This is a genomic window from Streptosporangium sp. H13245 (assembly GCF_055690525.1).
Genome location: NZ_JBSZKT010000013.1, coordinates 114,988 through 171,831, shown reverse-complemented (window position 1 = coordinate 171,831; position 56,844 = coordinate 114,988). Strand labels below are relative to the sequence as shown.

General features: G+C 70.6%; 50 protein-coding genes (2 of these 50 cut by a window edge). 15 read left to right on the top strand and 35 right to left on the bottom strand.

The features are described 5' to 3' along the window. Window positions 1-588, bottom strand: the 5' portion of a protein-coding gene (locus ACW9TB_RS21265; RefSeq protein ID WP_472749773.1) for an AMIN-like domain-containing (lipo)protein. Its footprint begins 27 nt before the window's first position; the window shows 588 of its 615 coding nt (coding positions 1-588); its start codon is at window positions 586-588; its stop codon lies beyond the left edge, outside the window. A gap of 347 nt (window positions 589-935) precedes the next feature. Next, window positions 936-2,387, bottom strand: coding sequence for an MFS transporter (locus ACW9TB_RS21260; RefSeq protein ID WP_472749772.1), 1,452 nt, complete (start codon window positions 2,385-2,387; stop codon window positions 936-938). 87 nt (window positions 2,388-2,474) lie between these two features. Here ACW9TB_RS21260 and ACW9TB_RS21255 point away from each other — a divergent pair, with 87 nt between their 5' ends. Beyond that, window positions 2,475-3,020 (top strand): MarR family winged helix-turn-helix transcriptional regulator, encoded by a 546-nt coding sequence (locus tag ACW9TB_RS21255; protein WP_472749771.1) that lies wholly within the window; start codon window positions 2,475-2,477, stop codon window positions 3,018-3,020. A gap of 264 nt (window positions 3,021-3,284) precedes the next feature. On the opposite strand, the gene ACW9TB_RS21250 is transcribed toward ACW9TB_RS21255, so the two are convergent. The 7 genes from ACW9TB_RS21250 to ACW9TB_RS21220 all read right to left on the bottom strand — a co-directional run bounded on the left by ACW9TB_RS21250 (window position 3,285) and on the right by ACW9TB_RS21220 (window position 11,875). Then, window positions 3,285-4,565, bottom strand: a complete 1,281-nt coding sequence (locus ACW9TB_RS21250) for a thymidine phosphorylase (protein WP_472749770.1) — start codon at window positions 4,563-4,565, stop codon at window positions 3,285-3,287. Window positions 4,566-4,567: 2 nt separating this feature from the next. Next, entirely contained in the window at window positions 4,568-5,011 is a 444-nt protein-coding gene (locus ACW9TB_RS21245; RefSeq protein ID WP_472749769.1) for a cytidine deaminase, read from the bottom strand. A gap of 46 nt (window positions 5,012-5,057) precedes the next feature. Beyond that, a complete protein-coding gene (locus ACW9TB_RS21240) occupies window positions 5,058-6,338 on the bottom strand; it encodes an ABC transporter permease (RefSeq protein ID WP_472749768.1) in 1,281 nt (426 codons plus the stop codon). Beyond that, on the bottom strand, window positions 6,335-7,483 hold the full coding sequence (locus ACW9TB_RS21235) for an ABC transporter permease (RefSeq protein ID WP_472749767.1): 1,149 nt from the start codon (window positions 7,481-7,483) through the stop codon (window positions 6,335-6,337). Before ACW9TB_RS21235 ends, ACW9TB_RS21240 begins: the two co-directional genes overlap by 4 nt. 145 nt (window positions 7,484-7,628) lie before the next feature. Beyond that, window positions 7,629-9,152 (bottom strand): ABC transporter ATP-binding protein, encoded by a 1,524-nt coding sequence (locus tag ACW9TB_RS21230; protein WP_472749786.1) that lies wholly within the window; start codon window positions 9,150-9,152, stop codon window positions 7,629-7,631. 101 nt (window positions 9,153-9,253) lie between these two features. Continuing rightward, window positions 9,254-10,333 carry a BMP family lipoprotein gene (locus ACW9TB_RS21225; RefSeq protein ID WP_472749766.1) on the bottom strand — a complete coding sequence of 360 codons (1,080 nt, stop codon included), beginning with the start codon at window positions 10,331-10,333 and terminating at the stop codon, window positions 9,254-9,256. A 300-nt stretch (window positions 10,334-10,633) separates the two neighbouring features. Beyond that, the gene (locus ACW9TB_RS21220; RefSeq protein WP_472749765.1) at window positions 10,634-11,875 is read right to left on the bottom strand and encodes a M20 family metallopeptidase; all 1,242 of its coding nucleotides are present in this window, start codon (window positions 11,873-11,875) and stop codon (window positions 10,634-10,636) included. 535 nt (window positions 11,876-12,410) lie between these two features. Between ACW9TB_RS21220 and ACW9TB_RS21215 the strand changes: the two genes are divergently transcribed. Continuing rightward, on the top strand, window positions 12,411-13,835 hold the full coding sequence (locus ACW9TB_RS21215; protein WP_472749764.1) for a peptide ligase PGM1-related protein: 1,425 nt from the start codon (window positions 12,411-12,413) through the stop codon (window positions 13,833-13,835). 48 nt (window positions 13,836-13,883) lie between these two features. On the opposite strand, the gene ACW9TB_RS21210 is transcribed toward ACW9TB_RS21215, so the two are convergent. After that, on the bottom strand, window positions 13,884-14,129 hold the full coding sequence (locus ACW9TB_RS21210) for an SCO4848 family membrane protein (RefSeq protein WP_472749763.1): 246 nt from the start codon (window positions 14,127-14,129) through the stop codon (window positions 13,884-13,886). 61 nt (window positions 14,130-14,190) lie between these two features. Between ACW9TB_RS21210 and ACW9TB_RS21205 the strand changes: the two genes are divergently transcribed. Beyond that, window positions 14,191-15,429: a D-alanyl-D-alanine carboxypeptidase family protein gene (locus ACW9TB_RS21205; RefSeq protein ID WP_472749762.1), complete on the top strand. Its 1,239-nt coding sequence runs from the start codon at window positions 14,191-14,193 to the stop codon at window positions 15,427-15,429. Between the two features lie 167 nt (window positions 15,430-15,596). Here ACW9TB_RS21205 and ACW9TB_RS21200 read toward each other — a convergent pair whose 3' ends face one another. The 3 genes from ACW9TB_RS21200 to ACW9TB_RS21190 form a co-directional block, all read right to left on the bottom strand. Further along, window positions 15,597-16,529 (bottom strand): YihY/virulence factor BrkB family protein, encoded by a 933-nt coding sequence (locus tag ACW9TB_RS21200; protein WP_472749761.1) that lies wholly within the window; start codon window positions 16,527-16,529, stop codon window positions 15,597-15,599. A gap of 202 nt (window positions 16,530-16,731) precedes the next feature. Next, on the bottom strand, window positions 16,732-17,736 hold the full coding sequence (trpS, locus tag ACW9TB_RS21195) for a tryptophan--tRNA ligase (protein WP_472749760.1): 1,005 nt from the start codon (window positions 17,734-17,736) through the stop codon (window positions 16,732-16,734). 216 nt (window positions 17,737-17,952) lie between these two features. Next, window positions 17,953-19,266: a hemolysin family protein gene (locus tag ACW9TB_RS21190; RefSeq protein WP_472749759.1), complete on the bottom strand. Its 1,314-nt coding sequence runs from the start codon at window positions 19,264-19,266 to the stop codon at window positions 17,953-17,955. Between the two features lie 122 nt (window positions 19,267-19,388). Here ACW9TB_RS21190 and galE point away from each other — a divergent pair, with 122 nt between their 5' ends. After that, complete coding sequence (gene galE / locus ACW9TB_RS21185) at window positions 19,389-20,348, top strand: UDP-glucose 4-epimerase GalE (RefSeq protein WP_472749758.1); 960 nt, start codon at window positions 19,389-19,391, stop codon at window positions 20,346-20,348. Between the two features lie 69 nt (window positions 20,349-20,417). On the opposite strand, the gene ACW9TB_RS21180 is transcribed toward galE, so the two are convergent. From ACW9TB_RS21180 to ACW9TB_RS21165, 4 genes are all read right to left on the bottom strand, one after another. Next, window positions 20,418-21,257 carry a hypothetical protein gene (locus tag ACW9TB_RS21180; protein WP_472749757.1) on the bottom strand — a complete coding sequence of 280 codons (840 nt, stop codon included), beginning with the start codon at window positions 21,255-21,257 and terminating at the stop codon, window positions 20,418-20,420. A 289-nt stretch (window positions 21,258-21,546) separates the two neighbouring features. Continuing rightward, window positions 21,547-22,524 carry a malate dehydrogenase gene (locus tag ACW9TB_RS21175; protein ID WP_472749756.1) on the bottom strand — a complete coding sequence of 326 codons (978 nt, stop codon included), beginning with the start codon at window positions 22,522-22,524 and terminating at the stop codon, window positions 21,547-21,549. A 41-nt stretch (window positions 22,525-22,565) separates the two neighbouring features. Further along, window positions 22,566-22,910 carry a hypothetical protein gene (locus tag ACW9TB_RS21170; protein ID WP_472749755.1) on the bottom strand — a complete coding sequence of 115 codons (345 nt, stop codon included), beginning with the start codon at window positions 22,908-22,910 and terminating at the stop codon, window positions 22,566-22,568. A 68-nt stretch (window positions 22,911-22,978) separates the two neighbouring features. Beyond that, window positions 22,979-25,519 carry a bifunctional serine/threonine-protein kinase/glutamate ABC transporter substrate-binding protein gene (locus ACW9TB_RS21165; RefSeq protein WP_472749754.1) on the bottom strand — a complete coding sequence of 847 codons (2,541 nt, stop codon included), beginning with the start codon at window positions 25,517-25,519 and terminating at the stop codon, window positions 22,979-22,981. Window positions 25,520-25,795: 276 nt separating this feature from the next. Here ACW9TB_RS21165 and ACW9TB_RS21160 point away from each other — a divergent pair, with 276 nt between their 5' ends. Further along, window positions 25,796-27,343 (top strand): sigma factor-like helix-turn-helix DNA-binding protein, encoded by a 1,548-nt coding sequence (locus tag ACW9TB_RS21160; protein ID WP_472749753.1) that lies wholly within the window; start codon window positions 25,796-25,798, stop codon window positions 27,341-27,343. 137 nt (window positions 27,344-27,480) lie between these two features. On the opposite strand, the gene ACW9TB_RS21155 is transcribed toward ACW9TB_RS21160, so the two are convergent. The 3 genes from ACW9TB_RS21155 to ACW9TB_RS21145 form a co-directional block, all read right to left on the bottom strand. Then, on the bottom strand, window positions 27,481-28,695 hold the full coding sequence (locus tag ACW9TB_RS21155; protein WP_472749752.1) for an NADP-dependent isocitrate dehydrogenase: 1,215 nt from the start codon (window positions 28,693-28,695) through the stop codon (window positions 27,481-27,483). A 134-nt stretch (window positions 28,696-28,829) separates the two neighbouring features. Then, window positions 28,830-29,120, bottom strand: a complete 291-nt coding sequence (locus ACW9TB_RS21150; RefSeq protein WP_472749751.1) for a DUF3017 domain-containing protein — start codon at window positions 29,118-29,120, stop codon at window positions 28,830-28,832. 148 nt (window positions 29,121-29,268) lie between these two features. Then, entirely contained in the window at window positions 29,269-30,390 is a 1,122-nt protein-coding gene (locus ACW9TB_RS21145) for a citrate/2-methylcitrate synthase (RefSeq protein WP_472749750.1), read from the bottom strand. 181 nt (window positions 30,391-30,571) lie between these two features. Here ACW9TB_RS21145 and ACW9TB_RS21140 point away from each other — a divergent pair, with 181 nt between their 5' ends. Next, a complete protein-coding gene (locus ACW9TB_RS21140) occupies window positions 30,572-31,228 on the top strand; it encodes an FHA domain-containing protein (protein WP_472749749.1) in 657 nt (218 codons plus the stop codon). 159 nt (window positions 31,229-31,387) lie between these two features. Here ACW9TB_RS21140 and ACW9TB_RS21135 read toward each other — a convergent pair whose 3' ends face one another. The 4 genes from ACW9TB_RS21135 to purN all read right to left on the bottom strand — a co-directional run bounded on the left by ACW9TB_RS21135 (window position 31,388) and on the right by purN (window position 34,834). Next, the gene (locus tag ACW9TB_RS21135; protein WP_472749748.1) at window positions 31,388-32,248 is read right to left on the bottom strand and encodes a bifunctional methylenetetrahydrofolate dehydrogenase/methenyltetrahydrofolate cyclohydrolase; all 861 of its coding nucleotides are present in this window, start codon (window positions 32,246-32,248) and stop codon (window positions 31,388-31,390) included. 40 nt (window positions 32,249-32,288) lie between these two features. Then, entirely contained in the window at window positions 32,289-32,471 is a 183-nt protein-coding gene (locus ACW9TB_RS21130; RefSeq protein ID WP_472749747.1) for a hypothetical protein, read from the bottom strand. Window positions 32,472-32,622: 151 nt separating this feature from the next. Then, window positions 32,623-34,167, bottom strand: a complete 1,545-nt coding sequence (purH, locus tag ACW9TB_RS21125; RefSeq protein ID WP_472749746.1) for a bifunctional phosphoribosylaminoimidazolecarboxamide formyltransferase/IMP cyclohydrolase — start codon at window positions 34,165-34,167, stop codon at window positions 32,623-32,625. 46 nt (window positions 34,168-34,213) lie between these two features. Continuing rightward, window positions 34,214-34,834 carry a phosphoribosylglycinamide formyltransferase gene (gene purN / locus ACW9TB_RS21120; RefSeq protein WP_472749745.1) on the bottom strand — a complete coding sequence of 207 codons (621 nt, stop codon included), beginning with the start codon at window positions 34,832-34,834 and terminating at the stop codon, window positions 34,214-34,216. A gap of 79 nt (window positions 34,835-34,913) precedes the next feature. Between purN and ACW9TB_RS21115 the strand changes: the two genes are divergently transcribed. Beyond that, on the top strand, window positions 34,914-35,324 hold the full coding sequence (locus ACW9TB_RS21115) for a hypothetical protein (protein WP_472749744.1): 411 nt from the start codon (window positions 34,914-34,916) through the stop codon (window positions 35,322-35,324). A gap of 191 nt (window positions 35,325-35,515) precedes the next feature. Here the strand turns inward: ACW9TB_RS21115 and ACW9TB_RS21110 are convergent, their stop codons facing one another. The 4 genes from ACW9TB_RS21110 to ACW9TB_RS21095 form a co-directional block, all read right to left on the bottom strand. Then, window positions 35,516-37,177 (bottom strand): cell division protein PerM, encoded by a 1,662-nt coding sequence (locus tag ACW9TB_RS21110; protein ID WP_472749743.1) that lies wholly within the window; start codon window positions 37,175-37,177, stop codon window positions 35,516-35,518. Between the two features lie 528 nt (window positions 37,178-37,705). Beyond that, window positions 37,706-38,581 (bottom strand): succinate--CoA ligase subunit alpha, encoded by an 876-nt coding sequence (gene sucD / locus ACW9TB_RS21105; RefSeq protein WP_472749742.1) that lies wholly within the window; start codon window positions 38,579-38,581, stop codon window positions 37,706-37,708. Beyond that, window positions 38,581-39,762 carry an ADP-forming succinate--CoA ligase subunit beta gene (gene sucC / locus ACW9TB_RS21100; RefSeq protein ID WP_472749741.1) on the bottom strand — a complete coding sequence of 394 codons (1,182 nt, stop codon included), beginning with the start codon at window positions 39,760-39,762 and terminating at the stop codon, window positions 38,581-38,583. The genes sucD and sucC overlap by 1 nt, the downstream gene beginning before the upstream one ends. Before the next feature lie 226 nt (window positions 39,763-39,988). Next, complete coding sequence (locus ACW9TB_RS21095; protein ID WP_472749740.1) at window positions 39,989-40,396, bottom strand: cobalamin B12-binding domain-containing protein; 408 nt, start codon at window positions 40,394-40,396, stop codon at window positions 39,989-39,991. A gap of 432 nt (window positions 40,397-40,828) precedes the next feature. On the opposite strand from ACW9TB_RS21095, the gene ACW9TB_RS21090 reads away from it, so the two are divergent. After that, window positions 40,829-41,710, top strand: a complete 882-nt coding sequence (locus ACW9TB_RS21090; protein WP_472749739.1) for a hypothetical protein — start codon at window positions 40,829-40,831, stop codon at window positions 41,708-41,710. A 263-nt stretch (window positions 41,711-41,973) separates the two neighbouring features. Then, complete coding sequence (locus ACW9TB_RS21085) at window positions 41,974-42,891, top strand: hypothetical protein (protein WP_472749738.1); 918 nt, start codon at window positions 41,974-41,976, stop codon at window positions 42,889-42,891. A 99-nt stretch (window positions 42,892-42,990) separates the two neighbouring features. On the opposite strand, the gene pcrA is transcribed toward ACW9TB_RS21085, so the two are convergent. Further along, window positions 42,991-45,246, bottom strand: coding sequence for a DNA helicase PcrA (gene pcrA / locus ACW9TB_RS21080; RefSeq protein WP_472749737.1), 2,256 nt, complete (start codon window positions 45,244-45,246; stop codon window positions 42,991-42,993). Between the two features lie 119 nt (window positions 45,247-45,365). Between pcrA and ACW9TB_RS21075 the strand changes: the two genes are divergently transcribed. Beyond that, window positions 45,366-46,085 (top strand): PIG-L deacetylase family protein, encoded by a 720-nt coding sequence (locus ACW9TB_RS21075; RefSeq protein WP_472749736.1) that lies wholly within the window; start codon window positions 45,366-45,368, stop codon window positions 46,083-46,085. 302 nt (window positions 46,086-46,387) lie between these two features. Then, window positions 46,388-47,173, top strand: coding sequence for an ABC transporter permease (locus ACW9TB_RS21070; protein WP_472749735.1), 786 nt, complete (start codon window positions 46,388-46,390; stop codon window positions 47,171-47,173). Here ACW9TB_RS21070 and ACW9TB_RS21065 read toward each other — a convergent pair. The 6 genes from ACW9TB_RS21065 to ACW9TB_RS21040 all read right to left on the bottom strand — a co-directional run bounded on the left by ACW9TB_RS21065 (window position 47,122) and on the right by ACW9TB_RS21040 (window position 53,440). Further along, entirely contained in the window at window positions 47,122-48,111 is a 990-nt protein-coding gene (locus ACW9TB_RS21065; protein WP_472749785.1) for a CPBP family intramembrane glutamic endopeptidase, read from the bottom strand. The two genes, ACW9TB_RS21070 and ACW9TB_RS21065, sit on opposite strands and share 52 nt — an antisense overlap. Before the next feature lie 117 nt (window positions 48,112-48,228). Next, window positions 48,229-48,492: a WhiB family transcriptional regulator gene (locus ACW9TB_RS21060; protein ID WP_472749734.1), complete on the bottom strand. Its 264-nt coding sequence runs from the start codon at window positions 48,490-48,492 to the stop codon at window positions 48,229-48,231. Window positions 48,493-48,766: 274 nt separating this feature from the next. After that, window positions 48,767-49,441 carry a neutral zinc metallopeptidase gene (locus tag ACW9TB_RS21055; protein ID WP_472749733.1) on the bottom strand — a complete coding sequence of 225 codons (675 nt, stop codon included), beginning with the start codon at window positions 49,439-49,441 and terminating at the stop codon, window positions 48,767-48,769. Between the two features lie 215 nt (window positions 49,442-49,656). Next, window positions 49,657-51,126 carry a glutamate-cysteine ligase family protein gene (locus tag ACW9TB_RS21050; protein ID WP_472749732.1) on the bottom strand — a complete coding sequence of 490 codons (1,470 nt, stop codon included), beginning with the start codon at window positions 51,124-51,126 and terminating at the stop codon, window positions 49,657-49,659. Window positions 51,127-51,249: 123 nt separating this feature from the next. After that, window positions 51,250-51,888 (bottom strand): response regulator transcription factor, encoded by a 639-nt coding sequence (locus ACW9TB_RS21045; protein WP_350970858.1) that lies wholly within the window; start codon window positions 51,886-51,888, stop codon window positions 51,250-51,252. A gap of 337 nt (window positions 51,889-52,225) precedes the next feature. Then, window positions 52,226-53,440 (bottom strand): ATP-binding protein, encoded by a 1,215-nt coding sequence (locus tag ACW9TB_RS21040; RefSeq protein ID WP_472749731.1) that lies wholly within the window; start codon window positions 53,438-53,440, stop codon window positions 52,226-52,228. A 141-nt stretch (window positions 53,441-53,581) separates the two neighbouring features. Between ACW9TB_RS21040 and ACW9TB_RS21035 the strand changes: the two genes are divergently transcribed. The 4 genes from ACW9TB_RS21035 to ACW9TB_RS21020 all read left to right on the top strand — a co-directional run. After that, window positions 53,582-55,294, top strand: a complete 1,713-nt coding sequence (locus ACW9TB_RS21035; protein ID WP_472749730.1) for a PspC domain-containing protein — start codon at window positions 53,582-53,584, stop codon at window positions 55,292-55,294. After that, entirely contained in the window at window positions 55,284-55,490 is a 207-nt protein-coding gene (locus ACW9TB_RS21030) for a hypothetical protein (protein WP_472749729.1), read from the top strand. The genes ACW9TB_RS21035 and ACW9TB_RS21030 overlap by 11 nt, the downstream gene beginning before the upstream one ends. A 138-nt stretch (window positions 55,491-55,628) precedes the next feature. Beyond that, entirely contained in the window at window positions 55,629-56,204 is a 576-nt protein-coding gene (locus ACW9TB_RS21025; RefSeq protein ID WP_472749728.1) for a CGNR zinc finger domain-containing protein, read from the top strand. A gap of 338 nt (window positions 56,205-56,542) precedes the next feature. Then, window positions 56,543-56,844 carry the 5' portion of a VOC family protein gene (locus tag ACW9TB_RS21020; RefSeq protein WP_472749727.1) on the top strand. Its footprint extends 142 nt past the window's final position, so only the first 302 of its 444 coding nucleotides appear in the window; its start codon is at window positions 56,543-56,545; its stop codon lies off the right edge, out of view.

The window sequence follows — 56,844 nt, the reverse complement described above, 5'->3', positions numbered from 1 at the left end:
GTACGGGCTCTTCTGCTCCAGCACCCGGAACGGCGCCTTGCGGTCGAGGACGACGCCCACGCTCACCACGCCCTCGAAGTCGCCTATCTTGACCACGTTCTGGACGTTGCCCAGCTGGGTCTGGAAGATCGGGCCGCCCTTCCAGGTCGTCTTTCCCGCCTCGGTGTGCGCGACGGCCGGGGTCATCGTCAGCCGCAGGTAGGCCCCGCCCTTGACGTCGACCCGGTCTCCCGAGCCGTCCTGGAGGAGCTCGGGCACCCACCGCGCGGTGTAGCCGGGCAGCTCGCCCTTGAGATCGATCACCACCCGGTCGAACCCCGGGTGCTCGGCGAACCGGGCTCCGGTGACGGTCGGCTGGGTGGCGGTGTCGCGGTCGACCTTGATCTCCTTGGTGCTCGTCGGAGGGAGCAGTCCCGCCTGGGCGGCGGAGGACGCGGGGGTCGGCGTGGCCACCGAATCCGCCGGGGCCGTCGAGGACGGGGTCACCGGGCCTGCCGGGGACGGGGTCGCGGTCTGCGTGGCCGAGCCGCATCCGGCCGCGAGCAGAAGCACGGGGACGAGCGCGAGGGGAACGAGCGTGCGGTTCATGATGAGCCTCCTGCCCCGTTAGATGCTCAGGTCTCCGGAGAGGTTCACCTCCGGCCGCCCACATGCACCCTGGCCGGATCGTGACACCTTGTCGAGGGGGGAGTCAAGCACCTGGATCACGGCGGGAGGGGTGGCGGATCGCGGCGAGAACCTCGGCGTTCCGGGGGAAGAGACTCCGGGGAGTCCAGGGAGTCTAAGGGAACAGGCTCAGGGAAAGAGGCTCCGGGAAAGCCGAAAGGTGCCGCCGCCGGGCCCCGGTGTCCGGCGGCGGCACCCCTCGTCTCCCCCGGCCCCGCGTTCCCTTACGACGCGGAGACGCGAGAGGTTCCCGGGAAGAACGAGAACGGTCAGACGGTTTCCAGCACCTTCTCCCCCTCGGCCGCGACGGTCGCGCGGCGGGTACGGAGACCCGTGAGGGCGACCACCAGGCCGACCAGGGCGAGGATCCCCGAGACCGTGATGGCGGCGCGGAAGGTGCCGATCGGGTCGGCGCCCGTACCGGAGGTGAGGACGGCCGTCACGACGGCCAGCACGACCGCGCCGCCGACCTGCCCCGAGGTGTTGAGCAGGCCGGAGGCCAGCCCCTGCTCGTCGTCGGCCACCCCGTTGGTGGCCTGGATGTTCAGCGAGGGGAAGGACAGGGCGAACGCGACGCCCAGCAGGACCATGCCGGGGATGATCAGCGTGGCCAGGCTGGGGTCACCGTTCACCCGGAGGAAGAACGCGTACCCGGCGGCCAGGGCGGCCGAGCCGATCACGATCAGCCGGGCGGTGCCGAACCGGTCGGCCAGCTTGCCCATCCTGGTGGAGGTCACCGCCACCAGGAGCCCGGCGGGCAGGAAGGCCAGCGCGGTCTCCAGGGCCGACCAGTGCAGGAAGTTCTGGAAGTACTGCATGGCGACGAACTGGAAGCCGACGTAGGAGCCGAACAGGATCACGAGCCCCAGGTTGGCGCGGACGATCGGGCCGGAACGCAGGATGCCGAGGCGTACCAGCGGGTGCTTGACGCGCAGTTCGGCGTACACGAAGACGGCGAGCAGCAGGGCGGCTCCCAGCAGCGAGGCGATCGTGCGCGGCGAGCCCCAGCCCGCGCCGGGCGCCTCCACCACTGCGTAGACGAGCAGCAGCATGGAACCGGTGATGGTGACGGCGCCGATGAGGTCGTGGCCGCCCTCGGCGCGTTCCTCCCGCTGCCGGGGAAGGAACTTCAGGGCCGCGACCAGCGCGATGATCGCGACGGGGACGGGCATGAGGAACGTCCATCGCCAGCCGATTTCGGTCAGGAATCCCGAGATGACGAGTCCCAGGGAGAAACCGCTGGCACCGGAGGCGGTGAAGACGCTGAGAGCCCTGTTGCGGGCAGGTCCCTCGGCGAAGGTGGTGGTGATGATGGAGAGCGCGGCGGGCGCGGTGAAGGCGGCGCTGACGCCCTTGACGAAGCGGGCCGCGATCAGCAGCGTGCCGTCGTTGACGAGGCCGCCGAGGAGCGAGGCCACGGCGAAGACCGCGAGGGCGACCAGGAAGACCCTGCGACGCCCGAGCAGGTCGGCGGTCCTGCCGCCGAGGAGGAGCAGCCCGCCGTAGCCGAGCACGTATCCGCTGACCACCCACTGCAGGGAGGACGTGGACAGCCCCAGGTCCGCCTGGATGGACGGCAGGGCGACTCCCACCATCGAGACGTCGAGGGCGTCAAGGAAGATCACGGCGCAGAGCACGGCGAGCGCCGCCCACAGGCCCGCGCCCCAGCGCTCGTCGGCCGGTGAAGAGGGTGGAGCCGTTGAAGTCGATGCAGGGGTCATGTCGTCCGACGATACATGCAGGCGCATCTAATGCAAAGGCATTTAATTCCTGTGCATTTAATGTTCACGCATGGTACGATCCCCGGCATGAACGACGAGTCCACGGTCCGCGCGTGGCGTGAGGTGCTCGCCAAGCACGCCACGACCGCCTGCGCGCTGGAGCGTGAGCTCTCCGATCGTCACCGGCTCGGCATGAGCGAGTTCGAGGTCCTGGAACGGATGGTCGAGGGCGGCCGGGGCAAATACCGGGTTCAGGAGATCGCCGACGCGGTCCACCTGAGCCAGAGCGCCTGCTCCCGGCTGATCGCCCGCCTGGAGAAGGCGGGCCTGGTGACCCGCCGCATCTGCGAGGACGACCGGCGCGGCATCTTCGTCGGCATCACCGAAGACGGCCGCGAGCGCCACGCGACCGCCCTGCCCACCCACCGCGCCGTGATCGGTGAGATCTTCGGCTCACCGGCCCGCGAGGAAACCGGCGGGAGCTGGGAACACAGCGGGAAGGCACGGGAAGACGGCGACAAGGCCCGGGAGCACGGCGGGGAAATCCGGGACAACGGCGACGAGGTACGGGAAAAAGCCGACGTACCCTGCCCGCGACTGTCCGCCCCCACCGCCCTCCAGACGTCCTCCTAAGCACCCCGAGTCCACGACAGCACCCCGGGGTCCACGACCGGCCCCCAACCGGGACCTCACGGCCGACCCGGCCGGACCAACCGAAACCCGCAGCCACCTCGACCGGTCCACAAGCCCCACGACCGACCCAGCCGGACCAGCCGAAGCCCACAGCTGCCCCCGTACGCAAGCCCCACGACCAACCAAGCCGAAGCTCGCAGCTACCCCGCTCCGCAGGCCCCGCGTACCGGCCCGGCCGGGTCCCGGCGCGGGAGCGTCACCGCCTCAGGCGGTGACGCGGTCGATCACCAGGGGGAGCAGGTCCGGGTCGGCGATCTCGCCGATGGTGTAGGCGCCTTCCAGGGCGGCGAGCGCCCGCTCGAAGCGCGAGGTCTCGTCGGCGTGCAGCGTCATCAGCGGCTGCCCCTCGCGGACCAGGTCCCCCGGCTTGGCGTGCAGCACGATGCCCGCGCCGAACGACACCGGGTCCTCCTTGCGCTCCCGGCCCGCGCCGAGCCGCCAGGCCGCCAGGCCCACACCGTACGCGTCGAGCCTGGACAGCACGCCGGACGAGGGAACGGTGATCTCCACGGTCTCGGCGGCCCTGGGCAGCAGGGCGTCGGGGTCACCGCCCTGGGCGGTGATCATCCGGCGCCAGGCGTCCATCGCCGAGCCGTCCGCGAGGGCGCGCTCGGGGTCCTTGGCCCCGGACAGGCCCGCCGCCCGGAGCATCTCCCGCGCCAGCCGTACGGTCAGCTCGACCACGTCGGCGGGCCCGCCTCCGGCGAGCACCTCGACCGACTCGGTGACCTCCAGGGCGTTGCCCACGGCCCGGCCCAGCGGCCGGTCCATCGCGGTCAGCAACGCGACCGTGTTGACCCCGGCGTCGGTGCCCAGCTCGACCATGGTCGTGGCCAGCTCGCGGGCCTGCTCCACGTTCTTCATGAAGGCCCCGGAGCCGACCTTGACGTCCAGGACGAGCGCGCCGGTGCCCTCCGCGATCTTCTTCGACATGATCGAGGAGGCGATCAGCGGGATCGCCTCGACGGTGCCGGTGACGTCGCGGAGCGCGTACAGCTTCTTGTCGGCGGGGGCGAGACCGTCGCCCGCCGCGCAGATGACCGCCCCGGCCTTGCCGAGCACGTCGAGCATCCCGTCGTTGGACAGGGACGCCCGCCAGCCGGGGATGGACTCCAGCTTGTCCAGGGTGCCGCCGGTGTGGCCGAGTCCCCTGCCGGACAGCTGGGGCACGTACCCCCCGCACGCGGCGACCAGCGGCGCCAGCGGCAACGTGATCTTGTCACCGACGCCGCCGGTGGAGTGCTTGTCGGTGGTGGGTCCCGGCAGCGACGACCAGTCCATCCTGGACCCGGAGCGGATCATGGCCTGGGTCCATCCGGCGATCTCCCGCCGGTTCATGCCGTTGAGCAGGATCGCCATCGCGAGCGCGGACATCTGCTCGTCGGCGACGACCCCCTTGGTGTAGGCGTCGATCACCCAGTCGATCTGCTCCGCCGACAGCTCCCTGCCGTCCCTCTTGGTGACGATGACGTCGATCGCGTCCATGCTCAGGCCCCCCGGCTCAGGTCGTCGGGCCCGAAGGCGTAGGGAAGGATCTCCGCCATCGGCTTCGGGCCGTCAATGGTCTCCAGCAGCAGCTCAGGGCCGCCGAACTCGTACAGGAGCTGACGGCACCTGCCGCACGGCATGAGGAGCTCCTCGTGCCCGTCGACGCAGGTGAACGCGACGAGACGGCCGCCGCCGGTGGCCTGGAGCGAGGACACCAGCCCGCACTCGGCGCACAGCCCGAGGCCGTAGGAGGCGTTCTCGACGTTGCAGCCGGACACGATCCGCCCGTCGTCCACCAGCGCGGCGGCGCCGACCGGGAACTTGGAGTACGGGGCGTAGGCGTGGCCCATGGCCCGTACGGCCTCGGCCTTCAGCGCCGCCCAGTCGATGCTCGCCCTGATGCCCGCCCCGGTGCTCGGTTCACTGCTCGGTTCGGTGCTCATCTCGCCGCCCATCGAATCAGATCCGCTCGTGAGGTGCACGTGACGGTCACTTACCCTGTCCCCTGCGGTACGGCGCGCCGATGGCGGCGGGCGCGCGGAGCCGCTGCGCCGCCAGCGACAGCACCAGCAGCGTGGTGATGTGCGGGGTGACGGAGGTGAACTCCGACGGGATGGTGTCGGTCAGCGCGAACACGACGAACACCGCGACCGTCGCGACCCCGGTGATCAGCGCGGCCCGCGTCCGGTTCTGCCGTACGAGCTGGTAGACGGCGACCGCGGCGAGCAGGATCGTCACCACGAGCAGCAGCGCGTGCACCGACTCGCCGCCCCTGCGCAGCTGGAGCGCGTCGGTGTAGCCGAACAGCACCGCGCCCCCGGCCAGCCCGCCCGGCCGCCAGTTACCGAAGATCATGGCGGCGAGGCCGATGAAGCCGCGCCCGCCGGTCTGCCCCTCGCGGTAGGCGCTGGCGGCCACCTGCGCGAGGAACGCGCCGCCCAGGCCGGCCAGGGCGCCGGAGACGAGCACCGCGATGTACTTGTAGGTGTAGACGTTGACGCCCAGCGACTCCGCGGCCACCGGGCTCTCCCCGCACGAGCGCAGGCGCAGGCCGAACGCCGTACGCCACAGCAGGTAGTACGAGAGCGGGACGAGCAGGATCGCCAGGATCGTCAGCAGCGAGACGTTCGTGGTCAGGCCGCGCAGGATGCCCGCCACGTCCGACAGCAGGAACCACTGCTTGGCCTCCAGCGCCCTGAGCGGGTCCCCGATCAACGGCACGCTCACCACGCCGGGCTTGGGCACGGGGGGCGACTGGGAGTCGCCGCCGCCCGGCATCTCGGCGAAGGTGACCTTGGACAGGAACTCGGTGACGCCCGCACCCAGGATGTTGATCGCGACACCGGAGATGATGTGGTCGACGCCGAACGTCACGGTGGCGATCGCGTGCAGCAGGCCGCCCAGAGCACCGCCGACCAGGCCCGCCACCACACCCGCCCACGGGTTGCCGAACTGGAGGGCGCCCCAGGCACCGCACCAGGTGCCCAGGATCATCATGCCTTCGAGGCCGATGTTGACCACTCCGGCCCGCTCGGACCACAGGCCACCGAGGGCGGCCAGGCCGATGGGCACGGCCAGCGCGATGGACGCGTTGATCGCGCCCGCCGAGGTGAGGTCGACCGCGCCGGTGACGGTCCGCGCGAACGAGAGCAGCAGGACGAGCGCGCCGAGACCGAGCAGCAGGACCCGCCAGGTGACCCTGAACCTGCGGGCGGGGGTCTTCGGCTCCAGGAAGGGAGCCTCCGGTGTGGTGAGGGCACCCTGGCTCATGCCGGCGTTCCTTCCCTGGTCGGGGTGGCGCTCGCCAGCTGGCGACTCACCCGGCGCTGCTCGGCGGAGATCTGGTAGCGGTGGACCAGCTCGTAGGCGATGATCACCGCGAGCACGATCGTGCCCTTCATGATGGTGACGATGTCCGGGGAGATCTTCATGACCTGCAGGATGCCCGCCGAGGCTTCGAGGAAGGCCCACAGCAGGGCGCCGAACGCGATGCCGACCGGGTGGTTGCGGCCGAGCAGCGCGATCGCGATGCCGATGAAGCCGAGACCCGGCGGGAAGTCCAGGGCATAGCTGTAGGAGGCCCCGAGCAGCTGCGGCATGCCGACCAGGCCGGCCGCCGCACCGGACAAGATCATCGAGATGAGGATCATCCGCTTGACGTTGACGCCGCTGGCCACCGCGGCCGTCTCCGAGCGGCCGGTGGCGCGCAGGTCGAAGCCGAAGCGGGTCCGGTTGATCACCACGTGGTAGAGGACGCCCATCACGACCGCGAGGATGATCAGGCCGAACACCTTCGTCTGGGTGCCGGGGATGATCTCCATGCCGGGCACCTGGCCGGAGGGGCCGATCGGCTTCGTGCCGATGTTGTTGCTGCCCGCGATCTCGACCGCGAGGCGCTCCTTGTTGAGCAGCCAGGAGCCGAGCGCGGTGGCGATGGCGTTCAGCATGATCGTGGAGATGACCTCGCTCACCCCGCGCCGCACCTTGAGCAGCCCGGCGATCGCCGCCCATCCCGCGCCGACCAGCATGGCGACGAAGATGATCAGCGCGACGTGCAGCGGGCCCGGCAGGACGACCGCGCCGCCGACGGCCGCGGCGGTGAGCGCCGCCAGGCGGTACTGGCCGTCGACGCCGATGTTGAAGAGGTTCATCCTGAACCCGATCGCCACCGCGAGCGCGGACAGGTAGTAGGTCGTCGCGTAGTTCAGGGTCAGCACGATCGAGCGCGGCCGGATGCCGTACTCGCCCATGACGGCCAGCGTGTCGAGCGGCGGGGCGCCGGTGATCGCCAGGATGACCATGGTGATCAGCGCGGCGAACACGATGGCGACGAGCGGGGCGACGAGCGAGAGCAGCCCCGTCGGCGAGACCCGCCCGAGCAGCCGGTCGGTGAAGGTGGACTTCTCCTGGCTCATCCGCGCGTCCCGGGGGGCGTGTGCGACGTGTAGGTGTTCATACCGTCTCTCCGGCACCCGTCTGCGTGGGTGTTCATGCTGTTTCTCCAGCACCCGTCTGCGTGGGGGTCCATGCCACCTCTCCCGCGCCCGTCTACGTGGGTGTTCATGCCGCCTCTCCCGCACCCGTCATGGCCGAACCGAGCCGCTCGGGTGTCACGTCCTTGGGATCGACCTCGGCGACGATCCGGCCGCGCAGGATCACCTTCAGGGTGTCCGACAGGCCGATGAGCTCGTCGAGGTCGGCCGAGATCAGCAGGACCGCCAGGCCCGCGGCACGCGCCGCGCGCAGGTGGTCCCAGATCGCGGCCTGGGCGCCCACGTCGACGCCGCGCGTCGGGTGGGACGCGATCAGGAAGACGGGCTCCCCGCTCATCTCCCGGCCGACGATCAGTTTCTGCTGGTTGCCGCCGGACAGGGCCGCGGCGTCCACGTCGATGCCCGGGGTCCTGACGTCGTACGCCTCGACGATGCGCCGGGTGTCCTCGCGCGCGCCCGCGCGGTCGATCCAGGGACCCTTGACGTTGGGCCGCCGGGTCTGGTGGCCGAGGATCCGGTTCTCCCAGAGCGGGGCCTCAAGCAGCAGGCCGTGCCGGTGGCGGTCCTCGGGGATGTAGCCGATGCCCGCCTCGCGGCGGCGCAGTGTCGTCCAGGCGGAGATGTCGTGCTCGCCGAGGCGGATCTCGCCCTCGGCCGCGCGCATGCCCATGATGGCCTCGACCAGCTCTGCCTGGCCGTTGCCCTCGACCCCGGCGACGCCGAGCACCTCACCCTTGCGGATGTCGAAGGTGACGTCGTCCACGACGCGGCGGTCCTCGGCCGAGTGGACGGTCAGGCCGCGCACCGACAGCGCCACCACGTCGGTGACCGTGGACTCGCGGGTCTCCGGGCTGGGCAGCTCGCTGCCGACCATCAGCTCGGCCAGCTGCCTGGCGGTGACGTCCTTGGGATCCACGCTGGCCACGGTCGTGCCGCGCCGGATGACGGTGATGGCGTCGGCGACCGAGAGCACCTCGTCCAGCTTGTGCGAGATGAAGATGATCGTCAGCCCCTCGCGGACCAGCTCGCGCAGGTTGGCGAAGAGCTCCTCGACCTCCTGCGGTACGAGCACGGCGGTCGGCTCGTCCAGGATGAGGATCCGGGCGCCCCGGTAGAGGACCTTCAGGATCTCCACCCGCTGGCGGGCCCCGACGCCCAGGTCCTCGACGGTGACGTCGGGGTCGATGCCGAGGCCGTACGAGTCGGAGATCTCGCGGATCCTGCTTCGCGCGGTGCCGAAGTCGAGGGCGATCCCGCCCTTGCGGGGCTCGCTGCCGAGGATCACGTTCTCCAGGACGGTCAGGTTGTCGGCCAGCATGAAGTGCTGGTGGACCATGCCGATGCCCACGGCGATCGCCTCCGCGGGGGAGCGGAAGCTCACGTCCTTGCCGTTGACGCGGATCTGCCCCTCGTCCGGGCGCTGCATGCCGTACAGGATCTTCATGAGGGTGGACTTGCCCGCGCCGTTCTCGCCGACGACGGCGTGCACGTGCCCCTGCCGCACGGAAAGGGAGATGTCGCGGTTGGCGACGACGCCGGGGAATCGTTTTGTGATGCCCGAGAGTTCGACGGCCGGTGCCGAGGTGCTGATGACGGCCTCCTCCGTACGGATGCCCCGATACGGAACGTGGTGGTCAGAGAGGAGAAAAGGGCCCGGGGGAAATGTCCACCGGGCCCCTCATTAGTACCAGGTCAGGAGGTCTTGTCCGGAACGGTGAGCTCACCGGAGATGATCTTCTGCTTGTACTCGTCGAGCTTGGCCTTGATGTCGTCGACCTGGCCACCGGTGGTGGAGTAGTCGACGCCGTTGGCCTTGAGGTCGTAGATCGTGTTGCCCGACTTCACCGCGTTGGTGGTGAAGCTCTTCAGGAAGTCGAAGACGGCGACGTCGACCTTCTTGAGCATGGAGGTCATGATGACGCTCTGCAGCTCGGGGGCGGCGGTCTTCGCCTGGTCGGAGTCGACGCCGATGGCCAGGCCCTTGGCGGCCTTGGCGGCCTCGAAGACGCCGCCACCGGAACCGCCCGCGGCCTGGTAGACCACGTCGGCGCCCGCGTCGAACATGCCCTCGGCCGCGGTCTTGCCCTTGGCCGGGTCGCTGAAGCCGGTGAAGTCCGGCGGCTGGGTGAGGTACTTGACCTCGATCTTCACATCCGACTTGACCGCCTTGGCGCCCGCGGCGAACCCGGCCTCGAACTTGTTGATCAGCGGCACCTGCACGCCGCCGACGAAGCCCACGTGGTTCTTCTTGCTCTTCAGCGCCGCCGCGGCGCCGACCAGGAAGGAACCCTCGTGCTCGGCGAAGAGGAGGTTGGAGATGTTGGGCGCGACGGCCGCGGCGTCGTCGACGATCGCGAACTTGACGTCCGGGAACTCGGTCGCGACCTTCTTCACCGGGTTGGAGTACGCGAAGCCCACGGCGATGATCGGGTTGAAGCCGCCGTCGGCGAGCAGGCGGAGCCGCTCCTCCTTGGCCGCCTCGGTCTCGCCGTTCCCGGCCTCCAGCTCGCTGACCTCGGCCAGGCCCAGCTCGGCCTTGGCCTTGTCGAGGCCCGCCGCCGCGGAGTCGTTGAACGACTGGTCACCACGCCCGCCGATGTCGTACGCGAGACCGACCTTCGGTCCCGTCGCCGCCGGCGCCTCGCTGCTGGCGGCCCCGCTCGGTGCGGCCGACGTGGTCGGTTCCTCGCTTCCACCACACGCGGCAGCTCCCATGAGCATGCTGCCCGCCAGTGCGGTCGCGGCCAGCTTGCCGAATCGGTTCTGAAGCAAGATGGACTCCCTTCGCGTTTCAGTGCACGCGCGAAGAGACGCACGGCAACCCTGCACGGAAGATAGTTGGTCCATCAGGGTTGACCAAACCAACGCATGAGTCCGCAACAGGTCCGTTATCCAGCTCAGGCCACCTTGTGACCCAAAAACCGGACATGGTTACCTGTCGGTAGCTCCGGACGTCCGCCACGGCCTGGCGTTGGCAGGTCCGCCCGGCAGTCGACGACCTTCTTCGGGAGTCGTCGACTGGTTCCTCAGGATATGTCCGGACTTTTCAGCTGACTAGATGTCAGGAACGCGCTAGTTGTCAGCGTTCACGGCCATGAGGGCCTCGCCCGCGACGGGACGCTGCCCCTCCCACAGGGCCGTCAGCGCGGTCGCCGCCAGGAAACGCACCCCGGTGCCGATGGCGCTCTCGTCCACGTCGAAGGTGCCCTGGTGGATGTCGGCCAGGTGCGCGGAACCCGGCTCGCGGGTGCCGAGCCTGGCGAACGCGCCGGGGATGGACTCCAGGTACCAGCCGAAGTCCTCGCCGCCCAGGCTCTGCTCCGTCGGCACGGGGGCGCCCTCGCCGAGCACGCCCTCCGCGGCCTCGGCCAGCATCTGCACGCTGACCTTGTCGTTGACCACCGGCGGCACGCCGCGCACGTAGTCCATCTCGGCCTCGACGCCGTACGCGCCGGCGACCGACTCCAGCAGCGACTTGATCATGTCGGGGGCCGCGTGCCAGGCCGCCTCGTCCAGGCAGCGCACGGTGCCCTCGGCGACGCCGTCGTCCGGGATGGCGTTGGCCACCGAGCCCGCCTCGACCCGGCCCCAGACCAGGCTGAGCGAGGAACGGGGGTCGATCCGGCGCGAGAGCGCGGCGGGCAGCTCGGTGAGGATCTTGGCGAGCGCGAAGACGAGGTCCGCGGTGAGGTGCGGCCGGGCGGTGTGGCCGCCGGGACCGCTCACCCGGATCGTGACCCTGTCGCAGGCCGAGGTGATGGGACCGGCCTTGAGGCCGACCTTGCCGACGTCCAGGCGGGGGTCGCAGTGCAGGCCGAAGATGCGGTCGACACCGCTGATGCCGCCCGAGGCCATGACCTCCAGCGCGCCGCCGGGAAGCTCCTCGGCGGGCTGGAAGATCAGCCGGACCCGGCCGGGCAGCAGCCCCGCCTCGGCCTGCTGGGCGAGGAAGAGCGAGGTGCCGAGCAGGATCGTGGTGTGCACGTCGTGGCCGCAGGCGTGGCACACGCCGGGGACCGTCGAGCTGTAGGAGACGTCCTTCTCGTCCGGCACGGGCAGCGCGTCGATGTCGGCCCGCAGCGCCACGGTCGGGCCGTCGCCGCTGCCGACGTCGCAGAGCAGGCCGGTGCCGCGCGGCAGCACCGAGGGGACCAGCCCCGCGGCGGTCAGGCGCTCGGCGACGCGCTGCGTCGTGCGGTATTCGGCGAACGCGAGCTCGGGATGCATGTGCAGGTCTCGGCGGAAGTTGATGAGCTCCTGCTCGCGACCGGCGAGGAACGTGTCGAGTTCTCCCCGCAAATTACGCCCCCGCATTGCTCACCGTCCCATCCGCGCCGGCGGGCCTGGATCCTCGACGCACCGTGCCACTGCCCAGGATCTCGAAACCCATGAGGCAGTCTCGAAAAAAAGCGATCGCCGCACCGACGGGCCGGAGTGGGTTCTCACGGGCCGCATCAGCACGGACTGGTGGTCACCGACGCGGAAACGGCAGGCCGGTGGCCCGGGGAAGCCGCCGCGTTGGCGATGACAACGACTTTATCTCTCCCCCCGAGCAGCTCGCCGACATCTAGGCCAAATGTTTTGTCACCCCATGCCCCACTCGTACACCTTCCGCCCCGGGAGGACCAGGAAAGATAGCCCAAATTGACTATGAGACGATGGTCGGGTCGGGTGAGGGCAGGTCCAGGGGGCGGTCACTCCCAACCCGTTTCCAAACATCGCCGACCTGGCAATTTACGTGACCTCAGGTGCCGGTCATCGAACCCGGCGGAGTGATGTAAACAGGAGGAATGCGTGTTTCACTCCTCACATGATCACTAACATCCCATTCGGGGAGAGGCAGTCGCGTTTGAGCATATTCGAACCGGACGAGGGCACCCTTGTGGTCCTTCCCTCGTTGTCGCTTCCCCAGGATGAGTTGCGCAGGATCACCGGAGCGCTCTGCTACGAGGAGCGGCTGATGTTCCTCCTCCTCACCCTGAGGAAGCCCGGAGTCGAGGTCGTCTACCTGACCTCGATGCCGGTGGACAGCGCGGTCGTGGACTACTACCTGGGCTTCCTCGACGACCCGGACGAGGCCCGCACGCGCCTGCAAATGATCAGTTTGGATGATCCCGACACGCACCCGCTCACCGAGGCGCTGCTGCGCCGCCCGGACGCGATCGCGCGCATCCGCGCCGCCCTCGGCGACGACCCCTCCGGCGGGAACGACAGGTCCTCCGGTGTGAACGACAGGGACGGCAGGCCCGCGTGGATGGTGCCGTTCGTGGTGAGCGAGTACGAGGAGCGCCTGGCCGGGATCCTCTCCCTGCCGGTGTACGGCCCCGCCACCTCCCTGGCCCACCTGGGCTCCAAGAGCGGCGGGCGCGTGATCGGCGACGAGGCCGGGGTACCGCTGGTCAGGGGCTTCGGCGACCTGCGCTCGCTGATCGAGGTGGAGCACGCCGCCCGCGCGATGAGTCCCACGAGCAGGCTGATGGTCAAGCTCAACAACAGCTACTCGGGGCTCGGCAACGCCATCGTGACCAAGGACGACCGGCCGCTCGCCTCCTGCCCCACGAGCTTCTCCGCGTCGGACGAGAGCTGGACGACGTTCGCCGAGAAGGTCGCCGAGCGGGGAGCGGTGATCGAGGAGTTCATCGAGGACCGGCCCCTGCACTCCCCCAGCGCGCTGGCGCGGATCACCCCCGGCGGCGCGTACGACGTGGTCGCCACCCACGAACAGGTTCTTGGCGGCCCCAACGGCGACGTCTACCAGGGCTGCAGCTTTCCCGCCCGGCAGGAGTACCGGGCCGAGCTGGGCGCGCACGCCGAGCGGATCGCCAGGATCCTCGCGGGCCGCGGGGTGGTGGGGCTGTTCGGCATCGACTTCTTCGCCGTCAAGACCGACGGTGGCTACCGGACGCTGATGTGCGAGATCAACCTGCGCATCGGCGGCACCACCCACCCGTTCGGCGCCGCCCTCCTGACCACCGGCGCGTCGTACGACCCGGAGAGCCACACGCTCGTGCACGCGGGACGGCCGAAGCACTACGTGGCGACGGACAACTGCGCCGCGCCCGCCCTCCGGGGCCGTCCGCCCGGGGAGGTGGTCAAGCTGGTCCACGACGAGGGCCTCGGCTTCGACCGCGAGAGACGCACCGGGAACGTGTTGCACATGCTGGGCGGGATCACGAAGTACGGCAAGCTCGGGTTCACCAGCATCGGCGACTCCGCTGAGGAGGCCGCCGAGCTGCACCGGAGGACGCTGGTCACGCTGCGCCGGACCGCGTAGGAGGCCGCCGGACAGCGGCGCCGCGCGGAAGGGCAGGAGGCCGCCGGGCTACACGGGAGAACGGCGGTCACGCCGCGCCAGGCCGCGGAGGCCGATCACCCCGAGCGCGACCGCCAGCACGATGTTGACGCCGATCAGGATTCCGTGGACCACGTAGAAGGCCGTCGGATGGCCGTCCGCGAGATTGAAGCCAAGGGTGATCCATTCGAAGATCATGAAAGCGGCAAGGCCGATCAGAAAAGCGGCGATCTTTCGCGTTATTTGCATGATGTTCAGTATTCCGCTGAGTGGCACGTAGCTGGTCAGGGCACCTGTAACTCCATGCGAACCGGTACGAAGCTACCCTGAGATCATCATGGGGATCAAACATGTCGCGCCCGTCGGGGTGCTGCTCGCGGCGACCGCCCTCCTTGGCGCGCCCGCACAGGCCCGGGTCGCGGACGTGCCCGCCACCGGCCCGCTGGACCTGCGCACGGGTGCCGTTCCGGCGCACGGACGAACAGGTTCGTCCGTAGGTGCCGGTCCACAGGCGGGCCCGCGCACGCACCGCGAGAAGGAGCCGGTCGGCGGCACCCGGCTCGGCGGGCGGGGCCTCATCGTCCCCGAGGGCGTGAAGGGCCCTCCCAAGACGGCCGCGAAGGCGTACGTGGTCGCCGACGCCGAGACCGGCGAGGTGCTGGCCGCCAAGGACGCCCACGGGCGCTACCTTCCCGCGAGCACGCTGAAGGCGCTGACCGCCCTCACCCTGATCCCGAAGCTGGACAAGGACCGGAAGATCAGGCCGAGCAGGCGCGCGGTGAACGAGGAGGGCAGCGCGGTCGGCCTGGTCCCCAAGCCCATCTACACCGTCGAGGACCTGTTCAAGGCGCTGATGCTGGTCTCGGGCAACGACTGCGCGATGGCGCTGGCCGAGGCCAACGGCGGCCTCACCGCGACCCTGGCGGACATGAACGCCGAGGCCAAGCGGCTGCAGGCGTTCGACACGGTGGCCAAGACCCCGAGCGGGCTGGACAAGCCCGGCCAGAGCAGCTCGGCCTACGACCTGGCGCTGATCGCCCGCGCCGGACTGGCCAACGCCGATTTTCGGCGATATATCAGCACAAAGACCGATAAGTTCCCGGCGCCCAAGGGCTACTACGAGATCGGCAACCACAACAAGCTGCTCTGGCGCTACAAGGGCATGATCGGCGTCAAGAACGGCTGGACCTCCAAGGCCCTGGGCAGCTTCGTCGGCGCGGCCAAGCGCGACGGCCACACCGTCATCGTGTCGATCATGCGTCACGACGGCTACTTCTGGGAGGAGGTCGCCGACCTGCTCGACTGGGGCTTCGCCAACCGCGGCAAGGTCGTCCCGGTCGGAAAGCTGGTCGACCCGATCCCCGATCCCGCCCCGCTGCCCACCGCGCCCGCCGCTCCCAACGTCCCGGCGACACCCGCGGTCCGGGCCCCCGTCTCCGCGCAGGACCCGGCCGCGGCCTCCCGGCCCGCCGACGAGGGCATCCCGGCCGGGTACTACGCCCTCGGCGCCGCCCTGCTCGGCGGCCTGACCTGGCTGGCGTACGGCCTGCGGAGGCGCTCCCGCCGGGCGCGCTGACGGTGCCGCCCACCGCCCGGAGCGACCGCTCCGGGCGGTACGTGCGACCGGAGTGACCATTTGGACGGTACGGACGGCCCCGCCGCGACGGCCCGCCCGATCCCGGTGGCTCGCCCCACTCCGGTCCCTGCGGCTCCTGATCCGGGACGAGCGTGCCCGCCGGGTTCTCAGGCGCGGATGGCGGTCGCCGGGACCGGAGTGGGGTCGGGCGGGGGGCCGAGGGAGGCGGTGGCGGTCCAGGCGGCGGCGTACATGATCACCCGGGCCGAGAAGTTGATCCAGACCAGCAGGCCGACCACCACGGCGAACACCCCGTAGACGGGATTGTTCAGGGTGCCCGAGAGGATCAGCACGGCGAGCTGCTTGAGCAGGGCGAAACCGGCCGCGCCGAGCAGGGCTCCGCGCAGCAGCACCCGCAGCGGCTGCCTGGACCGGCCCAGCCAGCGCAGGATGATCAGGAAGACGACGACGTCGGTGAGCACGCTGACCGCCAGCCCCGCCAGCCAGATCGTGACGGTGGCCACCGGCGACCCCGACAGCCCGAACCACTCGGCCACGACCCCGCTGGCCTGGGTGGCGAAACCGGCGACCAGCACCGACGCCACCATCGTGGTACCGACGAGCACGAGCGCGGCCAGGTCTCTCAGCTTGGCGAGGGCGAAGTTGAGCGGCGCCTCGGTCGTCATGGAGATCTCGCGCAGCGCGCCGCGCAGGGCGTCGATCGCACCGAGCCCGGCGTAGAGGAGGCCGAGCAGGCCGATGATCCCGGCGCTGGTCCTGGACCCGGCGATCTGCTGGATCGGCAGCCTCTCGGCGAGGCCGGGCAGATACTGGTTGATCGCCGTCTGCAGGGTCACGATGGCGTCGGGCCTGACGGAGAGGAAGTAGCCGAAGACCGCGAAGGCCAGCGCGACGATCGGGAAGAACGACAGGAAGGCGAAGTAGCTGACCGCTCCCGCGAGCCGGTCACCGGACTGGATCTGGTAGCGCTGGAAGGTCCTGACCAGGTGGTCGAGCCAGTGCCACCTGATCCGGGCCGCGCCGAGCGTCCTGCCGAATCGCTCCCGGGCCGATTGGATACGTTCGAGCACGCTTGTCACGTGCGCCCCCTACCCAATCACCGCCGTCCCGATCGTGGACGGCGACGAAAAAGCAGCCGTGCGTACACGGGAGACCACGGAGCGGACCGGAGACCACCGGGCGAGGCGGAAGCCCTGCCGCCGCACCCCGCGAAACCCCGCCGGAGCCCGTACGGGAGGCGTCGCGGCCCGGAGAGAACCCCGCGCGGGCCGCGACGGAAGATCACGAAGTGGGCAGGAACCCCACCCGGTCGCGCACCCTGGCCATGGTCTCGGCGGCCACCGCGCGGGCCCGGACGGCCCCGATGGCGAGCATCCGGTCGAGCTCGGCCTCGTTGGCGAGCAGCTTCTCGGTGCGCTCGCGGATCGGGGTGAAGGTGTCGACCACGAGCTCGGCCACGTCCTTCTTGAACGTGCCGTACCCCTGCCCGGCGTAGCGGGCCTCCAGCTCGGGGATCGGGACGCCGCTCAGCGCGGACTGGATGCGCAGCAGGTTGGTGACGCCGGGCTTGTTCTCGTCGTCGGCGAGGACCTCGGAGCCGGTGTCGGTGACCGCACGCATGATCTTCTTGCGGAGCGGCCCCGGCTGCTCCAGCAGGTCCAGGATCCCGGCGGGCGAGGAGGAGGACTTCGACATCTTCGCCGTGGGCTCCTGAAGGTCGGTGATCTTCTCGACCCCCTTGACGATGTGCGGCTCGGGCAGCGTGAAGGTCTCGCCGAAGCGGTGGTTGAAGCGCTGCGCGAGGTCGCGGGTCAGCTCCAGGTGCTGCTTCTGGTCGGCACCGACCGGCACCCGGTTGGCCTGGTAGAGCAGGATGTCGGCCGCCTGCAGGATCGGGTAGGTGAACAGCCCGACGCTGGCCGAGCTCTCACCGGCCTTGGCCGCCTTGTCCTTGAACTGGGTCATCCGCCCGGCCTCGCCCATCCCGGTGAGGCAGATCAGCACCCAGGCCAGCTCGGTGTGCTCACGGACGTGGCTCTGCACGAAGACCGTGGAGCGCTCGGGGTCGAGACCGGCGGCGAAGAGCTGGGCCGCGGCGACCCTGGAACGCCTGCGCAGCACTTCCGGCTGGTAGTCCACGGTGATCGCGTGCAGGTCGACGACGCAGTAGAAGGCGTCGTAGCCCTCCTGCATGGCGACGTACTGCCTGATGGCGCCGAGGTAGTTTCCCAGGTGGAAGGAGTCTGCGGTGGGCTGGATTCCCGACAGGACACGAGGACTGGCCATAACAGCCAATTCTGTCAGCTGCCGGGAGTGGTTGGCGCGTCAATTCCGGCACCCCGACGACGACACCTTGATCACAGCACCTCGGCAACGCGGGTCGCCACGGTCAGCGGTCAGCGCCTCCGGGCGCGACACGCACCCGTCGGCTGCCGGAGCCGGTACGTCCAAAAGCGACGCGCCCCCGTCAGCCGCCCGAAGCGGCCGGTACGTCCGCGCCCGTCAGCTGTCGGGAGCGGGCGGTGCCTCCGAACGCGGCGCGCTCCGCTTGATCCTGACCCGGGAGACCCTGCGGCCGTCCAGGTCGGTGACCGTCAGGTCGAACCCGGGGATCTCCACCCGCTCCCCCAGCGCCGGAAGGTGGCCGAGCGCCCACATGACGAACCCCCCGAGGGTCTCGTACGGGCCGTCGGCCAGGCGGATGCCGCTCTCGGTCGCCACCTCGTCGAGGTTGGCCAGCCCGTCGAGCTCGACCTCCCCTGCGGGCAGCGCGACGTGCTCGTCCGCCACGTCGTGCTCGTCGCGGATGTCGCCGATCAGCTCCTCGACGAGGTCCTCCAGGGTGACGATGCCCGCCGTGCCGCCGTACTCGTCGACCACGATCGCCAGGTGGTGTCCCTCCCTGCGCATCTCCGACAGCGTGGCCATCAGCCGCTTGCTGGTGGGGACCAGCTTGACCGGGCGGATCGGCACCAGCTCGCTGATCGGCTCGATGGACCCGGTCAGCACCGGGTCGAGCAGGTCGCGGATGTGGACGAAGCCCACGATGTCATCGTAGGAGTCGCGGTAGACGGGGAAGCGGGAGTGCGGCATGGCCGCGGCCAGGATCGCCGCCTCGGCCAGCCGCGTGTCGGCGGACATGAACTCCACCTCGGTACGGGGCAGCATCACCTCGCGGAGCTGCCGCTTGCCCGCCGCGAAGACCTCCCCGATCAGGTGGCGCTCGTCGGCGGTGAGCTCATGGTGGCCCACCACCATGTCGCGCAGCTCCTCGGTGGAGATCTCCTCGCGGTCGGCGTCGGGGTCGCCGCCGAGCAGCTTGACGACCCCGTCGGTGGACTTGGACAGCGCCCAGATGATCGGCCGCGACAGCGCGGCCATCCGGTCGAGGAACGGCGCGACCAGCAGGGAGATCCCCTCGGCGCGCTGCCGGGCGATCCGCTTGGGGGCCAGCTCGCCGAGGACCAGCGAGGCGTACGAGATCGCCAGCGTCACCAGTACCAGGGAGAGCGGGGCCGTCACGGCCTCCGGCACCCCCCAGCCGGTCACCACGGGGATGAGGTCCTTGGCGAGGGTGTCGGCGCCGAAGGCGGCCGAGAGCATGGTCGCCACGGTGACGCCGATCTGCACCGCGGACAGGAAGCGGTTGGGGTCGCGGGCGAGCTTGGCCGCCCTGGCCCCCCTGCGGCCCTGGGTGTCGAGCCGCCTGACCTGGCTCTCCCTGAGGGAGACCATGGCCATCTCCGCCGCGGCGAAGAATCCCCCGATCAGTACGAAGAGCATGACCAGGGCGATGTTCGCCAGGACGCTGTTCACGAGATCGTCTCCGTCATGGCGGTCGGCCGTTCCGGCGGTGGCCGATATTTGATGTGCCAGCATATGCTGGCGATAGACTTACAAAAGTCAACAAGTATAAACATCATCAAACAGGAGGCTCCGTGAAGCTGCTCGTCACCGGAGGCGCCGGATACATCGGCGGGGTCGTGGCGGCGCAACTCGTCGAGGCGGGCCACGAGGTCACCGTGCTGGACGACCTCTCCACCGGCCACGCCGACGCGGTGCCGCCGGGCGCCCGCTTCGTCGAGGGGTCCGTCACCGAGGCCGCCGCCCTGCTGGAGGGCATGGACGGCGTCCTGCACTTCGCGGCGAAATCCCTGGTCGGCGAGTCCGTGGAGCGGCCGGGCCTCTACTGGGCGCACAACCTCGGCGGCACCCTGGCCCTGCTCGACGCCATGCGGGGCGCGGGGGTGGGGCGGATCGTCTTCTCCTCCACCGCCGCGACGTACGGCGAGCCGGAGCGCTCCCCGATCAGGGAGACCGACCCGACCCGGCCGACCAACCCCTACGGCGCGTCCAAGCTCGCGGTCGACACCGCGCTGAGCGCGTTCGCCGGGGTGTACGGCCTGGCCGCGGTGAGCCTGCGCTACTTCAACGTGGGCGGCGCCTACACCGCGAGGGACGGCAGGGTCTACCGCGAGCGTCACACCGTGGAGACCCACCTGATCCCTAACATCCTCGCCGTCGCACTCGGCGGGCGCGAGTCGGTCAGCGTGTTCGGCACGGACTACCCCACTCCGGACGGCACATGTGTACGCGACTACATCCACGTGTCCGACCTCGCCGGGGCCCACCTGCTGGCGCTGGACGCCTGCTCGGCGGGCGAGCACAAGATCTACAACCTGGGCAGCGGGACGGGTTTCTCGGTCCAGGAGGTGCTGTCGGTCTGCCGCGAGGTCACCGGCCACGAGATCCCCGCGGTCGTGCGCGAGCGCCGCGCCGGTGACCCGGCCGTGCTGGTGGCCTCGCCCGACAGGATCCAGCGCGAGCTCGGCTGGAAGCCCGAGCACCCGTCGATCCGCGACGTCGTCGCCGACGCCTGGGCCGCCCTGCGCGGCTGACCCCGCCCCGCCCCGGCCCGGTCCGCGGCTCCTGCTCCGGAGACCTGCGGCCGGGCCGGGCGGGCATGTCTACCTCAGGCTGAAGCGGGCCGTGTTGTTGGCCGGGCGGCGGTCGCCCAGCCGGAGGGAGTAGACGGTCGCCTCGGCCCGGGGCGCGTGCGCGCGGGCCACGAAGGCGAGCATGAAGCTCACCCGCCTGCCCGCCCCGACCGTACGAAGCCTGCACCCGACGTAGGCGGGGTGGGAGTCGCACCGCGCGCCCCTCGCCGACATGAGGCGCGCGCCACCGGTGTCGAAGAGGACCCCGGCGTCGTGGACGCGCCTCGGCCCGCGGTTGCGCACCACCGCGGCCACGGTCACCAGGCGGCCCGCCCGCGTCGCACGCGACAGCCTGACCGCCAGGTCCGTACCCTCGTCCACCTCAGTCAGCGTCTCGGAGGAGTTGTCCGTCTCGTCGTCGTCCACGACCTCGGAGGAGAGCGTCGCGCTCGCCTCCAGCGGTCCCCGCGCGCCGGACCTCACCAGCCCGACGATCGTCACCTCGCCGGTCTGCCCGGCCAGGACGTCCTTCGTCGAGGGACAGAGCACCTCTCCGGCCACGGCGCCGGGGAGGCACTCGGCGACGTTGACACCGATCACCGCCACCTCCTCGGGCAGCCGTACGGTGAGCAGCGGGAGCACGGCGTCCCCGGGACCGTCGTTGCGCACCTCGGCCCGGTAGGTCAGCGACTGCCCCGGCTGCGCGCGCTTCGGGGAGACCGTCAGCCGCACCGACAGGTCGGCACCGCCCCAGGCGTCGTCCTCGGGCGAGGCGAGCGCCCCACGCGGTGCCGCCACGAGCACGAGACAGATCACCCCGGCGACGATCCGCGCCGCGGCGTGCTCCCTGAACCCCGATCCCCCGACCACAAGTGATCATTGAACGCCGGGTCACGCCGCTCCGCGACGATCGACACGCCGCCTTTTCCCACCCCGGCCCACGCGGCGAAAGGGCGGGGAGGCTTCCCGCCGCCGCCCGCGCGGCGAAAGGCCGGGAACGCGAACGGGGCCCCGGCGTGCGGGGCCCCGTTCGCGTGACGGCTCAGACGGAGCTCGTACGACTCAGGCCGCGGCGTCCGCGTGACGGCTCAGACGGAGTTCGTACGAAACCTCGGGCCGACGTCCGCGTGACAACTCGAACCAGCGCTCGCGTGACGGCTCAGATCAGGCCGAGCTCGCGCACCGCGGAACGCTCCTCCTCCAGCTCGCGCACCGTGGCGTCGATGCGCTCACGGGAGAAGGCGTCGATCTCCAGGCCCTGGATGATCTCCCACTTGCCGTCGCGCGAGGCCACGGGGAAGGACGAGATGAGGCCCTCGGGCACGCCGTACGAGCCGTCGGAGGGAATCGCGGCCGAGGTCCAGGCGGTGCCGTTGACCCAGTCGAAGACGTGGTCGATCGCCGCGTTGGCGGCCGAGGCGGCCGAGGACGCGCCCCGGGCCTCGATGATCGCGGCGCCGCGCTTGGCGACGGTGGGGATGAAGGTGTCACGCAGCCAGGTCTCGTCGACCAGCTCGGCGGCGATCTTGCCGCCGACCTCGGTGTGGAAGAGGTCGGGGTACTGGGTGGCGGAGTGGTTGCCCCAGATGGTCATCTTCTTGATCTCGGTGACCGGGACCTGGAGCTTCGCGGCGAGCTGGGACAGCGCGCGGTTGTGGTCGAGACGGGTCATCGCGGTGAAGCGCTCGGCCGGGACGTCCGGGGCGTGCTGCTGGGCGATGAGCGCGTTGGTGTTGGCCGGGTTGCCGACCACCAGCACCCGGATGTCCCCGGCCGCGTTGTCGTTGATCGCCTTGCCCTGCGGGCCGAAGATGCCGCCGTTGGCCTGGAGGAGGTCACCGCGCTCCATGCCCTTGCTGCGGGGACGGGCACCGACCAGCAGCGCGACGTTGGCGCCGTTGAACGCCGCGTTCGGGTCGTCGGTGACCTCGATGCCGCTCAGCAGCGGAAACGCGCAGTCGTCGAGCTCCATCGCGGTGCCCTCGGCGGCCTTCACGGCCTGCGGGATCTCCAGGAGGCTCAGCGTGACCGGGACGTCGGCGCCCAGCAACTGGCCCGAGGCGATGCGGAAAAGCAGCGCGTAGCCGATCTGACCGGCGGCGCCGGTGACGGTGACCTTTACGGGAGTCTGGGCCATGACCTTCCCCCACTCGAAGGATGAATTCTGACGCTCGGATGCTACCCGTCCACACCGGACGGCCGTCCGGCGAGTGCCCCGATCCGCCCTCCGGGCAGCAGGACCAGCGCGGCGAGCGCGACGAGCGCCCCGCCGACGGCGAGCCACGGGACGACCGTCGAGGTGGTGGCGGCGTGGGCGGCCTCCAGCCCGCGGACGGGCGCCTCCTCCCTGACCACGGTCGTGTACAGGGTCCCGGCGAGCGCCAGGGCGACCGAGCCGCCGATCTGCCGGAAGAAGGTCAGGTTCGCGCTGGCGGTGCCGATGAACCGGGGCGGGACCGAGGACTGGACGGCCACGGTCAGCCCGGACAGCATCGGCCCCATACCGAGACCGAGCAGCGCCATCCACCCCGCCAGGGCCAGGGCCGGGGTGTCGGCCGCGAGCCCGGTGCACAGCAGCGCCCCGGCTGAGATTAGGCGCAGGCGGCCATGGCGGGGAGGTCATTCTCCCGCGCGGGGAACTCGACCTTGGAGAAGTGCTTGTCGAGCAGCCTGCGGATCGTGCCGCTCCGGTAGAGGTCGGCGATCGCCCCCTTGACGGCCTCGCAGGTGCGTACGTCGCCCCTCTTGAGGGCCACCGCGTAGCGCTCGTCGGTGAGGTTCAGGCCGAGCAGCTTGTAGCGGATGCTCTCCCGGTTGGCGAAACCGGCCAGCAGCAGGTCGTCGCCGGGGATCGCGTCGACCTCACCGGCCTGCAGCTTGTTGACGCACTCGGAGTAGGTCTGGGCGGGAACCAGCGTGAGCTGTTCCACCGCGCCCTGCAGAACCGCCACGGCCGCGCTGGAGGCCGGTTGGCACATCCGGCTGCCCTCCAGGCCCCGCACGGTCACGATCGGCGAGCCGTCCTTGACGAGGGCGTCGACGTGGGCGAGATAGTACGGCCCGGCGAAGGTGACGGCGTCGGTGTCGTTGATCGAGTACGTCGCCAGGACCAGGTCGACGTCACCGTTCGCCAGCAGTTTCGGCCGGTCGGGACGGGCGGTGGCCCGGAAGGTGACACCGCTCTCCGGCACCCCCAGCGCCTTGGCGATCCCAAGGGCCAGGTCGACCTCGAAGCCGCTCCACTTGCCCTCGCTGTTCAGCGCGATACCGGGCAGGGAGTCGCGCAGGCCGACGACGAGCCTGCCCGTCCCGGCGGCCTTGTCCGCCACGGAGGTGAACGTCGTGGGGACGGGCTCCTTCGGCTCGTCCTCCGACCCGGCCCGTGGCCACCACTGGAGGGCGGCCACCCCGGCGGCCACCAGCAGCACGGCCACGGTCGCGGCCACGGCCACGGCGATCCAGCGCCCCCTGCGCGGGCGCCGCAGCGTCTCCGGAGGGCCGACGCGGGTCGTGGCCGCCTGCCAGCTGGGCGGCGGCACCTCCCCGGCGTGCTCCGCGTACCCGCCGCCGTCGCCGTACCCGGGAGACGAGGGGTGGTCCCAGTGGTCGGGGGACGACGGGCGCCGCTCCGGAGGACGATCCCAGGAAACGCGGTCCGGGGAGCGGTGTTCCGGGGGACGGTGGTCCGGGGAGTGCGGCTCGGAGGGGCGGTGGTCCCGGGAGCGGTGGTCGGGGAAGGCCGGGTGCTCCACGGGCGTCGGCGCGGGGACGTGGGAGGGCCCGCCGTGCGCGGCGGGTGCGCGGCGCTCGCCCTGGCCGGGCCCGGTGTGGCTCCCTGGACCGCTCTGACCACTCTGGCCGGTTTGGCCGCTCTGGCTGGTCTGACCGCTCTGACCGCTCTGATCAGTGTGGCCGGGGTGGGAGCGCTGGTCCTGGGCGGGATACCGGACCTGGAACCCCGTGGACGGGAGGGGCGGCTCGCCCGGGAGGCCGCCCGTCCTGGGGGTCGGAGTGCGCATGGGACTGGTGGCGTCGTTGTCACGGCCCTGCTCGCCGTCGCGGGCATACCCCCGATCACGGCCCTGCTCATCGTCACGAGCGTGCCCTTGCCCACGGCCCTGCTCACCATCACGGGCGTATCCCTGCCCGCGGCCCCGCTCGCCGTCGCGGGCATGTCCCTGGACACGGTCCTGCTCATGGCCCTGAGCACGGTCCCGTTCACGGCCCTGGGCACGAGACCGAGGCACGTCGTGGGACGGTGACGTGGGGACGGCGACCTCGGCGCCCTGGGTGAGGATCGCGGGCGAGGCGTTCACCGTCTCGGGGTGGCCGAGCAGCCGGAGCAGGAGCTGGTCGGCCGAGGGCCGCGTGGCGGGTGACTTGGCCAGCGCCGAACCCACCACGCCGCGCAACGGCTCCGGCAGCACGCCGAGGTCGACCTCGTGGTTGAGGATGCGGTTGAGCACCACCGCGATCGAGCCTCCGGCGAAGACCGTCTCGCCGGTCGCGGCGAACGCGATGGTCGCCCCCCAGGCGAAGACGTCGGTGTGCGGCCCGACCTCGGAGCCGGAGATCTGCTCGGGAGCCATGTAGGCGGGGGTGCCGATGGCCCGGCTGGTGATCGTGCCGGTGGAGTCGAGGATGCGGGCGATGCCGAAGTCGACGACCCTCGGGCCGTCGGCCGCGATGAGCACGTTGTCCGGCTTGAAGTCGCGGTGCACGATCGAGGCGTGGTGGATCGCGGTGAGCGCGGTGGCCGTGCCGATCGCCAGCCGCTGCAGCGGGGAACCCCTGAGGGGACCGTCGGCCTCCACGACCTCGCGCAGCGACCTGCCCTCGATGTACTCGCTCGCGATGTAGGGGGTGTCGCCTTCGAGGTCGGCGTCCATCACGCCCGCCGTACAGAACGAGGCGACCCGCTGGGCCGCCCTCGCCTCCCTGGCGAACCGGGATCTGGCGATGGCGTCGCCGGAGAACTTCACGTGCAGCAACTTGATCGCCGCCCGCTCCCCCGCGGCGTTGATCCCGAGGTAGACGATGCCCTGCCCGCCCTCGCCGACCCGCCCGACAACGCGGAACGGCCCGAGCTGGCGCGGCTCTCCCGCTTCCAGTGGCGCGATCTCCGGCATCATCGTCCCCACGATCTCGTAATCTTCGACGTGGCAAACTTTACGGCGCCATGACCCGCCCTCTCCCCCTGTTATCCCGACGTGACCTCACATTTCTTCCGGTAACAACCCGCCTTCCGCCCATGTCACGATGAAAAATGGCAGGCACCCTCACCCCCCCAATCTCCGACATTCACCCCAATCTGGCGCTCCAGCCGCTTAGATCGCTACCGTTGTACGTCCCTCAGGCAAGCCGGAGCAAAAACTTCCATGCGCCGATATATCGGTTATCGCGAGTTCGTGCAGCGCGATCAGCGTTCCCTCGTCGGCACCGCCCTTCTCCTCACCGGCAGCCACGAGCAGGCCATTCGCCTCACCCTGCGTTCCTTCCACACCGTCGCCCTCTCCTGGCCGCCGCCGCTGTGGGAGAACCCCACCACGCACGCCCAGATCGCGCTCTACCGCCGCTTCCTCCAGCGGCCGAGCGCCGCCGGGCCGACGGCCCTGGTACGGATCCCACCCCGGCAGCGGCTCCTCGTGGTGGCCTGCCTGCACGACGGCAGGTCCCGCGCGGAGATGGCCTCCCTTCTCGGGCTACCGGAGAAAACCGTGGAGTCGGAGATCGCCGAGGCGGTCGACACCCTCACCAAGGGCAGCGAGAGCCGTCTGATCACCAGGATGGCCAACGCCGCGGGCGAGGCCTCCGTCCCCGACCTCACCGGCCGGTCCATGCGTACGCTCAGGCGCCGTCGCGCCCGGGGAGCCCTCCTCGCGGTGACGGCGGCGCTCGTCCCGGTCGGCCTGGTCGCCGCCTTCACCGTCTTCCAGACGGGCGAGGTGTGGAACTCGGCGCTGGGCGAGCGCAACCAGCCCCACGCGGCACAGGCGCAGGAGCCCGTACGAGCGGTCTCCAGCCCCGAGCCCGGCGACCAGGAGTCGGGCGGTCCCGAGCCGGGTGCCACCCCGGTGCCGTGGCAGGCCCCGCGGACCTCCTCGGCGATCCGCTACGCGGTCCCCGGGCCGTGTCCCGACGAGGACGGCGCGCCCCCGGCGCGGGCCGGAGACGTCACCTGCGCGGGCTGGACGCTGACACTGGCCTCCGGCGGCCCCGAGAGCCCCGCTCCCGGCCTCGCCGCCTGCGAGGGCCGCGAACCCTGCGAGCCGGCGCTGAGCGTCCCCGACGCCGCCCAGCGCCTCGCGCACGGGGACGAGGGGGAGCGCCCGCGGCTCATCCCCGCCATCAGCCGCGACGGGCACCGCGTCGCCTACCTCAGCGCGGCGGAGCGACGCTACGTGGCCCACGACCTCGGCAGTGGCGTGAAGCGCTACCTGTCGCCGGTCCTCGTCCCCGCCGACACCGAGAACGGCACGCTGGTGAGCGTCTCCCCCGACGGCCGCCACTTCACCGTCACCCTCGGCGAGCGGCGGCTGCGCACCGACTTCACGACCGGCGCCCTGACATCTGTGCCCGCAGGACAGATGTCTCCGGCGGAGAAGGCCGCCACCTGGCTCCGGGAGCGCTACGGGGCCTGGGCCGACTCCCCCGGCGGAAAATACGCCGCCGCGATCGTCGCCGGGAAGGGTGAGGACCTCCACAGCCTCCACATCGTCGACGCCACGTCACGGCGGGTCTTCAAGCGGCTCTCGCTCCCCGAGGTGGGGCGCCCCGCGGAAGCCGAGGTCGTGAGCTGGCTGAACAACCGCGAGGTGGCCGTGAGAATGAGCGCCAAGGCCGGGGGCGACGTCCTCGGCCTCTTCAGGGTGAACGCCGTCAACGGGCGGGCGCACCCCGTGCCCGGCCTCCCGGCCGACGCCTCGCTCGTCCTGGGGGCCGCGACGGCACCGTGACCGGCCGCGCGGGAGGAATCCCGCGCGGAAGGCGGGAAACGGGAGAAGGGCCGCCGTGGGGCGGCCCTTCTCCTGTGGGCGGCGGTGCCTGGCCGGGGTGACGACCGGGGACCACCGGGGTACCGGTGGGGTGCCGGTCAGCCCACCTTCTTCTTCAGGTTCTCGTCCAGGGCCGCCAGGAAGTCCTGGGTGGTCAGCCACTTGGCGTCGCCGCCGACCAGCAGGGCGAGGTCCTTGGTCATCTGACCGCCCTCGACGGTCTCGACGCAGACCTGCTCAAGCTTGTCCGCGAAGTCGATCAGCGCGGGGGTGTTGTCGAGCTTGCCGCGGTGCTGCAGGCCCCGGGTCCACGCGAAGATCGAGGCGATCGGGTTCGTGGAGGTGGGGTTGCCCTTCTGGTGCTCGCGGTAGTGGCGGGTCACCGTACCGTGGGCGGCCTCGGCCTCGACGGTCCGGCCGTCGGGGGTGAGCAGGACCGAGGTCATCAGGCCGAGCGAGCCGAAGCCCTGCGCGACGGTGTCGGACTGGACGTCGCCGTCGTAGTTCTTGGCGGCCCAGACGTATCCGCCCTCCCACTTGAGCGCCGCGGCGACCATGTCGTCGATGAGGCGGTGCTCGTAGGTGATCCCGGCGGCGTCGAAGTCGGCCTTGAACTCGGTCTCGAAGACCTCGGCGAAGATGTCCTTGAAGCGGCCGTCGTAGGCCTTCAGGATCGTGTTCTTCGTGGAGAGGTAGACCGGGTAGCCGCGCGACAGGCCGTACCGCATGGAGGCGCGGGCGAAGTCGCGGATCGAGTCGTCCAGGTTGTACATCGCCAGCGCGATGCCGGGGCCGGGGAAGTCGTAGACGTCGAGCTCGATCGGCTCCGAGCCGTCCTTGGGGGTGTAGGTGAGGGTCAGGCTGCCCTCGCCGGGGACCTTCAGGTCGGTGGCGCGGTACTGGTCGCCGAACGCGTGACGGCCGATGATGATCGGCTTGGTCCAGCCGGGGACGAGCCTCGGCACGTTGGACATGATGATCGGCTCGCGGAAGATGACACCGCCGAGGATGTTGCGGATGGTCCCGTTCGGGGACTTCCACATCTTCTTGAGGCCGAACTCCTCCACCCGAGCCTCGTCAGGGGTGATCGTGGCGCACTTGACGCCGACTCCGTACTGCTTGATCGCGTTCGCGGCGTCGATCGTCACCTGGTCGTCGGTGGCGTCGCGGTGCTCGATCCCGAGGTCGTAGTACTTCAGGTCGACGTCGAGGTAGGGAAGGATCAGCTGGTCCTTGATGAACTGCCAGATGATCCGGGTCATCTCGTCGCCGTCAAGCTCGACGACGGGGCCCTCTACCTTGATCTTGGGCATGCGTGTGGTTCCCCTTCTGAACTAAATTGGCCAGACAGTCCTTTTTGAGGCTCACTGGCCGTTGAGGCTATCGGACCGGGCCAATCGCCTCGCGACGCACCCGTTCCTCCGACCTGTCGCAACGACACAGACGCCTATCGCAACGGCATGAGCGCCGGGAATTCGAGGATCAGCCCGCCTACCATGAGCGCGATTCCGAGGCCCGCGAGGGTGAGGGCGTCGGTCGCCTTCCGGCGCACGGCGAGCCGCCCGCCTCCGGCCAGCCGGGCCAGCGCTCCCAGTGTCATGACGGCGCCGAGGGCGAAACCGCCCCACTCGGGCATGTCAAGCAGCACCGCGAAGACCATGGCGGCGACCGCGCCGACCGCCACCAGCGGGTACGCGCCCCAGCGCTCCTCGTTCGCGTTCACCGCTCGCGCGTTCACCGGCCCACCACTCGCTCTCGCCTCCGACTCATCGATTCCGACCCGTCCGATCTCGATTCACATGATCTCGGTTCACATGATTCCGGGTCATCCGACTCCGGGCCACCTGCACTCCGGGTCATCTGACTCCGGACCACCTGACTCCGGCTCACCGCTCGGCGATCGGCTTCCACTTCTGGTCGCGCTCGCCGATGTACTCGCTGTCCGGGCGGATCAGCCGGTTGTCGGCGTGCTGCTCGATGACGTGTGCCGTCCATCCTGACATGCGGCTGACCGAGAAAACGGGAGTGAACAGGTCCGTCGGGATGCCGAGATAGTGGTAGACGGTCGCCGCGTAGAAGTCGACGTTCGGGTAGAGGCCCTTCGTCTCGAAGACGACCTCCTCCATCTCCTTGGACATCCGGTAGTACGTGTCGTCGCCGGACGCCTCGCCGAGTTCCTGGGACATCTTGCGCAGGTGCGTGGCGCGCGGGTCCTCGGTCTTGTAGACGCGGTGCCCGAAGCCCATGATCTTCTCTCCGGCGGAGAGCCTGTCCCGTACGGCCTGGGCGACGGAACCCGCGTCGAGCGACTCCAGGGTGCGCATGACCTGCTCGTTGGCACCGCCGTGCAGGGGGCCCTTGAGGGTGCCGATGGCCGCCACGACGGCCGAGTGCATGTCGGACAGGGTCGCGGCGCAGACGCGGGCGGCGAACGTGGAGGCGTTCATCGTGTGGTCGGCGTGCAGGACCAGGCAGGCGTCGAAGATCTCGACCTCGCGCTCACCGGGGGCGCGTCCGGTGATCTGGAGGAGGAAGTTCGCCGCCACGCTGAGCTCGGGGTCCGGGTCGGGGACGGTGGCCCCGGTCCTGGCCGCGTGGTAGCGGGCGACGAGGATCGGCTGCTGCGCGGTCAGCCTGGCGGCCTTGCGCAGGTTCGCCTCGGGGGCGTTGGTGTCCTTGTCCGGATCGTCGCCCCCGGCCAGCGAGACCAGCGTGCGCAGCGCCTCCATGGGGGCCTGCTTCTCCGCGATCTCCGGGATGTTGGCCTCGGCGAGCGTGCCGAGCGTGCGCCCCCGGACCAGTTCCTCACCGTACGTCGACAGCTGCTCCCGGGTGGGAAGGGTGCCGTACTGGAGCAGGTGGGCGGTCTCTTCGAAGGTGGTGCGGCCTGCCAGATCGTGGATGTCGTAGCCACGATAGAAGAGGCGACCGGCCTGACCGTCGATGTCACTGAGCGCTGTGGACGCGGCTACGACATCGGCGAGACCTTTGGTGGGCTTGTCCGCCATGAGTGTTTCCTCCGCTTATCTGTGTCCGAAGTCTACCTGTGAGCAGCGGAAACCCTCCCGAGAGGTACAGACCAATTTCACGCAGGATTCTCCTTCTGGCAAAGGCGATTCCCCATCACCTCGTTTGGGTAAGCCGGAGCTGTAGGAATAGTTACGGCGGGCTACCTGGGGAGGAACTGCCGTGGAGGGGCCGTTCATACGCATCGAGGACACAGGCGAGGTGGTCCCGTTGCGCCCCGAGATCACGACGATCGGACGTGGCCGGGGAGTGGACATCCGGCTCACCGATCCGAGTGTTTCCCGGCTGCACGCGGAATTCGTCCGGCGCGGGCCCTACCTGTACGTCGTTGACCTGGGCCTGTCCCGCAACGGCACTCGGGTCAACGGCCGGCCGATCGCCCGGCGGGTGCTTGACGACGGTGACGTGGTGTCCTTCGGCGCGGCACGAGGCAGGATCGGCGGAGTGCCGCGCGAGGACTTCGCCCCGGAGGTCGAGCTCCGCCGCGCCGCGGCACCGGAGCTGACCAGGCGGGAGGTTGATGTCCTGACGTCGCTGTGCCGTCCGGCGCTTTCGGACGAGGCGTTCGTCGCACCGGCCACGGCCAGGGAGATCGCCGACGATCTGGTGGTGACGGAGGCGGCTGTCAAACAGCACCTCCTGCGCCTCTACCAGAAGTTCCGGATCCCCGAGGGGACCAACCGGCGCACCAGGCTGGCGAACGAGGTCGTCGCCCTGGGGCTGGTCAGGCCCACCCCCGTGGTGCCACCGCAGCGCGCGGCCGGTGCCCCCGAGACCCAGACGGCGGCGTCCACCACCGCGAACCGCAGGGCCTCGTAAAGGGGCCTCGCGAGCTCATCCGTTTGTGAAGGGGCTTCGCGGACAAGCGAGCCGAGCGGGCCGGGCGGGCCCGGAGAACCGGTCCTGCCCGAGACGCCCGGCACCGCCCGAGCCGTCGGCCGTCCCCGAAGGGACGGCCGGTAGGCGCGGGAACCGGCCTCAGCCCCGCTCGTGGGCACGCCTCTCGGCGGCCTCGACCACGTTGGTGAGCAGCATGGCCCTGGTCATCGGGCCCACACCGCCCGGGTTGGGAGTGAGGAAGCCCGCGACGTCCCCGACGCCGGGGGCGACATCACCGGCGATCTTCCCGTCGACCCGGGAGACACCGACGTCGAGCACGGCGGCGCCCGGCTTCACCATGTCCGCGGTGATCAGGTGCGGCACCCCCGCCGCGGCGACGACGATGTCGGCACGCCGGGTGTGGGCCGCGAGATCCTGGGTGCCGGTGTGGCAGAGCGTCACGGTGGCGTTCTCGGAGCGGCGGGTCAGCAGCAGGCCGAGCGAGCGGCCCACGGTGATGCCGCGGCCGACCACGACGACCTCGGCCCCCTTGATCGGCACCCCGTACGCCTGAAGGAGCACGACGATGCCGTACGGCGTGCAGGGCAGCGGCGCGTCGACCATGTGGACCAGGCGGCCCAGGTTGACCGGGTGGAGGCCGTCGGCGTCCTTCGCCGGGTCCATCCGCTCGATCAGCGCCCGCGTGTCGAGGTGGCGGGGCAGCGGGAGCTGGACGATGTAGCCGGTGCACTCGGCGGAGGCGTCGAGCTCGTCGACGACCGCCTCGACCTCGGCCTGGGTGGCGTTCTCCGGCAGGTCCCTGCGGATGGAGGAGATGCCCACCTCCGCGCAGTCGCGGTGCTTGCCCGCCACGTAGATCTGACTGCCGGGATCACCGCCCACCAGGACGGTGCCGAGCCCGGGGACGACGCCCCGCTCCCTCAGCGCGGCCACCCGCGTCGTGAGGTCTGCCTTGATCTTCGCCGCCGTGGCCTTGCCGTCGAGAATCCGCGCGCTCATGCGGACAACCCTCTCACGGGAACACCGGGAGCACCGGTGGTCAGCCGCGCTCCGCCTCTCTCGCTTCCCTCCGCTCGATGATCCTGCGGGTGAAGGGGATCCACTCCATGGCTCGCCCGCTGAGGTAGGCCGTGCCGAGCGCGAGGATGATCATCATCCAGGGACTGACCCAGAAACCATGCATGATCACGAAGGCGTACAGGGCGTGGTCGAGCAGGGGCATAAGGGATCTCCACGGCTGGGATGAAAGGGATGCTTCAGACTAACCGCAGGTCAAACCTTTTTCAGCCAGGTAGTCCTGTCTAATCCGCCACTTTCTTATCTCCTGTGTACGGCCGCCACATCCGCGTGACGGCCGCACGCAGGGGACGGGCTCAGTGGAAGAAGTGACGGGTGCCGGTGAAGTAGAGGGTGACCCCGGCCGCCTCGGCCGCCGCGACGACCTCCTCGTCCCTGATCGAACCGCCCGGCTCCACGATCGCCCTCACTCCCGCGTCGATGAGGATCTGCGGGCCGTCGGCGAAGGGGAAGAACGCGTCGGAGGCCGCGGCCGCCCCCTCCGCGCGTTCGCCCGCCCGGGAGACCGCGAGCCGCGCCGAGTCGACCCGGTTGACCTGGCCCATGCCGACGCCCACGCTCGCGCCGTCCGAGGCGAGCAGGATCGCGTTGGACTTCACCGAGCGGCACGCCTTCCAGGCGAAGGCAAGATCGGCGAGAACCTCGGCGGAGGCGGCGGGCCCGGCCTTCAGCTCCCAGGTGGACGGGTCGTCGCCCGGGGCGTCGACCCGGTCGGCGGTCTGCACCAGCAGGCCGCCGTCGATCCGGCGGAACTCCGCCGGGTTGGACGGCCCCCCGAGGCAGGACAGCAGCCGGATGTTCTTCTTCGCGGTGAGCACCTCCAGCGCCTCCTCCGTGAAGGAGGGCGCCACCACGACCTCGGTGAACACCTCGGTGATCTGCCGGGCCAGCTCCCCGGTCACCTCGGCGTTGACCGCGATCACCCCGCCGTACGCGGAGACGGGGTCGCAGGCGTGGGCCTTGCGGTGCGCCTCGGCGACGTCCGCGCCGACCGCGATGCCGCACGGGTTCTGGTGCTTGATGATCGCCACGGCGGGCGCGTCGAAGTCCCAGGCGGCCCGCCAGGCGGCGTCCGCGTCGAGGTAGTTGTTGTAGGACATCTCCTTGCCGTGCAGCTGCTCGGCGTTGGCCAGGCCGTCCTTCTGCCCCGAGTACAGGGCGGCGCCCTGGTGCGGGTTCTCGCCGTAGCGCAGCGGCGACCGCAGCTCCCAGGCCGCACCCATGTAGCGCGGCCACGCGCCGTCCTCGGCGGCGTAGACGCTCGCGAACCACGAGGCCACCGCGGTGTCGTACGAGGCGGTGTGGGCGTACGCGGCGGCGGCCAGGCGGCGGCGCTCGGTGAGGGTGAAGCCGCCCTCGGCGACCGCGGCGAGCACGTCGCCGTACGAGGCGGGGTCGACGACCACCGCGGCGGTGCCGTGGTTCTTGGCCCCGGCCCGGATCATGGCGGGCCCGCCGATGTCGATCTGCTCCACACACTCGACGTCGGAGGCACCGGAGGCCACAGTCTCCTGGAACGGGTAGAGGTTGACCACCACCAGCTCGAACGGCTCGATCTCCAGCTCTTCGAGCTGCTTGACGTGGGACGGGTTGCCGCTGTCGGCCAGCAGCCCGGCGTGCACGCGCGGGTGCAGCGTCTTGACCCGGCCGTCGAGGCACTCGGGGAAGCCGGTCAGCGACTCGACAGGAGTGACGGGAACACTGAAGGAGGCGATCTTCGCGGCGGTGCCCCCGGTGGAGACGATCTCCACGCCCGCGGCGTCGAGCCCACGGGCGAGTTCCTCCAGCCCGCTCTTGTCATACACCGCGATCAACGCGCGCCGGATGGCGATGCGGGTCACTTCGTGCTCCTCCTGGTTGGTTCCGGTTTTCTCCGGGGCGCCCGGCTCATCCGCCGGGTCGTCCGAATCGAACAGTCCTGCCGGTGACGGTCCAGCCCTCGCGGGCCATCCGGCCGACGGTCTCGACGAGCAGGTGACGCTCGACGGTCTTGATGCGCTCGTGCAGGGACGACTCGTCGTCGCCGTCCAGCACGGGCACGGCCTCCTGGGCGATGATCGGCCCGGTGTCGACACCCGCGTCGGCGAGCATCACGGTGCAGCCGGTGACGCGCACGCCGTACGAGAGCGCGTCGCGGACGCCGTGCGCGCCGGGGAAGGAGGGCAGCAGGGCGGGGTGGGTGTTGAGGACCGGGAAGGCCTCCAGCGTCGGCGCGCCGAGGATCTTCATGAACCCCGCGCAGACCACGAGGTCGGGCCGGTGACCGGCGATGCGGGCGGCGAGCCCGCGGTCCCACTCCTCGCGGGTGGGGTGGTCGGCCAGTCTCTCCACGAAGATCGGCACCCCCGCGCGCTCCGCGCGGGCCAGCCCCTCGACACCGTCGCGATCGGCGCCCACGGCCACGATCCGGGCACCGTAGGCGTCGTCTGCCACAGCGTCCAGCAGGGCCTGTAGGTTGGTTCCAGAACCGGACACGAGAACCACAAGCCGAACGGCCTGGGATGACACCGACGCACTCCATTCGGACGGGGACTCACGCCGCTGCAAGGGTATCGGCCTGTCCGCACGAACAACGCAAGGAGGTCAGGTGACACTACCGGTCCAGGCGCCACCCACCGAGAGCGCCGGTCGGAGGGCGCTGTGGCTCGCGGTCGCCGCGGTGGTGATGACGTTGGTGCTCCCCCTCGCGGGAATCGTCATGGCGATCTTCGCCCTCGTCACCTCGATCCGCGCGATCAGGACGCTCCGTTCCATCGCCAAGCCGGCCGTCACCGCCGTGGTGGGCGTCGTGCTGTCGACCGGGGCGCTGCTGGTCTCGATCGCGGTGACGGCGCTGCAGTTCTACTTCGGCGACGAGCTGGCCGCCTACACCGAGTGCGGCAGGGGCGCGGGCACCGTGGCATCGCAGAACGAGTGCGTGGAGCAGCTCGAACGGGCCATGGAGAAGAAGATGACCTTCCTCCAGCCGGGCCAGGTGCAGTTCCCCTTCCCGCCCTGACCGGCCCGCGGGCGACCGGCCTGCGGGCACCTCGGTCAAGACCCGCCAGGACCCGCAGGACCCGCAGGACGGGGACGTGACCGTCCCGGCTCTCCTCACGGCCGTCCGTACGCTCGGCGTATACCCGTCCGGTGCGGCGAGGTCCGGCTTGACCGGGTTGTCGCCGCCGTGCGGACGTGGATGCCGGGTGCTCAGTCGCGGTCCCAGGCGTAGGGGTCGACGTAGATGACGTGGCCGCCCTTGTCGTCGGTCTCGTCGACGATGTCGCGCCGGGGCGGGCGCGGCGGGTCGGGGCGGCGTGCCTTCTGCGGGCTCTCCGCCGCGGCCGAGGCGTGCTCGTCCTCCCAGTCGTCCCTGATGACCGGGATCGGCTGGGTCTCGCACTCCGTGGCGTCCAGCCAGTAGCCGGGGAGCTTCTGGAGCTCCTCGGACTCGGCGAAGCCGACCTTGCCCGCCGCGGAGGCCGCGGCCTTGGCGATCTTGACGCCCGCCTTGCGTACCGGCGCGGTGGCCGTGCCGACCTTGGCCGCCGCCTTGGTGACGGCCGTGTTGTGCCCGCGGAAGATCAGCCACCAGTTGGCCAGTCCCGCGGCGATCCCCGCGGCGACACCCACCTCCAGCGTCACCGAGAGCATCACCTCCCACCCCGAAGGACCCAGCGCGGACAGCCGCGCGCCGCCGAGCGAGCCGCCGGAGAGCGCGGCGAGCAGGCCCGCCGCCGCCCCGGTCGCCAGCCCGCAGACGAACCCCCACAGCGGCGCCCCCTCGTACGAGGGGGAGGGCGAGATCCGGACGACCAGGACGCCCGCCACGGCCCCGGCCACGAACGGCACCGCGATCACGATCATCACCCAGGCCGAGGTCGGGCCCGCGTCGGGCAGCGCGCCCAGGATCGGCAGGCTCGGCACCGTACCCAGCTGCACGCCCGTCGGCGCGACCAGCGTGCCGGTGCCGACCGCGAAACCCGGGCCCGCGATGTACGCCAGGCCCCAGATGACGGCGTTGAGCAGGTAGAGCCCCTGCACCAGCAGGAGCAGCAGCCCGCCGACGAACCCCGGCGCCAGGATCCCCGACAGCTCCTGGACCTGCCCGAAGTTGACCACGACGGCCCCGAGCACCATGACGGCACCCGCCACGAGCATGATCGACAGCGCGGCGGACGTCCCGAACACGACCGATCGCAGCCGCTCGGGCAGCAGGCGCAGCATCGACCGCCAGGGCCCGATCGTCCTGGCGACGGCCACGGAACCCGCGATGAAGGCCAGCGCCAGATGACTGACCAGCACGTCACCCAGGAAGGGCTGGGTGATCTCGTTCCTGGTGACCAGCGCGATCAGCCCGGCCAGCAGCGCGTACGGCGCCGCCAGCGAGATGCCCGCCTGCGCGATCAGGACCAGCTGCGCCCTGCGCCGGGCGTTGGACACCTCCTTCGGGGTGTTCTTGGGCAGCCTGGCGGGCAGCCGGAGCCGCAGGTCCGCGTCGCGGGCCATCCACATGCCCGCGCGGTACAGCAGGAAGGCGGGCAGGACCGTCAGCCCGAGCGGGAGCAGGCCCACCGAGCCGCCGGGTATCGCGAAGCCCGCGTGGTGCGCGGCCAGCCAGAGCTGCGACGCGGTGCGGAACACCGCGGGCAGGCCCGCGCCGAGCGCACCGCGAGGAGCGGCGATCCAGCCGACCAGGGTAAGCGTGGTGAGCACCGCCAGTCCCACGCCGAGGGTCCACGCGGCGGCGAGCATCCCGGAGACGGGAAGCGGCCGGCGGACGTCATCGTCGTCACCCGTGAGGCCGGGCAGGGGGATACGGCTGAGGACGTTGCGGGGAGCCGTCCGTAGCTGATCGAAAAGGGCCGTCACAGTAGTCGATGGTCTCAGGATCTTCGGTGTGGAAGGGACTCCCGCGCCCGCGTGTCGCGCACCGTGTGACGGGAGCCCCCTGTGGTATCCGGGTGCCGCCGGTACGGGAACCGCGTGCGCCCCCTTCCCCGGAGAAAGGCGTACGGCCGTGGTGCCCAGGTGGCACCGGCATCGGGAGCCGTGTGCGCGCCCTCTCCTGGGAGGGACGTACGACCGCGGTGTCCGGACGCCGCGCGTACCCCTTCCCGGCGAGGGACGTGTCCGGACGCCGCGTGTGACCCCGGAGAGGGACGCGTGGCGACCACCGGCGAGGGTCTGGCGAGACCCCGGTGGCGACAGGGTCCGCACCAAAAAACGCGCCGGAACCGTGCCGGGAACACGCCTGGACCGTGCCGAAAACACACCGGGACTGTGCCCGGAACACACCGGGACCGTGCCGGGACCACGCCGGAAGCGCGCCGGGAGCGCACGGCGAAGGGCGCCCGGCGGAGGCCGGACGCCCTCGGTCGTCCTTGACGGGGTCGTGCGCTAGAGCGACTCGACGACCTCGCGCATCAGGCGGGCGGTCTCGCTCGGGGTCTTGCCGACGCGGACGCCGACCTTCTCCAGGGCGTCCTTCTTGGCCTGGGCGGTACCGGCCGAGCCGGACACGATCGCGCCCGCGTGACCCATGGTCTTGCCCTCGGGAGCGGTGAAGCCCGCCACGTAGGCGACGACCGGCTTGGTCACGTGCTGCTCGATGTAGGCGGCCGCGCGCTCCTCGGCGTCGCCGCCGATCTCACCGATCATCACGATCGCGTCGGTGCCCGGGTCGTCCTGGAAGGCCCGCAGCGCGTCGATGTGCGTGGTACCGATCACCGGGTCACCGCCGATGCCGACCGCGGTGGAGAACCCGATGTCACGCAGCTCGTACATGAGCTGGTAGGTCAGCGTGCCCGACTTCGAGACCAGGCCGATGCGGCCCGCGCTGGTGATGTCGGCCGGGATGATCCCCGCGTTCGAGGCACCGGGCGAGGCGATGCCGGGGCAGTTGGGCCCGATGATCCGGGTCTTGCCGCCCTTGGCGACCGCGTACGCCCAGAACTCGGTGCTGTCGTGGATCGGGACGCCCTCGGTGATGACCACGCAGAGCGGGATCTCGGCGTCGATGGCCTCCTTGACGGCGCTCTTGGTGAACGCCGGGGGCACGAAGACGACCGACACGTCGGCGCCGGTCTCCTTGATGGCCTCCGCGACGGTGCCGAAGACGGGCAGGCCCTCGTGGACGGTGCCCGCCTTGCGGGCGTTGACGCCACCGACGACGCGGGCGCCGGAGGCGAGCATCCGGCGGGTGTGCTTGGTGCCCTCACCGCCGGTCATGCCCTGGACGATGATCTTGCTGTTCTCGTTCAGCCAGATGGCCATTACGCACCTACCGCGGCGAGCTCGGCGGCGCGCTTGGCCGCATCGTCCATGGTGTCCACCAGTTCGACGCCGGAGAGCTTGGCGTCGGAGAGAATCTGACGCCCGAGTTCGGCGTTGTTGCCGTCCAGACGGACGACCAGCGGGCGGCTCACGCTCTCGCCGCGGGCCTCCAGCAGCTGGAACGCCGAGACGATGCCGTTGGCGACCGCGTCACAGGCGGTGATGCCGCCGAAGACGTTGACGAAGATCGACTTCACCGCGGGGTCGGAGATGATGATCTCCAGGCCCGCGGCCATCACCTCGGCCGAGGCGCCACCGCCGATGTCGAGGAAGTTGGCGGGCTTGGGCTGGCCGGGGAACGCCTCGCCGGCGTAGGCGACGACGTCCAGGGTCGACATGACCAGGCCGGCGCCGTTGCCGATGATGCCGACGGAGCCGTCGAGCTTGACGTAGTTGAGGTCCTTGGCCTTGGCCGCGGCCTCCAGCGGGTCCTCGGCGTCCTTGTCCTCGAAGTCCGCGTGGTCCGTCTGGCGGAAGGACGCGTTGTCGTCGAGGGTGACCTTGCCGTCGAGGGCCTTCACCTGGCCGTCGGCGGACAGGATCATCGGGTTGACCTCGACGAGGGAGGCGTCCTCGTCGACGAAGGCGCACCAGAGCTTCTCGATGAGCTCGGCGGCGCCGTCGAGCGCGGCCTCCGGCAGCCCTCCGGCCTGGACGATCTCACGGGCCTTGGCCCGGTCGACGCCGTCCAGGGGGGAGATCGGAACCTTCGCGACCTTCTCCGGGGTGCTGTGCGCGACCTCTTCGATGTCCATGCCGCCCGCGGCGGAGCAGATGGCGAGGAACGTACGGTTGGCGCGGTCGAGCAGGAAGGAGAAGTAGTACTCCTCCGCGATCGCGCTGGCCTCCTCGATCAGGACCTTGTGGACCGTGTGGCCCTTGATGTCCATGCCGAGGATGTCGGTGGCCTTCCGCTCGGCGTCGGCGGCGTCGTCGGCGACCTTCACGCCACCGGCCTTGCCTCGACCACCGGTCTTGACCTGGGCCTTGACAACGACACGGCCGGTCAGCTGCTCGGCTGCCGCCCGTGCCTCCTCCACGGTGTGCGCGACCACGCCGCGCGGCACCGGGATGCCGTACTCCGCGAAGAGCTCCTTCGCCTGATGTTCGAACAGGTCCACGAGGGTCCGTCCTTGCTTGTCCGGCTGGTGTACAGATGTGAGCGGGCCGACTCCATGATCCAAGGGGGAGCCCGGCGGTTTTGCGCCAATGAAGCCTAGCCCGCCTGACGGCATGACCAGGTAACCGGGTCCCAGATCGTACGCCCGAATGCCGTGGGCGCCGAACCGCCGGTCCCGCGAGGCGGTCAGACCGGCCGGAGGAACGGCGGGGGATCGTCGGGGCTTGTCAGACGGGTGAGGGGATCGCGCTGCGCACCCAGTCGACGATCTCGTGGGTGGTGGCGCCCGGGGTGAAGACGCGTGCGACGCCCATCTCCTGGAGCACGGGCATGTCGGCCTCGGGGATGATCCCGCCGCCGAACACCACGATGTCGCCCGCGTCGTTCTCCTTCAGCAGCTCCAGCACCTTGGCGAAGAGCGTCATGTGCGCGCCGGACAGGATGGACAGCCCGATCGCCGCGGCGTCCTCCTGGATCGCGGTGCGCACGATCTGCTCGGGCGTCTGGTGCAGGCCGGTGTAGACGACCTCCATCCCGGCGTCCCGCAGCGCCCGCGCCACGATCTTCACACCCCTGTCGTGACCGTCCAGCCCCGGCTTGGCGATGACGACGCGGATCCTTGACACGGCATCCATCCAGACCTCCTTGTCTGCGCTCCCCTCGCGACGTGGGAGCTGTCCGCAGCGTAACCGGCCACGTCTCGCCGAGCTCGGCGGGCCACCGTGAACCACGGTACAGCCGTACGGATTTCATCGCTTTTTCCGTACGTCACCGGGGCCGTCTCCCGAACGGCCACACCCCGATCAAAACCGGCCGGAATGCGCGGGAGAACCGAGACCTCACGGGAAAAGGAAACTAACCGTCCGTGATTGACCGAAAGCAAATACGCGTCCCCCTTCATAGCCGGACGACGGCTCCCCAAAGGCCAGGAAGGTGTCTCTGCACCGAATATGCACGATCAATTCAAGGCAATCCTCCAAATGCGCTACCATTCCGTGATCTTGCTCCACAAAAATGTGTTGCCCCTCCCCCAGCAGGGTGGAGGGATCAATCAGGAGGACTTTCCTTTGAAGCGATACATCGCCGGGCTGGCGTGCGCCGCAACGGCCGTGCTGGGCGTTCCGGCGCTGGCATCGACCGCGCACGCACAGGCCGCCGATCCGGTCAGCGCACTGAAGAAGCAGTTCAAAAACGGTCTCGGCGTCACGTACGTCGACACCACCAAGGTGCGTGCCGCGTACGGGAGCGCGGTCGTGGCCCAGCGCAAGGGGGTGTTCCAGTTCGGCGCCTCCGGAATCGGCGCGTCGGACCAGACCGCCAGGCTGCGCCTCAAGGCGAGCGACATCGCGGCGATTTCCGAGGAGGCGAGCGAGGAGGAGGCCAAAGTACTGGCCGGCCTGGCGAAGCCCGAGCGGGTGATCCGCGTCAAGAACATCTCTTACATCTCCGGCGGCATCTTCGGCCAATTGTTGCCCGAGGACAAAACGTGGCTGAAAATTCCCGGCGGCCCCCTGGGCAACGTCGGCCGGTTGAGCCAGCTCGTCAACCCGGCCGAACCCGCGACGCTCAAGGCCCTGCTCGCCCGCGCCACGGTCAAGCGTCCGACCGCCTACTCGGGAAAGATCACCTTCGGTGAGCTCTACAAGCTCTCACCGTGGTTCCGGGCCGGTAGCTACGTTCCCCCGACGGCCAAGCAGTCGAAGAGCGTGGTGCAGTGGAAGCTGGTTCTCGGCCCCGATCTTCTCGCGAAGAGCCTGACCACCACCTATCCGGGGAGCGCCCTGGCCGCCGCGCCGGGGTCGACGGTGTCGGTCGAGACCCGCTACACCGGCTGGGGCTCCAAGGTCACGGTCAAGGCGCCGCCCGCCGACCAGGTCGCCCAGCAGGGCGACCTGGACAAGGGCGTGGAGACCGACGTCCCCATCCCCCTGCTGAGCGGCGGCAGCTGATCACCGCGCTGATCGCCTCACGCTGACGGTCCCACGCTGATCACCGCGTTGATCGCCTCGTACCGATCATCGCGCTGATCGCGTCTCGCGCCACACGGGCCGCGCCCGGCGGGTCTCACCCGCCGGGCGCGGCTCGCGGCGTTCTCCGGCCGTACGGGACCCGTCGCCTTCGGCGATTCTTGATCCGATATTTCGGGATATAGGTAAGAATCTTCTTCCGCCCTCCGCGACGACGCGAGGACACATACGGGAGGATCCCCTCGATGAGGCGAATGATCGCCGCCCTGACCGGCGCCACCGTGGCATCACTGATCGTTCCCACGCTGGTGACCGTCGCCCCGGCGAGCGCCAGGACCGCCTGGGCCGCCCAGGCCACGCAGACCGCGGCCGCCGACCCGGTCTCGGCGCTGAAGCGCCAGTTCAGGACCCACAGGGGCGTGAAGCTCACCGAGAACACGAAGATCGTCAGCGAGAACAAGAAGCAGCGGGCGATCTTCACCCGGCGGAGCGGCGTGCTGGAGTTCGGCAGGACCGGCCTGTTCGCCTCGGACCTGACCACCAAGTTCAACCTGCCCTCCCAGGAGGGTGAGCTCAAGGGCCTGTTCAGCCCGACGCGGACGATCTCACTGAAGGGCGTCAGCTACACCTCGGGCGGCGTCTTCGCCGAGTCCATGCCCGAGGGCAAGAAGTGGCTGCGCACGCGCGGCGACACGGCCTCCCTGGTCAGCGCCGTCCAGCAGATCATCAGCACCGTCGAGCCCGGCACGCTGAAGGCGACCCTGGCCCACACCGGCGCCAGGCGTCCCGGCGGGACGTGGGACGGCACCCGGACCACGGTCCACTCGGGCACGATCACGCTGGCCGAGCTCTTCAAGGTCTCTCCGGCGGTACGCGCGCTGCTGACCAAGAAGCCCACCGGCAGGTCCGCGACGCTCCCGGTGACCTGGAAGATCTACATCGGCTCCGACCAGCTGGTCCGCCGGGTCGTGTCGTCGTACACGGAGTCGACCCGGGGCCTCAGCAGCACCGCGCTGACCTACGTCAACGACACCCGCTACACCGGCTGGGGCACCAAGGTCACGATCAAGGCGCCGCCCGCCGACCAGGTGGTCGAGTTCGACCAGCTCATCGGCGACACCACCCAGCCGGAGGACCCCATCAGGGAGATCTTCAAGGGCTGAACCGGCCGGTCCGGCCGGCTCGGGTTGAACCCCTGAACCAGCCGGACCGGCTCAGGCCCAACGGCCGAACCGCACGCGCCGCCAGGGCTCGCTCGAAGGTCAGAGCTTCTCCAGCGGCGCGTACGCCAGCAGCAGGGTCTTCTCGCCCCCGCCACCGAAGTCGATCTTGACCTTGGTCTTCTCCGCGACGCCGTCCACGGACACGACCGTGCCCAGGCCGAACTGGTCGTGGGTGATCCGGTCGCCGGGGGTGAGGTTGGGGATCTGCCTGCCGCCGGGCTTCCTCGCCGGGGTGGGACGGGAGTCGCGGCGGGTGGCGGCGCTCCAGGCGCTCTTCTCCGGGTCGCTGCGCCAGTCGACCAGCTCGGTCGGGATCTCGGCGACGAACCGGGAGGCCGGGTTGAAGGCGGGTGAGCCCCAGGAACTGCGGACGGCCGCCCGGGAGATGTAGAGGCGCTGCTCGGCCCGGGTGATGCCGACGTAGGCCAGGCGGCGCTCCTCCTCCAGCTCCTTGGGCTCGCCGAGAGAGCGCATGTGCGGGAAGACCCCGTCTTCCATGCCGGTAAGGAACACCACCGGGAACTCCAGCCCCTTGGCGGTGTGCAGCGTCATCAGCGTCACCACGCCCTGGCCGCCGTCGGCCGCCGGGATCTGGTCGGCGTCGGCGACCAGGGAGACCTGCTCCAGGAACTCCACCAGCGTGCCCTCGGGGTTGGCCTCCTCGAACTCGGAGGCGACCGAGACCATCTCGTCCAGGTTCTCCAGGCGGCTCTCGTCCTGCGGGTCGTTGGAGGCCGTGAGCTCCAGGCGGTAGCCGGTGCTCGCCAGCACCTCCTGGGCCAGCTCCGAGGGCGTCATGTCGTCGGCCTTCACCATGAGCTCGTCCATCAGCGCGACGAACTCCTTGATGGCCTTGAGCGAGCGGGTGGCCATGCCCGGCGCGTCGTCCGCCCGGCGGAGCCCCTCCCAGTAGGGGATCCGCTCCCTGGTCGCGAACGCCTCGACCATCGCCTCGGCCCGCTCGCCGATGCCGCGCTTGGGCACGTTGAGGATGCGGCGCAGCGAGACCACGTCGTTCGGGTTGGACAGGAAGCGCAGGTAGGCGAGCAGGTCACGGACCTCCTTGCGCTCGTAGAAGCGCACCCCGCCCACCACCTTGTACGGGAGGCCGGTCCGGATGAAGATCTCCTCGAACACCCGGGAGGCGGCGTTGGTCCGGTAGAACACCGCGACCTGGCCGGGCACGACGTCCTCGTGGTCGGTGAGCCTGTCGACCTCCTGCGCGACGAACATGGCCTCGTCGTGCTCGTTGTCGGCGACATAGCCGGTGATCTTCGATCCGGCGCCCTGGTCGGACCAGAGGTTCTTGGGCTTCCGGCTCGCGTTGCGCGAGATCACCGCGTTGGCGGCGGACAGGATCGTCTGGGTGGAGCGGTAGTTCTGCTCCAGCAGGATCGTCCTGGCCTCCGGGTAGTCGCGCTCGAACTCCAGGATGTTGCGGATCGTCGCGCCACGGAAGGCGTAGATCGACTGGTCGGCGTCACCGACCACGCACAGCTCGGCCGGGGCGACCCCGCCCTCCCTGACCACGTCCCCGTCGGCGGTGCGCGGCTCGGGACGGCCCGCGATCTCGCGGATCAGGGTGTACTGGGCGTGGTTGGTGTCCTGGTACTCGTCGACCATGATGTGGCGCCAGCGCAGCCGGTAGTGCTCGGCCACGTCGGGGAAGATCTGGAACAGCGTCACCGTCAGCATGATGAGGTCGTCGAAGTCCATCGCTCCGGCCTCGGTGAGCTTCTGCTGGTAGTTGCGGTACGCCTCGGCGAGCTTGCGCTCCAGGTGGGTGGACGCCTGGGCCGCCGCCGTCTCGTAGTCGACCAGCTCGTTCTTGAAGTTGCTGACCTGGGCGGAGAACGACCTCGGCGGGTAACGCTTGGGGTCGAGGTCCATCTCGCGGCAGACCATCGCCATCAGTCGCTGGGAGTCGGCCTGGTCGTAGATGGAGAAGCTCGTGGGGAAGCCCAGGCGCTTGGCCTCGCGGCGCAGGATCCGCACGCACGCGCTGTGGAAGGTCATCACCCACATCGCCGCCGAGCGCGGGCCGATGAGCCGGTCGACCCGGTCCTTCATCTCCCTCGCGGCCTTGTTGGTGAAGGTGATCGCCAGGATCTCCTGCGGCTGCACGCCCCGCTCGCCCAGCAGGTAGGCGATGCGGTGGGTCAGCACCCGGGTCTTGCCGGAACCCGCGCCCGCGACGATGAGCAGGGGGCTGCCGTGGTGCACGACGGCCTCGCGCTGCTGGGGGTTGAGCCCGTCGAGCAACGGATGGGTCAGGGAAGAGGCTGGGATCGACACGTCACCTAGGTTAGAGCGACCGACCGACAACCGGGTCCAGCCGTCGCAAAGGAATGCGGGTGGACTTACCCACGGTTGTGCTGACCAAGCGGTACGCGGAAAAACGGAAAGGTCCTCCCATGCTTTCGGAAAACGAGATCAACCGTGTACTAGCGGTCACCGCACACCCCGACGACGTGGACTTCGCCGCCGCGGGCACGATGGCGCTGTTCACCGCGCGAGGCGTCGAGGTGACGTACTGCGTGGTCACCGACGGCGACGCGGGCGGCTTCGACCGCGAGCTGGACAACGGCGGTATGGCCGAGCTGCGCCGGGCCGAGCAGTCCAACGCCGCCAAGGCCGTCGGCGTGACCGACGTACGCTACCTCGGCCACCACGACGGGACCGTGGTGCAGAGCCTGGACCTGCGGCGCGACATCACCCGGGTCATCCGCCAGGTGAAACCCGACCTGGTGATCACCCACAGCCCCGAGCGCAACTACCGGTTCATCGCCCCCAGCCACCCCGACCACCGCGCGGTCGGCGGCTGCGCCCTCGACGCCGTCTATCCCGACGCGCGCAACCCGTACACCTTCCCGTCGCTGCTGCTCGACGAGGGACTGGAGGCGTGGACCGTCCGCGAGGTCTGGCTCAACGGCGGCCCGACACCCGACCACTACGTGGACGTCACCGACACCTTCGACCGCAAGCTCGCCGCCCTGCGCTCCCACGCCAGCCAGATCGGCCACCTGGAGGACTTCGAGAGCTTCCTGCGGGGCCGCTTCTCGCAGATCGCCGTCGAGGCGGGCTTCGGCGAGGGCCGCTACGTCGAGGCCTTCCAGCGGGTCCCCACCCTCTGATCTCCCCCGGGAGGCCCCGCACCCCGACAGGGAAGAGCCGGGGCCCCCTTCCGGTCACCACCGGCGGCCTGAAAGCCTGGAAGGCACCTGACGGGAAGCCCACGCCGTCGCCCGGGGAACCATCGGGAATCCGGAAGCCCGGAAGGCACCCGGCGGGAAGCCCACGCCGTCGCCCGGGGCACCATCGGAAGCCCGGCAAGCACCCGACAGAAAGCCCACGCCGTCGTCCCGGTCACCATCGAAAGTCCGGAAGCCCGGAAGTCTGAGAAGTCTGAAAGGCACCCGACGGGAAGTCCGCGCCGTTGAACAGCATCCATCTGTCGCTCGCCACCGCCGTCGTCGTCCTCCTGCTGACCGCCGGAGCCGCCGCCGTCGCCTGGCTCGGCCGCCTCGGGCACGCGCCCGCGGTGCTCGTGGCGTGCCTGCGCGCCGTCGTCCAGCTCGGCGCGGTGTCCCTGATCATCGTGTGGGCCGTCGAGCACGCGCTCGCGGTGACGGTCTTCGTGCTGGTCATGTACGGGGTGGCCAGCGTGACCGCGGGACGCAGGATCACCTCGGGCCCCGCCGTCCGGTGGGCCGCGGTGCCCGTCGCGGCCGGGACCGTACCGGTCCTGGCGTTGCTGTTCGGCAGCGGCGTCGTCCCGCCCCTGGGCATCACGCTGATCCCGATCGCGGGCATCCTGCTGGGCGGGTGCCTGACGGCCACGGCCCTCGCGGGGCGGCGGGCCCTGGACGAGCTGGCCCACCGGCGGGGCGAGGTGGAGGCGGCGCTCTCGCTGGGCTTCTCCGAGCGGGATGCGGCACTGGAGATCTGCCGCCCGCCCGCGGCGCAGGCGCTGGTGCCCGCGCTGGACCAGACGGGAACCGTGGGCCTTGTCACGCTGCCCGGCGCCTTCGTGGGGATGCTCCTCGGCGGGGCCGACCCGCTCCAGGCCGGGGTGGTGCAGCTCGTCGTACTGGTCGCGCTGCTGGCCGCGGAGGCGGTGGCGGTGGTCGTCACGATCGAACTCGCCGCCCGCGGCTACTTCGGCAGCGGTCAGCGCCCCGGGGCGGGCTCCTCCGGCGGGGCCAGGCGGGCGAACAGGTAGCCCAGGGAGTTGGTCGCCACGTGGAACATCGCGGGAGCGGCCAGGCCACCCCTTCTGCGCAGCTCGGTGAACAGCACCCCGGCGAGGCCCGTCGTGACCACCGACCCGGCCACGACACGCGCCACCTGCCCCGCGGACACCCTCCCCGAAGCCTCCGACGCGCTCGATGGGCCCGGCATGCCCGGCACGTCCGATGGGCTCGACGGCTTCGGCGCGCCCGGCTCGCCTGACGCGTCCGATGAGCCCGGCGTGTCCGGTCCGGTGGACGCGTCCGGTACGTCGGGGGCCTGCCCCTCCGTACGGGGGTCACGAGTGTCGGGGGCCTCCCCCGCGGCCAGGCGGCTCAGGGCGGGGTTGGCGGCCATCATGTCGACGGCGGGCAGGATGTGCCAGAGGCCGAAGAGCACCGAGGAGACGGCGGTCGCCGTACCGTGGCCGTGGGAGCGGGCGACGAGGGCGTGCAGCACCCCTCGGAAGCCGACCTCCTCCAGCAGGACCGTGCCGACCGGCACCTGGAGCAGGGCCTCCTCCAGCGCGCGGGCGCGGGACAGGGACAGGGCCCGCTCGTCGCGGAAGAACCGGCGGGTGGCCGGGACGGCGATGCCCGCGGCGTAGGCCACGGCCACGGCGGAGGCGAGCGCGCCGCCGATCCGCAGGCCCCGCGAGCGCCGGTGGAATCCCAGCTCGGCCCAGGAGAGCCCGGAGCGGCGGGCCATGACGACCAGCGCGCCGGTGGCCGCGGCGGAGGTCAGCGGTGCCAGCCTCGGCGCCAGCCGGTTGTTGAGCACGTTGGCCGCCACCAGCACCGCCACCGCGCCCGCCAGCACGCCGGGCACCGCCTCACCCGCCGTCACTCCGGGCACCGTCACCGCGCCCGCCGGTACGCCCGGCACCGTCCCGGATCCGGCACGGGCGGCTCGTCCCGGCTCGCGCTCCATGCCCACGGCTGCCCACGACTCCCTCGGACGTCGTCTCGCGCCCCGCGTGCCGGGCCGCGCCGGGGAACGCGATCTTCGGATCCCCGCGAATCCGGTTCGAGGCTACGCGACGGGGGCTCAGCCCGTGGCGGCCCGGCGCCAGCCGGTGGGGAAGCGCAGGCTGCGGCGTTCCTTCACCGTCAGGCCGCCCCAGATCCCCTCGGGCTCGGCCGCGCGGAGCGCGTAGGCGAGGCACTCCTCCAGCACCGGGCACCGCTCGCAGACCGCCTTCGCCCGTGCCTCGTGCTCGGCCGACTGCGTCAGCGGGAAGAACAGCTCGGGATCGCTCGTACCGCAGGCACCTCGCGCGGCCCAGCCGATCTCCCGTACCGTCATCCGCATGCCATCACCCCCTGGTGACCCCTTGGTGACCCCCTGGTGACCAATCGTCCTCAGGGTAGGTGGACCGCGACGGCGCGACATCAGCCTCCCGAGGGATTCTTGTGTACTCATCGCGGCGTACCCGTCGCGCTGCGCTCCGCCCCTGTCGCGCCCATGATGCCTGTGCCGCCCTTCGCCTTCGTTGCGCCCGTGGTGCCCTTCGCCGTCCGCGTGACGAACTCCCGGGTCGTCCCCCGACCGGCGCGCACGCTCAGGGAGACGGGCGTGGTGTGCCTCAGCAGACGGTCGTCCCCTGGTTGTAGCCCTTGGCGAACAGCTCCTGGCGCTGCTCCGCCGTGCCGTGGGCGTCCGGGCGCAGCCAGTCGTCGGTGGGGTCGCCCGCCGCGGCGAGGTTGATCAGCAGCTCGTCCTCGTCGCCGGGCTCGGTCTGCAGCGAGTTGCCCTTGACGAGCGCGCCAAGGGTCCCCCCTGCGTAGCAGTCGGCCTGGAGTTCCTGCTCGATGTTCAGCCGGAAGGCGGTGTTCAGCTGTGCCTGCACCGCGTGCCCGAACTCGTGCGGAATGATCACGTAAACCGAGCCGTCGCCCATCCGCTCGTAGAGGTCGTTCATCCACTGTTCGTCGTAGGCGATGAAGTGTCCCACCGGGCAGTAGAAGGCGTTGTTCGGCACCGACGGCCGCCCGCCGCAGTCGGGCCCGTTCGCTCCCCGGTAGGCGGTGAACCCGGTGACCGGGCGGTAGGTCAGCCCGGCCGCGGAGAAGGTCTGCTTCCAGTACGCCTCGGTGAGCTCCCTGGCCAGCTCGACGTCCGACTCGAACGTCTGCCCGCGCGAGCTGGGTGTGGCCTGCTCTTCGGTGGGAGCGGCCTCCGGTTCCGTGCCCTCCCCCACGCTCCCGCAGGCGGTGACGGCTGCCAGGACGAGCGCCAGGAAAAACGAGAACGCTTTCATGGACCTATCGTGACGGAGTCCCGCCCCCCGCGCGAGGAAGTCGGTGCGACCGGGGACGACCGATGTGAAGACGCGACGGCCCGACGGGTTCCGGCGAAGGATCTCGGAAGGGTTTCCGGTGGGATTTCGAAGAAGGTTCCGGAAGGGTCGCGGGCGTCTCCGCGAGGGACCGTGTGCATCTCTGCGAGGGACCTCGGGCGTCTCCGCGGCGATTCTCAGAGGGACGGCCAGGTGTGGACGGGCTCGTTGGTGTGCATGTTCTCGATGTAGCGCAGGGTCATCCGGCGCAGCGCCTCGTGCCTGTCGAGGTCGCCGAGCGCGTTCACCGCGTCGATCTGCCAGTTCGCCCCGGTCGTGCCCGTCAGGCAGCGCTGCTCGACGATCCCCAGCAGCCGGTCCCTGGCCTCGGGGGCCACACCCCACAGATCGAGTCCCTCGTACGCGAGCGGCAGGAGGCGGCGCAGGACCAGTTCGGACGCGACCACCTCGCCGAGTCCCGGCCAGAAGAGCCGGGCGTCCAGGCCGTGCCGGGCGGCGGCGTGCAGGTTGTCCTCGGCCGCGGCGAACGACATGCGCGTCCACACCGGGCGCTCGGCGTACGGGAGGACGCGCATGAGCCCGTAGTAGAAGGCGGCGTTGGCGGCGACGTCGGCCACCGAGGGCCCCGCGGGCAGCACCCGGTTCTCCACCCGCAGGTGCGGGGTGCCGTCCACGACCGCGTAGACCGGCCGGTTCCACCGGTAGACGGTGCCGTTGTGCAGGGTGAGTTCGCCGAGCTGGGGGGTGATCCCGCGCGTCAGCTCCTCGCGCGGGTCCTCCTCGTCGCACAGGGGCAGCAGCGCGGGAAAGTAGCGGGCGTTCTCCTCGAAGAGGTCGAAGACCGAGGTGATCCACCGCTCGCCGAACCACACCCTGGGCCGTACGCCCTGGGTCTTCAGTTCCACCGGGCGGGTGTCGGTGGCCTGCTCGAACAGCGGGATCCTGGTCTCCTGCCAGAGCCTGCGGCCGAACAGGAACGGCGAGTTGGCGGCCAGCGCCACCTGGGGGCCCGCGATGGCCTGGGCGGCGTTCCAGTTGGCGGCGAACGCCTCCGGGCTGACCTGGAGGTGGAGCTGGAGACTCGTGCAGGCGGCCTCGGGGGTGATGCTGTCGGCGTAGGTCTCCAGGAGCTCGTCGCCGTCGATCGACAGGTGCAGGTCCTCGCCCCTGGCCGCGAAGATCTGCTCGTTGAGGAGCTTGTAGCGGGGGTTGGCCGACAGCGTGCCCTCGTGGACGTCGCTCTCTCGCAGCGTGGGCAGGATGCCGACCATCATCATGTGGCCGCCGACGGTACGGGCCCGTTCCTCGGCGTGGTTGAGGCGGTCCCTGATCACCTTCTCCAGCCGGGCCGCGCCGTCCCCCTCCAGGGATTCGGGCAGGACGTTGATCTCCACGTTGAACTGGCCCAGCTCGGTCGCCCAGTCGGGCTCGGCGATGGCCTCCAGCACCTCGATGTTCTTCATGGCGGCCTCGCCGCGCTCGTCCACGAGGTTGAGTTCGATCTCCAGCCCGGCCCGGGGCTCGTCGAACTCGAATCTGGACTCGCGCAGCATCTGCGCGAAGACGTCAAGGCACCTGCGTACCTTGTCCCGGTAGCGCCGCCGGTCCTCGCGGCTGAACACCATCGCAGGCACATCGCGTCCCATACTTCGCAGAGTCGCACATAAGTAACTGCTCGTACAGAAGCCACAAGGTGAGGTTGTGCAGGCCCGGACCAGGCGCCGCACCAATGTGCGGGCTCAGACCAGGCACCACGCCGGTGTGCGGGCTCAGACCAGGCGCCGCGCCGTGGCCCAGCGGGACAGCTCGTGGCGGTTGGAGAGCTGCAGCTTGCGCAGCACGGACGAGACGTGGGTCTCCACGGTCTTCACCGAGATGAACAGCTCCTTGGCGATCTCCTTGTACGCGTACCCCCGGGCGATCAGCCGCAGGACCTCGCGTTCACGCTGGGTGAGCGAGTCGAGCTCGGGATCGATCGGCGGGGCCTCGCTGGAGGCGAACGCGTCCAGCACGAACCCCGCGAGCCTCGGGGAGAAGACCGCGTCGCCCTCGGCCACCCGGCGGATCGCGTCGGTGAGCTCCCGCCCGCTGATGTTCTTGGTCACGTATCCCCTGGCACCGCCCCGGATCACGCCGATGACGTCCTCGGCCGCGTCGGAGACCGACAGGGCGAGGAAGCGGACCGTGGAACCGGCGCCGAGGACCCGGCGCAGCACCTCCTGGCCGCCACCGCCGGGCATGTGCACGTCGAGGAGGACCACGTCGGGCCCCAGCGCGGCGATCGCCTTGACCGCGGACTCTACGTCCTCGGCCTCCCCGATCACCTCGATGGAGTCGCCCAGCTCGGCCCGCACGCCGGAGCGGAACAGGCGGTGGTCGTCGACGATCAGGACCTTCACCACGCTCATCGGACTCCCCCTCGCGGCCCCGAGGACCGCTGTCCCGTGGGCCGCTCTCCAGCCCGCCGCGATCCCGGGGACATGGTTTCGGCCCACCGCGATCCTACGGGCAGGGCCTCGGCCCGCCGCGATTCCGGGGGGCACTCTCCGGCCCGCCGCGTTCCCGAGGAAAGGAGTTCGGCCCGCCGGGTTCCCAGGGGACGCTTTCCGGCCCGCCGCGATTCCAGGAGCAGGCTTTCGGCCCACTCCGGGGGCAGGAGTCCGGCCCACTCCGGGGGCAGGGCTCCGGCCCGCCGCGATTCCGGGAGGGGGACCCCGGTTCGCCGTGTCGTGGCTCGCTCGCTACTCACGCCTTCTCCAGCTTCATGGTCAGCATCACTTCCGTGCCCTCGCCGGGCTCGGTCCGCACACGGGCGCTGCCCCCGTGGCGCTCCATCCTGCCGATGATCGACTGGCGGATACCCATACGATCCTCGGGCACATCGCCCATGTCGAACCCGACTCCCCGATCCCTGACAAAGACGGTGACCTCATCCGGTTCCGTCTCGGCGTACACGGAGATCACCTCGGACCCGGAGTACTTCGCGGCGTTGACCATGGCCTGCCTCGCGGCCTGCATCATCGCGGACAGTTCGGGGGTCAGCGGGCCGTCGCCGACGCAGACGACCTCGATCGGCACCCCGTGCGCGTCCTCCTCCTCGGCCGCGACCCGCCGCACGGCCGCGGCCACCGACGCGTCGGCGTCCTGCTGGGGCTGGTAGAGCCAGTTGCGCAGCTCCCGCTCCTGGGAGCGGGCGAGCCGCATCACCTCGCGCGAGTCCTGGGCGTTGCGCTGGATGAGCGTCAGCGTGTGCAGCACCGAGTCGTGCACGTGCGCGGCCACCTCGGCACGTTCCTCCTGCCGGATGCGCTCGCGGCGCTCGCGCTGCAGCTCCTTCCACAGGGCGGCCAGCCAGGGCGCCGCGATCAGCGCGACACCGCCCACGACCACCAGGGTGAACACGATGCCGGGACGGGCCTTGCCCAGCTCGTCGTTGGCCACCAGGAAGCCGATCGCGCCGACCACGACGAGCACGAGCCCGAGGACCGTACGGACCCGGTTCTGGCGGACCTGCCCGACGGTGTTGCTCATCCAGCGTTGCCGCCGGTCGGGGTCGGCCTGCTGCCAGAGGATCAGCGAGCCGATGCCGCCCACGGCGATCGGCCAGGCCCCGAGCCCGGCCCCGGAGGCGCCGGTGAGCCAGACCAGGGCCGTCAGCGCCAGCCCGATCGCGCCGTACGCGGCGAGCTGGCTCCAGTCCCTGCCGGGCTCCCTGCCCTCGTGCGGCTCGCGCGGGGTGAACATCCACAGGGCGGCGTACGCCAGGGCGCCGAACCCGTCCAGGACGGTGAGCAGCACGAAGGCCAGCCGCAGCACGACCGGGTCGAGCCGGAGCTGGGCGGCGGCACCCTGGGCCACCCCGGCGACCAGCCGCCCCTCCACCGGTCGCATCAGGCGGGGGAAGGGGGCGTCCTCGGGTGTCACGGGCGCCGCGTCGCGAACTGTCTGTCGGTCAGCCATATCGTCAGCATCGTCACATGAACCAGCCTGCCAGTGCATCGGGCGTTCCCCTGAAGCGACCCTGAGAGAGATGTTGCCTCTCCGGGACGACTCAGGGGTCTCCCGGATGCATCACGGACGGGGAAAGGCCACGATGAGGACATGAACGACACCGGGCGGGCCCAGGATCCGGCGAGCTCGCCGTCCGCCTCCTCTCCCGCCGAGGAGCGCTCCGGGGAGCGCCCTGGAGATCGCCCTGGAGATCGCCCCGGGGAGCGCTTCGAGGAGCGCCTCGGGGAGCGCCGCCTGAGGCGCGGCAACGAGGGACGCATGCTCACGGGCGTCTGCGCCGGTCTGGGGAGGTACACCCGGATCGACCCCGTGATACTGCGGGTCGGTTTCGCGGTGCTGGTGCTCGGCTCGGGCATCGGCATCATGCTCTACATCGCGGCGTTCCTGCTGATGCGCGAGACCGACGGCGGCCCCGGCTACCTGGAGCAGTGGATCAGGCGCGACTTCGACAGCGAGACGGTCCTGACCCTGCTGACCGCCCTGTTCGCTCTCGGGCTGATCGTCAACGTCTCCTCGGACGGCATCGGCACCGGCACGGTCGTGGTCGGCACGGTGTTCGCCATCGCCCTGCTCGCCGCCCACTCCCGAGGGGTCGACCTGCTGGCCGTGGCCAGGTCACTGCCCGAACGGCTGCGCAGGCGCCGCACCTCGTACCCGGCCGACCCGTCCGGCCAGTGGCCCGGCTCGTCCGCCCACACGCCCGACGCCGCCGGACGGCGCCCCGTCGGTGAGCGGGATCCGGCCGCCCACACCACCGCGCCCCCGGCCTCCGGCCCCGCCGCGTACGCCGGATTCCCCACGACCGGCACCACCGGGAGCAGCGCCGGGAGCGCCACGCACGCCGCCGCCCGGCCGGGCGGCGAGGCGGTCACGGAGTCGTACGCGGCCGAGGCAGGACCGGAGCCCGCGACAGGATCCACGACGGTCCAGCCGTCTTCCGACTCCGGGACCCGGATCACGGCCGCCTTCGAGACCCGCGCCGGACACGCGCCGGGCCCCGCCGGGCCACCGGAGGACATCCCGCCGGGCCCGTACCGCACCGCCGCGAGGCCGCTGTTCGACTCCTCCGGCGAGCCCTTCTCGCCGTACGGCCCCTACCAGCCTCTGGACCCCCGGAGGCGGCCTCAGCCGTACCCCCCCTACGACCTGTCCGCGTACGGCGGGACGGTGGTGGCGCCGCCCAGGCCACAGCGGCGCAGATCGCTCGTCGGGAGCATCACCATCTGTCTGGCCATGATCGTTGGAGGCATCATCGTGGCGATCCAGTCCGCCTCGGGAGAGGTCAACATGACGGTCGTCGGCGGCGCGGTGCTCGTCGTCATCGGCGCCGGTCTGCTGGTCGCCACCTGGTTCGGCCGGGGGGCGGGGCTGTTCGTGACCGGCACCGTCCTGTCGATCGCCATGATCGCGGGGTCCACGCTGGGCGGCATGCCGAAGAAGTTCGGCGACTTCAACTGGCAGCCCGCCAGCCTGTCCGAGGTGGCCCGCAGCTACTCGGTGGGCGTGGGAGAGGGCAGGCTCGACCTGGGCGACCTGGTCCTGCCGCCAGGCTCGCGGACCATCGTGGACGCCTCGGTCTCGGTCGGCGAGATAAACGTGATCCTGCCCTCGACGGTGAGGGCCGAGGTGAACGCCTCCACCAGGTTCGGCGACGTCAAGATCGACCACGCGGTGGAGGGAGGGGCCGACATCCACCACAACAAGATCCTGGAGCCCGAGGTGGCCCCCAAGGGCGACGTGGCGACCATCGTGCTGAACATCAAGGCCGGGATCGGGGACGTGGAGGTGCGCCGTGCGGCCTGACATCGACAGGACAGAGCGCCGTCGCGCGCACCGTACCGACTGGATGGCCCTGCTCAGCGGCCTGGTGTTCATCGCGGCCGGGATCGTCTTCATCAGCGATCCGTCCATCCCGCCGCTGGTCATGCTCACGATCCTGGTGAGCGGCCTGGGCTTCGCGGGCCTGGTCGCCATCCTGGTCAAGGCCGTCCGGCGCTAGAACCTCCGGGCCTCGCACCGTACGTCCGAGCGGGGCAGGTGTGCACCGTCTGGAGCTGTGGCGATGTGGAGCGCGCGCGGGAGCCGGGGGCGGCGAGACCTCACGGCAAAAGACCGGATCAGGCATTAGAGTCGGACCATGTCGGCCCTGGAGTTCGTCAGCACCGTCCGCGCGACGCGGGCCGGTCTGACGGACACGCTCGCCGACGTCGAGGGCATGACCGCGTGGGGCCGGGCGCACGCCCCCGCGCTCGGCGTCGACCCGGGCTTCGTCGCCTCGGAGGAGCTGCGGCGCGAGGTCGTGGAGCTGCGGCAGGCCGTACGGGCGCTCTTCGCCAGGGCGGTGGGGCCGGGCGCCGCGAGCGGCGCGGACGCGCACCGGCTCCCCGGGTTCGCCGAGTCACTCGACCTGGTCAACGCCGCCGCGCTGGCCGTACCGCTGGCCGCGCGGCTGGAGTGGCCCGACGGGGCCCCTCCCCTGGCACGGACCGTCCCGGGCGACGGGGCCACGGATTCGGAGCGGATCCGGGCGGCCCTCGCGACGTCGGCGATCGAACTGCTGGCCGGGCCTCAGCGCGAGCGGCTCCGCACCTGCCCCGCGCCGCGCTGCGTGCTCTACTTCCTCAAGGAGCACGCCCGGCAGGAGTGGTGCTCGGTCGGCTGCGGCAACCGCGCCCGCGCGGCCCGCCACTACCACCAGCACCGCGACGACTGATCTCCCCCGAAGCCCGGATACGGGGACGACGCGAGCCGTCACCACCTTTTCCGGCACCCGAACCTGTTCGGCACCCGAACGGTCGGCCTCGCGCCCGCGCGGGTGAGTCCGTATCCGGCTGTACTACGACGCCCCGGCAGCCACCGGCCTCGCGCCCGCATGAGTGATCCACGACGACGTCCGGGCCCACCCCGGCTGGTTCGCCTTGCCCTCCGCGTCCCACATTTATGATTTACGTCACATATTTATAATGGCAAAAGCGAAGTTTCTGCGTTAGATTGAGCCCTGCGGTCAAACTAACGGAACAAGCCGTTAGAAAGCCTGACGGGAGAGATCAGATGTCCTTCCAGACCGGCCACGTCGGCCTCAACGTCTCCGACCTCGACAGATCCAGGGACTTCTACCTGAAGATCTTCGGCTTCGAGATCCTCGCCGAGTCCGGCGAGGCGGGCCGCCGGTACGCCTTCCTCGGCCTCGACGGCACGCTGGTTCTCACCCTCTGGCAGCAGAGCGAGGGCAGCTTCGCCACCGGCCTGCCCGGCCTGCATCACCTGTCCTTCCAGGTTCCGGACATCGAGACGGTCCGCCGGGCGGAGGAGGCGATCAGGGAGGCCGGTGCCACGCTCCACCACGACGGTGT

What these genes read in the sequence shown, in the direction of transcription:
- ACW9TB_RS21145 (WP_472749750.1), bottom strand. Translation starts at nt 30,390, where the DNA reads ATGGCGGACAAGCCCACCAAAGGTCTCGCCGATGTCGTAGCCGCGTCC.
- ACW9TB_RS21205 (WP_472749762.1), top strand. Translation starts at nt 14,191, where the DNA reads ATGGGGATCAAACATGTCGCGCCCGTCGGGGTGCTGCTCGCGGCGACC.
- ACW9TB_RS21255 (WP_472749771.1), top strand. Translation starts at nt 2,475, where the DNA reads ATGAACGACGAGTCCACGGTCCGCGCGTGGCGTGAGGTGCTCGCCAAG.
- ACW9TB_RS21055 (WP_472749733.1), bottom strand. Translation starts at nt 49,441, where the DNA reads ATGAAAGCGTTCTCGTTTTTCCTGGCGCTCGTCCTGGCAGCCGTCACC.
- ACW9TB_RS21060 (WP_472749734.1), bottom strand. Translation starts at nt 48,492, where the DNA reads ATGCGGATGACGGTACGGGAGATCGGCTGGGCCGCGCGAGGTGCCTGC.
- ACW9TB_RS21025 (WP_472749728.1), top strand. Translation starts at nt 55,629, where the DNA reads ATGTCGGCCCTGGAGTTCGTCAGCACCGTCCGCGCGACGCGGGCCGGT.
- ACW9TB_RS21040 (WP_472749731.1), bottom strand. Translation starts at nt 53,440, where the DNA reads ATGGCTGACCGACAGACAGTTCGCGACGCGGCGCCCGTGACACCCGAG.
- ACW9TB_RS21130 (WP_472749747.1), bottom strand. Translation starts at nt 32,471, where the DNA reads ATGCCCCTGCTCGACCACGCCCTGTACGCCTTCGTGATCATGCATGGT.
- ACW9TB_RS21095 (WP_472749740.1), bottom strand. Translation starts at nt 40,396, where the DNA reads ATGGATGCCGTGTCAAGGATCCGCGTCGTCATCGCCAAGCCGGGGCTG.
- trpS (WP_472749760.1), bottom strand. Translation starts at nt 17,736, where the DNA reads ATGGCCAGTCCTCGTGTCCTGTCGGGAATCCAGCCCACCGCAGACTCC.
- ACW9TB_RS21245 (WP_472749769.1), bottom strand. Translation starts at nt 5,011, where the DNA reads ATGAGCACCGAACCGAGCAGTGAACCGAGCACCGGGGCGGGCATCAGG.
- ACW9TB_RS21170 (WP_472749755.1), bottom strand. Translation starts at nt 22,910, where the DNA reads ATGGCGCTGCTCGGTCTCGGTATGGGGCCGATGCTGTCCGGGCTGACC.
- ACW9TB_RS21250 (WP_472749770.1), bottom strand. Translation starts at nt 4,565, where the DNA reads ATGGACGCGATCGACGTCATCGTCACCAAGAGGGACGGCAGGGAGCTG.
- ACW9TB_RS21045 (WP_350970858.1), bottom strand. Translation starts at nt 51,888, where the DNA reads ATGAGCGTGGTGAAGGTCCTGATCGTCGACGACCACCGCCTGTTCCGC.
- ACW9TB_RS21220 (WP_472749765.1), bottom strand. Translation starts at nt 11,875, where the DNA reads ATGCGGGGGCGTAATTTGCGGGGAGAACTCGACACGTTCCTCGCCGGT.
- ACW9TB_RS21240 (WP_472749768.1), bottom strand. Translation starts at nt 6,338, where the DNA reads ATGAGCCAGGGTGCCCTCACCACACCGGAGGCTCCCTTCCTGGAGCCG.
- ACW9TB_RS21050 (WP_472749732.1), bottom strand. Translation starts at nt 51,126, where the DNA reads ATGGGACGCGATGTGCCTGCGATGGTGTTCAGCCGCGAGGACCGGCGG.
- ACW9TB_RS21075 (WP_472749736.1), top strand. Translation starts at nt 45,366, where the DNA reads ATGCTTTCGGAAAACGAGATCAACCGTGTACTAGCGGTCACCGCACAC.
- ACW9TB_RS21235 (WP_472749767.1), bottom strand. Translation starts at nt 7,483, where the DNA reads ATGAGCCAGGAGAAGTCCACCTTCACCGACCGGCTGCTCGGGCGGGTC.
- ACW9TB_RS21165 (WP_472749754.1), bottom strand. Translation starts at nt 25,519, where the DNA reads ATGATGCCGGAGATCGCGCCACTGGAAGCGGGAGAGCCGCGCCAGCTC.
- ACW9TB_RS21085 (WP_472749738.1), top strand. Translation starts at nt 41,974, where the DNA reads ATGAGGCGAATGATCGCCGCCCTGACCGGCGCCACCGTGGCATCACTG.
- ACW9TB_RS21155 (WP_472749752.1), bottom strand. Translation starts at nt 28,695, where the DNA reads ATGCCCAAGATCAAGGTAGAGGGCCCCGTCGTCGAGCTTGACGGCGAC.
- ACW9TB_RS21065 (WP_472749785.1), bottom strand. Translation starts at nt 48,111, where the DNA reads ATGGAGCGCGAGCCGGGACGAGCCGCCCGTGCCGGATCCGGGACGGTG.
- ACW9TB_RS21035 (WP_472749730.1), top strand. Translation starts at nt 53,582, where the DNA reads ATGAACGACACCGGGCGGGCCCAGGATCCGGCGAGCTCGCCGTCCGCC.
- sucD (WP_472749742.1), bottom strand. Translation starts at nt 38,581, where the DNA reads ATGGCCATCTGGCTGAACGAGAACAGCAAGATCATCGTCCAGGGCATG.
- ACW9TB_RS21175 (WP_472749756.1), bottom strand. Translation starts at nt 22,524, where the DNA reads ATGGCCCAGACTCCCGTAAAGGTCACCGTCACCGGCGCCGCCGGTCAG.
- ACW9TB_RS21135 (WP_472749748.1), bottom strand. Translation starts at nt 32,248, where the DNA reads ATGAGCGCGCGGATTCTCGACGGCAAGGCCACGGCGGCGAAGATCAAG.
- ACW9TB_RS21260 (WP_472749772.1), bottom strand. Translation starts at nt 2,387, where the DNA reads ATGACCCCTGCATCGACTTCAACGGCTCCACCCTCTTCACCGGCCGAC.